Here is a 56,885-nt window from a genome sequence, read left to right as displayed (position 1 = left end):
AGAGCAGCGCCGCGTGCCGTACGGCGTTGGTGACCAGCTCGGAGAGGATCAGCAACAGGCTGTCCAGCACGTCGTCGGAGACCGGTGTCGCCTGGCGCCTGATCAGGTCCCGCACCTCGTGCCGCAGGCGCGGGACCGAGGCGTCGTCGGCCTGCGCCGTGAACCGCCAGGGACCGTCGTAGGGGCGGAGTCCGGGCAGGCCGGGAGGGTCGGACCGGCCGGCGCGTTCCGGGCGTTCGGGGCGTTGCGGCTCTACCCGCACGGCACACTCCTGACGCTCGGTACGCTCCTGCACCGGCGTCGCGACCGGAGCTCGTCCTCCCGCGCCCAGGGAAACCGCTCTCCCCATGCCCGGGGGAGCCTCGCCGACGACGCCAGGCAGATGCCCACCGCGGCTCTCCATCTCCGCACCCCGCTCTCCTCGGTTGTCACGATCCAACTCTCCGTGCATTGGGTGTGCTTGCAGATGCACTTGCACCGAGTGTTGGTACTGCAAGGGCCTGGTCCGGTCCGCTGACTGCAAGTCGGCACTTATCGATGGCAATTGACAGAAGACTTACGCCCCGATCGCCTCTATGACTGATCTTGCGTTGGCGTCCGCCCCTCCCTGACCCCACCTCCGCAGCCTCCGAAGACCGCGCGGATACGATCACGCGCATGGAGCCGACTCTGCTCACCACGCGGGACGACGGCGTCGCGACCGTCACGATCCACCACCCGGCCAAGCGCAACGCCATGACGCCGGACATGTGGCACCGCCTTCCCGCGCTGCTCCAGGACCTCGCGGCGGACGCGGGGGTACGCGCCCTCGTACTGACCGGAGCCGAGGGCACCTTCTGCGCCGGCGCCGACATCAGCGCCCTGCGCGCACCGGCCGACGGCGGGCCCGCCCAGGCGCAGCAGGGCATGGCGGTCGCAGCCGAGGAGGCGCTGGCCGCCTTTCCCAAGCCCACGCTGGCCGCCGTGCGCGGCTACTGTGTCGGGGGCGGCTGTCAGCTCGCGGCAGCCTGTGACCTGCGGTTCGCCTCCGAGGACGCGCTCTTCGGCATCACACCGGCCAAGCTGGGCATCGTCTACGCCGCCTCCTCGACCGAACGGCTCGTCCGGCTCGTGGGTCCCTCGGCCGCGAAGTATCTGCTCTTCTCGGGCGAACTGATCGACGCCGCACGCGCCCTGCGGACGGGGCTGGTGGACGAGGTGCACCCCGGGGACGGACTTCAGGGCCGCGTGGAGGACTTCGCGCGGAGGCTCACCACGCGCTCGGCGCTGACGCAGGCCGCGGCCAAGGAGTTCGCCGACGGGCGTACGGGGCCTGACCGTATCGCGCACTGGCAGCGTGAGTCAGCGGCGTGCGCGGAGGCGGCCGAGGGGGTGACCGCGTTCCTGGAACGGCGCGCTCCGCAGTTCAACTGGCCGCGCGGCACGGGCAGTTCGGCGCGCTGAAGACACTGGGCACGGCGCCGGAACCGCTGCTTCCCCTGCTCTTCAGGTCGTACGTACCCCCCGGTAGCGTACGGGCATGACATCACTCCCCGAACGCGCCGGGCGGCGCTGTCACAACGCCCTGAACTCTCTGCACTCCGCGCTCTACTTCTCGCCGGCACTGGGGAAGGAACTCGCGCCCTACGGGATCGACGACCCCCAGGCGGTCAACCTCGCGGTACGGGCCGCGCCGCTGGGCGCGGCGACGGCCGGCACCGTGACGGCCACGTTCTACAACTACAGCCACACCCTCGTCGCCCGTTTCATCCCCGAGGTCTGGGAGTCGGCCTCCCCCGAGACGGTGCTCGCCGCGCGGCTGCGTGCCGTCGACGCGACCCTGCGGCGGCTGCTCGGCGAGGAGACCGTCGCCTCCGGCGAGATGGCCGAGGCCGCGCGGCTCGCGCTGCGCGCGGCCGAGGGCTGCGTGCGCGCCGGGCGCCCGCTCTACGCCGCCAACGCCGACCTGCCCGTACCGCCCGTGGCCCAGGCACCGCACCTCGCCCTGTGGCACGCCGCCACGCTGCTGCGCGAACACCGGGGCGACGGGCACATCGCCGCACTCCAGAACGCCGAACTCGGCCCCCTGGAAGCCGTGGTGAGCCACACCGCCAGCGGGCGCGGCATCAGGCCCAAGTGGGCCATGGGGACGCGGGGCTACAACGCGCAGGACTGGTCGGCGGCGCAGGCGCGGCTGGTCGAGCGCGGGCTGCTCGGCGGCGACGGGGAACTCACCGAGCGCGGCACGGCCCTGCGTCAGCGGCTGGAGGAGGACACGGACAGGCTGGACCGTGCGCCCTACGAACTCCTGGGCGCCGAGGGGGTCGCACGGCTGACGGAGCTGGCGAGCGGTTTCGTGAAGACGGCTCTTGAGGCCGGCGCCTTCCCCGCCGACCTGATCGGCAAGGACTGAGGCGGGGCAGGTCAGGTCAGAGCAGGTCAGGGGAACGGCAGGACAGTACGTCGGAGCAGGACGGCGGGGCAGTACGGCGGGGCGGAGACCCACCCCGGGTGGACGGTGCGGCGCAGGCCACCGGCCGCCCCGCCTTCCCCGCACTGTCGGAGTCACCTGCCACAATGCAGGCTCACCGGGGGACCACAGCACCGAGAAGGCGGAACGAACCATCGTGACGACGACGATCGAAGGCAGGATCGCCGAGGAGCTCGGCGTACGCGAGCGGCAGGTCAGCGCCGCGGTCGAGCTGCTCGACGGCGGGTCGACCGTGCCGTTCATCGCGCGCTACCGCAAGGAAGCGACCGAGATGCTCGACGACGCGCAGCTGCGCTCCCTTGAGGAGCGGCTGCGCTATCTGCGGGAGCTGGAGGAGCGCCGCGAGACGATCCTGGAGTCCGTGCGGGGCCAGGGGAAGCTCACCGAGGAGTTGGAGGCGCAGATCCGCGCGGCCGACTCCAAGGCGCGCCTTGAGGACATCTACCTGCCGTACAAGCCCAAGCGGCGCACCAAGGCCCAGATCGCCCGCGAAGCCGGTCTCGAACCGCTCGCCGAGGGGCTGCTGGCCGATCCGACGGTGGAGCCGACCGCGGCTGCCGCGGCGTTCGTCGACGCCGAGAAGGGCGTCGCCGACCCGGCCGCCGCGCTGGAGGGCGCACGCGCGATCCTCGCCGAGCGCTTCAGCGAGGACGCCGACCTGATCGGCGCCCTGCGCGACCGCATGTGGAACAAGGGACGGCTGGCCTCCAGGGTCCGGGAGGGCAAGGAGGAGCAGGGCGCGAAGTTCGCCGACTACTTCGACTTCGCCGAGGACTTCACCGCACTGCCCTCGCACCGCGTGCTGGCGATGCTGCGGGGCGAGAAGGAAGAGATCCTCGACCTCGACCTGGACCCCGAGCCGGCCGAGGCTTCAGCGAGCGAGCCAGGACCGAGCTGGTACGAGCGTTCCATCGCAAACCGCTTCGGCGTGCGTGACGAGGGCAGGCCCGCCGACCCGTGGCTGGCCGAGACGGTGCGCTGGGCCTGGCGCACGCGTGTCCTCGTACACCTGGGCATCGACCTGCGTACCCGGCTGCGGACGGCGGCCGAGGACGAGGCGGTGCGGGTCTTCGCCTCGAACCTGCGCGACCTGCTGCTCGCGGCCCCCGCGGGTGCGCGCACGACGCTCGGTCTCGACCCCGGTCTGCGTACGGGCGTCAAGGTCGCCGTGATCGACGCGACAGGCAAGGTCGCGGCCACGGACACGATCTATCCGCACGCTCCGCACAAGCGCTGGGACGAGTCCCTGGCCAAGCTGGCCGCGCTCACCGAGGAGCACGGCGTCGATCTGATCGCGATCGGCAACGGCACGGCCTCAAGGGAGACCGACAAGCTCGCGGGCGAACTCCTCACGGCCAAGCCAGGTTTGAAGCTGACCAAGGTCATGGTCTCGGAGGCCGGCGCCTCGGTCTACTCCGCTTCCGCCTACGCCTCACGGGAGCTGCCCGAGCTGGATGTGTCACTGCGCGGCGCCGTCTCCATCGCGCGGCGGCTCCAGGACCCGCTGGCCGAGCTGGTGAAGATCGACCCGAAGTCGATCGGCGTGGGCCAGTACCAGCACGACCTGTCCGAGATGAAGCTGTCGCGCTCGCTGGACGCGGTCGTCGAGGACTGTGTGAACGGCGTCGGTGTGGACGTCAACACCGCGTCGGCACCGCTGCTTTCGCGGGTTTCGGGCATCGGCTCCGTACTGGCCGAGAACATCGTGGCGCACCGGGACGGCAACGGCCCGTTCAAGAGCAGGAAGGAGCTGAAGGACGTCGCGCGGCTCGGCCCCAAGGCGTTCGAGCAGTGCGCCGGCTTCCTGCGTGTCCTGGGCGGAGACGACCCGCTGGACGCCTCGGCCGTGCACCCGGAGGCGTATCCGGTGGTGCGGGACATGGTGAAGGCGGCCGGCACGGACGTTCCCTCGCTCATCGGCAACTCCACCGTGCTGCGCGCCCTGGACCCCAAGGACTTCGTGAAGGGCCCCGCAGGGGACGGCGGTTCGGGGAACGCGCCCACCATCGGGCTGCCGACCGTCACCGACATCCTGCGCGAGCTGGAGAAGCCGGGCCGTGACCCCCGGCCGGCCTTCCGTACGGCGAGCTTCAGGGAAGGCGTCGAGAAGCTGACCGACCTGGAGCCCGGAATGGTGCTGGAGGGCGTGGTGACGAACGTCGCCGCCTTCGGTGCCTTCGTGGACGTCGGGGTGCACCAGGACGGTCTGGTGCATGTCTCGGCGATGTCGAAGACATTCGTGAAGGACCCGCGCGACGTGGTCAAGCCCGGCGACATCGTCAGGGTCAAGGTCCAGGAGGTGGACGAGGCCCGCAAGCGCATCTCGCTCACGCTGCGGCTGGACGAGGAGGCCGAAGCGGAGGGCGGCTCCTCGACCCGGCGCGGGCGTGAGGGCCGCGAGGGATCCCGCCAGCGTGGCGGCGGCAACGGCGGCACGCGCGGCGGGGCACGCGGCGCGGGCGGCAACGCCACCGGCGGCGGCAAGGGCGGTGGCGCACCCCGTCAGCGGCAGGGCGAGGGCGGTGCGCCCAAGGGCGGCGCAGCCGCCAAGGGTGGCGGCGCAGGGGCCAAGGGCGGCGGCGGTGCCGGTGCCGGGAAGCGGCGCGGCGCGGGGTCCTCGGCTCCGGCACCCGGCAACAGTGAGATGGCCGAGGCGCTGCGGCGGGCCGGCCTGGCGTAACCGCGCCTCGGGGCTGGACCGGTCCGGCGCAGGCCGGCCAGGTCCAGCCCTTTCACATGTCGGATGCCGGTGTCACGAACTCCGGTGTCAGAGGCGGATCATGACCTCGTCGAGGGGCTTGCGGGCGAGGTCGGGAACGCGGGTTCCGGGCAGCGGGTAGCCGACCGGGACCACGTAGGCGCCGCGTTCCTCGGGTGGGCGTTCGCAGATCTCGTTGAGGAACCGCATGGGGCTCGGGGTGTGGGTGAGGGTGGCGAGGCCCGCCTGGTGGAGGGTGGCGAGGAGCAGCCCGACGGCGATGCCGACGGACTCCTTCGTGTAGTACGGGCGTGGGGAGTGCGGCCCCTTGTGGACCTCGAAGACGACGATGACGGCGGGCGCCGACTCCAGGAACGGCTTGTGCTCGTCGGTGCCCAGTGGCGCGAGCGCCTCCAGCCACTCGTCCGTGGCACGGCGGCCGTAGAACTCGCGTTCCTCCTCCTCCGCCGCCTCCCGCAGGCGGCGCTTGCGCGCTGGATCGGTGAGGACGACGAAGCGCCAGGGCTGGACATGGGCCCCGCTGGGCGCCGTGGCGGCCGTGCGGATCGCCCACTCCACGACGCCTTCCGGGATCGGCCGGGAGTCGAAGTCGCGGACGGTGCGGCGGCGGGACATGACCTCGTAGAAGGACCGGGCTCGGCCCTCCGCCTCCTGAGCGGGGACCTCCATCGGCCGGAGCGGAACCGTCGGGTAGGGGCTGCTCGGGCCGGAACTCGGGCTGGGTTCTGTGGTACGGACCATGGCGGCAGCACAGCACATTCGGGTACGTCACAAAAGGCTTGCGGGGCCCGGGCTCCGCGCGTATGGTCCCGTCTTGGCTCTGTTGCCGTCGATTGGAGAGGCCGTTGCGCATCTGAGGTCCTGAGACACCGTGTGCCCCGTTTGTGTGCCACGAGTGTGACCTTGGAAGCGAGCAGGCCGTCACTCCGTGTATTCTGCGGATTTCGCGTATTTCCCGCGCTTCGCGCCCTCTCTCGTTCTCCCGCCTCGGCCGTGTATCTCCGGCAGGGGCTCGGTGTCTCCCGCGTTGTTCACCGCCCACCGCGATGCGACCTGGGGAGACCCCATGCATACCTTCACCACCCATTCCGTCACCTGCTCCCGGCTGTCCTTCTCCTGGCAGGACGGCACGCCCCTGCTCCAGGACTTCGATCTGACCGTCGGCCCCGGCCGTACGGGCCTGATCGGGCTCAACGGCACGGGAAAGTCCACCCTGTTGAAGCTGATCGCGGGCGAGCTGCGCCCGGCTTCCGGCAGCGTCAAGGTCACGGGTGAGGTCGGGTACCTGCCGCAGAACCTCGCCCTGGAGACCGGGAGGCGCGTCGACGAGACGCTCGGCATCGCAGCGACCCGGGCCGCGCTGCACGCCATCGAGGCAGGTGACGCGAGCGAGGAGCACTTCACGGCCGTCGGCGACGACTGGGACGTCGAGGAGCGCGCCCGCGCCACCCTCGACCAGCTCGGGCTCGGGCATGTGGGCCTCGACCGCACCGTCGGTGAGGTCTCGGGCGGCGAGTCGGTACTGCTGCGCCTCGCCGCGTTGCTGCTGGCCAGGCCGGGCGTACTGCTCCTGGACGAGCCCACCAACAACCTCGACAGGCAGGCACGGCGCAGGCTCTACGAGGCCGTCGCCGGCTGGACCGGTGTCCTCGTCGTCGTCAGCCATGACCGCGAACTGCTGGCCCATGTCGACCAGATCGCCGATCTGCGCGGCGGCGAGGTCGTCTGGTACGGCGGCAACCTGGAGGCGTACGAGGAGGCTGTCGCCATCGAACAGGAGGCCGCCGAGCGGAGGGTGCGGGCCGCCGAGACCGACGTGAGGAGGCAGAAGCGGGAGCTGGACGAGGCGCAGACGAAGCTCGCGCGCAGGGCCGGCTACGGCAAGAAGATGCAGGCGCAGAAGCGCGAGCCGAAGATCGTGATGGGCAACCGCAAGCGCTCGGCGCAGGAGTCGGCCGGCAAGCACCGGATCCTGCACGAACAGCGCCTGGAGCACGCCAAGGAGCGCCTGGACGAGGCGGCCGAGCGGGTCAGGAACGACGCGGAGATCCGTGTCGAACTGCCCTTCACCGCCGTGCCGCGCGGGCGGCAGGTTCTCACGCTGCGCGAAGCGGGACTGCGGCACGGGGCCCGCGTCACGCTCGATGTGCACGGGCCCGACCGGATCGCCCTGGTCGGGCGGAACGGCGCGGGCAAGTCGACGCTGCTGCGCACCGTCGCGGGCGAGATCCCGCCCGTGGACGGCGAGGTGCGCACGCATGTGCCGATGCGGTACCTGCCGCAGCGGCTCGATGTGCTGGACGACGCGCTGTCCATCGTGGAGAACGTCGCCCAGCTGGCGCCTGACGCCACCAATCAGCAGATCAGGTCGCGGCTCGCGAAGTTCCTCTTCCGTAGGGAGCGCGCCGATCAGATCGTGGGAACGCTGTCCGGCGGTGAGCGGTTCAGGGCCACGCTGGCCGCGGTGATGCTGGCCTCGCCCGCACCGCAGTTGCTGCTGCTGGACGAGCCCACGAACAACCTGGACCTCGCGAGCGTACGGCAGTTGCGGGCCGCGCTGGAGGGGTACGAGGGCGCGCTCGTGGTGGCCAGCCACGATGTCGCCTTCCTGCGCGAGATCGGGATCACCCGGTGGCTGGGGCTCCAGGACGGCGAACTCGTGGAGGTGGACCCGGACACTCTGTAGCGGCAGCCGGGCCGCCTCGACCGACCGTCGAGGCGGCCCGGCCGACCGTCGAGGCGGCACGGTGGACGGGCGAGGCGCTCAGCCGACCGGGGTCACCAGGACGCAGCTCGTGGTGCGGGCCACGACGTGTGCCGCCCTGGGCGGGAGGTCGATGTGGTGCTCTCCCGCGGTGAGTTGGGTGTCGAGCAGGTCGTAGGTGTGGGTGCGGTTCAGGCGGTCGACGCGGTACGCGGTGAGCTGGACGCGGCAGGGCGTGCCGACCGTGAGGGTGGCCGTGCCGCCTGAGGCGTCGAGGGCGGTGAGCTGCCGCTGTCCGTAGGCGCTCCGGTCGAGCGCGGCCTCGATCTGCGCGACGAGTACGGGGACGATGGGCGCGAGCCCGTCGACGATCGTGGCATCGGATCCCGCGGCGGCGAACGCGGCGCGTACGGCGGCCTGTTCCTCCGCACCGATGCTGGAGCCTATGGCCACGGCACCGTAGCTGTTCAGCTCCTCAGCCGAGGCGAGCGCCGCGTCGCGGGAGATCTCGGCACTGATCCCGATCTGCCGCAGCGCCTTGGCGAGCCGCGCGAGCACGGCGGCACGTGCGCCCACGAGCAGGACGCGCCGCGTGGGCGCCTCGGCGGCGCCGTCGGCGATCACGCGCTCCAACTCGTCGCGGTACTGCTCCACATGGAAGCGGAAGGGGCCTATGCCGGGGTACCCGTTGCGTTCGAGGTCGGCGGTGCCGTCCGTCTGCCAGGCGAAGTCGCGCCAGATGATGGCGTCGTCCTCGCGTTCGATGACGGCGGTGACGGCACCGCAGTCCAGTCCCTCGCACTCCGGACAGCCGTAGAGGACGTAACGGCCTCCGTCCAGGGGCGGTTCGGCCTCCAGGAGCAGCCGCTGGACATGGGCGGTGAAGACCGTTGGCCCCAGGTCGGCGGCGAGCGGGGAGACCGCGTCCACGTCGTCGAGGCGGAGCAGGAGGGGCCGGCCGTCCACGATGAAGTCGAGGAACTCGCGGTGTGCCTGATAGGCGCCCGAGGGCAGGATCCCCCCCGCCCGCATCGCCGGTGCCAGTCCGAAGGTCGCGTACTCGGCATGCATGTCCGCAGTATTCCCATACCCGAGACGTTCCGCTCCCGGGAGCAGGCATTCCGGATACGGTCGTGCGCATGGATGACAGAAATGGGGAGCGGGCGGCGGAGGGCGCGGACAGCAGCCGAGACAAGGCCGGGACCGGGGTCGGGAGCGGAACCGGGGCCGGGAGCGCGGTCGTCGTCGGGGGTGGCGTGATCGGGCTGACCACGGCGGTGATCCTCGCCGAACGCGGGATGGATGTACGGGTGTGGAGCCGCGAGTCGCCCGGGGAGACCACATCCTCCGTCGCGGGCGGACTGTGCTGGCCGTACAGGATCAAGCCTGAGGAGAGGGCGCTGGACTGGGCGGTGCGCTCCTTCCGGCAGTTCTCCTGGCTGGCTGAGCAACCTCCGCTGACCGGCGTGCGGCTGGTGCGCGGCCGGATGCCCGACGGGGCGCCGCCCGAGGTGTGGACCTCGCTGACGGGAACGCCGCCGCGCGCCCCCATTGTCGACATGCGGACCTATCTCCCTTACCTGCTCGGCCGGTTCGAGGCGGCCGGCGGGCGCTACGAGCGGCGCGCGGCAAGCTCGCTGGCCGAGGCCGCGGCCGAGGCGCCCGTCGTCGTCAACGCCAGCGGTCTGGGCGCACGCGAACTGGTGCCCGATCCCGCGGTACGCGCCGTGCGCGGGCAGGTCGTCGTGGTCGAGAACCCGGGCATCGAGGAGTGGTACGTGGTGGCGACGGGCGGCGCGAGCGAGACCACGTACATCCTCCCCCAGCCCTACGGCCTGATCCTGGGCGGAACGGCGCACGAGGACGCGGAGGTGACGGAGCCCGACCCGGCGACGGCCGAGGCCATCGTGCGGCGGTGCGCCCGTATCCATCCGGCGCTCGCCGACACCACGGTGCTCGAACACCGGGTAGGGCTGCGGCCGTTCAGGCCCAGCGTGCGGCTGGAGACCGAGCGGGTCCCTGACGGGCGGGGCGGCACGTCGCTGTGCGTGCACAACTACGGGCACGGAGGCGCCGGGGTGACGGTGTCGTGGGGCTGCGCCGTGGACGCCGCCCGGCTGGTGGCGCCCGCAGCGGTCGACGGCGCCCCTGGGCGCGGCTGACCGGAACGCACGTGCGCCCCGGCACGGGTACGGGCCCGTGCCGGGGCACACTCCGTCCCGGCCGCCTCCGGAGACCCGGCTCTTCCGGGCCCCTGCCGCTTCCGGAGCCCTGCCGCTTCCGGACTCCTTCTCTTCTGCTTCCGGAGCCCAGGCCGCTGCCGGAGCCCAGGCCGCTGCCAACGGCTCCCGGCTGCTAGCGGCTCCCGGCCCTTGGGGCGGGTGATGCCGCGCGTCAGCGGCAGGTCGTGGCCGGCGTGCCGTCGGTGAGCTTGAACTCGGCGCGCTTGTCCAGCAGAAGCGGAACGAGGGCACGCTGTTCCTGCCTCAGCGGCACGAGGACGCCGTCGCCCCTGCCCTGCCGCTCGGCCTTGATGCCGTGCAGGCCGAGGGTGGTCTTGACGCCGTCCCACTGGTCACCGGTCAGGCGGTAGCCGCAGGGCGGGTCGGTGAGTACCTGCTCCTCGGTGGGCGGCTCGTTGTCCGCGCCGCCGAGGTAGACGGGGCCGCGGTCGGCGTGGCCCGCGGCGCGCGCCTTGGCCGTGGCCGCCTCGATACGGTTCCTGCGCTGGTCGGTGAAGTCGAAGGCGCCCTTGAGTCCGGCCAGTTGGGAGTGGACGCGGCGGCGGTTGTTGACCGATTCGTCGGCCTTCTCCTCCCCGGTGAGCGCGGTGGTACGGGTTTCCACGAGGAGCCCGACGGAGTGCTTGACCCCGGCGGTGTTGCGCAGGATGCGTTCCTGGCCGTCACCCGCGACCTGCTTGACGGGCTCACCGGTCTCCGGATCGGTCCAGATGCCGTAGATGCCGCTGCTGTGGCCCGCCTTCTCGGAGTGAGGGCGTACGTAGTCCTCGGACAGCGTGGCCGACTCCCTGTGCAGCCCGTGCGAGGTGTTGAGGTTGCGCGGCCACAGTGCCAGCAGGTCCTTGACGTAGTACGGCACGCTCGCACCGTACTCGTGCAGGTCGTAGATGGTGTCGGGGCGGTAGTCGCGCATGGTGGCCGCCATCGCGCGGGCCTCGGCCGTCTTCAGCGCGAGGTGGTCGCGGTTGATGTCGGTGCCGTCGGAGTTGCCCCGTGTGTTCGCCGCGCGGCCGTCGGGGTTGGCCGTGGGGACGACGAGCACGGTCGTACGGGCCAGATAGCGCTTGGTCGCCTTGTCCTTGGCGAAGGCCAGGTCACGCACCGTGGACAGACATGCCTCACGCCCCGAGGGCTCGTTGCCGTGCTGGGAACAGATGAGCATCACGGAGTTGCCGCGCCGCACCTTCGCGGGGCTCTTGGGCGCGGGGGCTCCGATCCGGACGAGTTGGACCGGGCGGCCCTGCTTGGTCCTGCCGATGGTGTCGAGCACGGCGCGCGGGCTTGCCCCTGCGACGGAGGCCAGGAAGTCGCGCTCCTCGGGCTGGCTGGTCCAGCGCGCGCCGTCGGTGCGCTCGAAGCCCGTGCGCGGCGGCTTCGTCGCGGTCTCCTGCCGGTGGGTCTCCGATCCCTGGGCCGCCTGCGCGAGCGGGGCCGTGGCGAGGAGCGGAACGAGGAGGGCCGCCGATATGAGCGCTGACGTCTTCCACTGGGGGCGGTTGAACCGCACACGTATCACCATGCCGGGGACGGTAACCGGCCGAACGCATGTGCAGAAGGGGGCGTGTGTCCACTCGATGGCAATCGCATGACAGTAGTTGCCGTGGACATGTGGGGCGCCACAGGAGTACATACGCTTCAGACGAAGTAACACCTGTCGCAGAAGAGTTGGAGGACTCGTGCGTCACAGAATGATCATCCCGGGTGCGGTCGCGGCCTCACTGCTGCTCGCGGTTCCCGCGTCGGCGGCCGAACCGTCCCCGGGAACCCCGGGCGTGGGCGACCCCTACTACCCGGAGTACGGGAACGGCGGATACGACGTCTCCCACTACGACCTGCGGCTCACGTACCAACCGAAGACCGACGCGCTGCAGGGCACCGCAACTCTGCTGGCCACCGCCACGCAGGACCTCTCCCGCTTCAACCTGGACTTCGCGCTCGACGTCAGCGAGATCCGTGTGAACGGCAAGAAGGCGAAGTTCGCCACCTCGGGCGCGCACGAGCTGGAGGTGACGCCCGCCAAGCCGCTCGCGAAGGGCGACAAGGCAACCGTCGTCGTGCGCTACAAGGGCGTGCCCTCCAAGGTCGTGGTCAACGGTTTCACCTCCTGGCACCGCACGCCCGACGGCGGTGTCGCGGCCAACGAGCCCGAGGCCGCCTGGTGGTGGTTCCCCAGCAACGACCACCCTTCGGACAAGGCGAGCTACGACGTCAGCGTCTCCGTCCCGGACGGCACCCAGGCCATCAGCAACGGCACGCTCCAGTCCCAGACCTCGCGCGCCGGATGGACCCGCTACAACTGGCGCTCCCGCGCACCGCAGGCGACGTATCTCGCCACTCTCGCCGTCGGCAGGTTCGACATCACCAAGGACAGGACCGACAGCGGGCTCCCCGTCATCAACGCCTACAGCAAGGACCTCGGCGAGCACGACGGCGCAGCGCGGGCGAGCGTCGAGCGGACCGCCGAGATCACCGAGTGGCTTGAGGGGTACTTCGGGAAGTACCCGTTCGACGCGATGGGCGGCTACGTCCCGAACACGGACACCACCTACGCGCTGGAGACCCAGACCCGCCCGTTCTACAGCCCCGACGACTTCGCCGACGGCTCCAACACTTCCGTCGTCGTCCATGAGATGGCCCACCAGTGGTACGGCGACAGCGTCTCGCTCAAGGGCTGGAAGGACATCTGGATCAACGAGGGGTTCGCCCGTTACAGCCAGTGGCTCTGGTCCGAGGACCAGGGCGAGGGCACAGCGCAGGAGCTGGCCGACTACGCGTACGCCTCCCACCCGGCGAACGAGTCCTTCTGGAAGGTCAAGCCGGGCGACCCCGGGCCGGACAACCAGTTCCACAGGGCGGTCTACGACCGGGGGGCGATGGCCGTACAGGCGCTGCGGAACAAGGTCGGTGACAAGGCGTTCTTCAAGATCCTCAAGGGCTGGCCCCAGCAGCACGCGGGGGGCAACGCGAACGTCGGCGACTTCACCGCCTACGCGGAGAAGGTGTCCGGCAAGCCGCTCGCCTCGCTCTTCGACACCTGGCTCTTCCAGCCGACCAAGCCGGAAGCGCCGGCCGGCCCCCGGTTCGCGGGCAAGGCCGTGCCCAAGCAGCCCAAGTCCTGGAAGCAGATCCAGTCGGTGACCCACGCCCACTGATCAGTCGGTGACCCACACCCGCTGATCCCGGACGCTCCGTTCCCTGGGGCCGTTTCCCGAACGGGCCCAGGGAGCGTTTCCGGACGGGGGCCCGTTCCCCGAACGGGGCACGGGAGCGTGCCCGAACGGGGCACGGGGAGCGGAAGGCGCCCTTCGCCGGTGGCCGGACGCGTTGCCGGTGGGCCGCAGCGCGTCACCTGTGGGCCGCGCGCGCCTTGCGGGCCAGGGGGAGGTAGCGGAGGCGTTCGGGGAGGAGCGGCACCGTGTGTGCGAGGACGCGCCCGAGGCGGACCAGCCGGCGCTCCTGGCGCGGTGTCCACGGCAGGCGCAGCGCGGAGCGCGCGTCCGGGGGCATCATGCCGATGGTCATGAAGCGCCGGAAGCGCGCGATCCCCGGCACAAGGAGCGGCCACACCACCCGGAAGGCGACGCGCACCCCGCGTGGCCCGAAGGGCGGCGGCGGGATGTCGCGGTTGAAGGCGGCCAGTTCGACGGCGACGGCGGTGGGCTCGATCTCCTCGGCCAGCATCCTCTTCCAGTAGGGCCAGAACTCCTCCAGGCTCTGCGGCATGTCACGGTCGTCGATGCCCAGGACACGGCCGACCTGAAGCCACTCCGCGTACAGCCGCCGCTCCTCAGCGCCGGTGTACGGGCGGCGGCCGAGGTAGCGCTGCGCGTGCTGGTAGACGGGGAAGCCCGTCGCGTGGACCCACGCGTAATAGGCCGGGGTGAGCGCGTGGTACCGGCGGCCGTGTGCGTCGGTGCCCTGGATGCTCTTGTGCAGCTCGCGGAGTCTGCGGCCTTCGGCGATGCCCTCGTCGCCCCCGTACACCCACAGCAGCACGCTGCGCAGCGAGCGCTCTCCGCGCCCCCAGGGGTCGGTGCGGAAAACGGAGTGCTCATCGACGCCGGCGCCGACGGCGGGGTGTGCGACCTGCATGGTGAGCGCGGCGGGCAGCATCAGGAGCATACGGATCTCCCCACCGATGTCCCACAGCACACCGCCCGGCGGCGGTGGCTCCGGTGCCTGCTGCGACGTGCGCGTTTCGCGTGCTTTCACACCTCTCATGATGCCTTTGGCACTGTTCGTGCGCGCGAGCGCCCGGGCGGTACGGCGGGGCGCTCGCGCGGTGCGGGTACGCGCCTGTGATGCGGGCCCGTCCACGTGGTGCGGGGCCCGTGTGGTCGGCGTGCTCCGGCGCCCTCCGGGGCCCAGCCCCCTGCCCGCCGGCACCAGCGTGCGGCGCCGACCGGCGCGGCACCTCTCCCGCCCCCGCACCGCGTATCCCGTCTCCGCTTCCGGGCTGGTTTCCGCGGTGGCGGGCCGTCAGCAATCTTCACGACTTCGCCACACATGGAGGCCCCGTGGGGAGTTCGCGGGGCGTCTGCTTCAATTCGCGGCAGGCGTACGTGGAATGGGCGACGGGTTCCGGGGGAGGCGCCGCCGGGCGGTAGGGGCGGATCTTTGGTTCGGAGTACCCCACTGTCACCACGTGATCACTAACTGACCTATATTGGGTCGACGTTGATCGGAGTGTTCGGCTCAGCTCTCCCCCATGCCCGGATCCGTCCACAAGGACCCTGATTGATGACCTCCCCCGAGATACCCTCGCCGCCACCGCACCACGGTTCGGGCCATACGGAAGGCCGGCCGGCCGCGGAACGCCGGCCGGCCGCAGGCCAAGGGACAGCGGCGGGTACCGCGCTCGCGGTGCTGGTGGCCGTCGTGGTCACCGCTGTCGCCTGTCTGACCACGGTGTACCTCTCGTCCCAGTCGGCCCGCGCCGCCGTCGCGTGGGGCAGCGGCGCCGCGGGTGCCGTGCTGTGCGTGGCGGTCGCCGTCGCGGCACACGGCGTGCTGACCGGCAGGCAGTTGCGCGCCCAGCTCGCGGCCCAACAGGCGGAAGCCGCCCAACGCGAGGCGGCGGCAGCGCACTTCGCCGACTCCGTCGTACCCTCCGTCGTCGAACGCCTGCGTGCCGGCGGCTCCGCCGAGACGGCGCTGGCCGAGGCGCCCCCCGTGCACTCCCCCGCTGAACGCCGCGTCCTGATCACCCTCGCGACCGAGGTGCACAAGGGCGAGAGCATGCGTGCCTCGGCCCTCTCCGCCTGTGCCAACGCGGCGGGCCGGGTGCAGGCCCTGGCCACGAGCATGGCCGCCGACCTGCGCGAGATGGAGCACAAGCACGCGGACGAGAACGTGCTCGGCGACCTGCTGCACCTGGACCACAGGACGGCCCAGGCCGGACGGCTCGCCGACTCCATCGCCGTGCTCACCGGCGCGCGTTCGGGCAGGCGCTGGGCCAAGCCCATCGTCATGGAGAGCATCCTGCGTGGCGCGATGGGCCGTATCGGCGGATACCAGCGCGTGCGGCTGCACTCCACGAGCGGTGTCGCCGTCGCGGGCCACGCGGCCGAGGGCGTGATGCACACGCTGGCCGAACTCATGGACAACGCGGCCAACTTCTCGCCGCCCACCTCCGAGGTCCACGTGTACGTCGAGGAGGTGGCGGCCGGGATCGTCATCACCATCGAGGACGGCGGTCTGGTCATGGGCGAGGTGGCGCTGCGCCGTGCCGAGCGCCTGGTGTCCCCCGACGCCGCCGACCCGGGGCTTGCCACGCTCTCGGGTACGCGCCTCGGGCTCGCGGTCGTCGGGCGGCTGGCCCGTAAGCACGGCCTGTCCGTCTCCTTCCGGCCCTCGGCCCACGGCGGCACCGGCGTACTCGTGCGCGTCCCGCGCGAACTGGTCACCGAGACACAGCGCGAGGAGCCCCTCGGCGAGCCCTCGGCTGCGGCACCCCGCACCGAGGAGCGCGTGACGGTGCCGGGCACGGCGCACGAGCGGGGCGAGGCCGAACACCCGGCCGGGTCCGAGCACGCGCCCACCCCGGCGCACGGCGTCCAGTACGGGGAGAGCGGACTGCCCAAGCGGCGGCGCGGCCAGACCCTCGCGGCCGTCGCCCGCACCGAAGCGGGGCCGGGCCGTACCGCGTCCGCCACCGCTGCGTCCACTGCGTCCGGCGCCTCGGCCGCGGGCCCCGGGACCGAGGGCGGTACCCGCCAGGCCCGGCCCTCCGGGGCGAGATTCGGCGACTTCCGCCGTGCCGTACAGGGCGGCAGTCCGCCCGAGGACGGCGGCGGCACGGCCGAGAACGACAGCGGTACGCCTGAGAACGTCACCACACCGTCAGCCGCCTCCCCGGCCTCCTCCCCCGCCCGCGCCTCTTCCCTCCCGGAGGACGACACCGAATGATCACTGACAGCAAGCTCGACTGGCTGCTGGAGAGTCTGCTGGAACGTACGCCCGGCACCCGCCACGCCCTCGTGCTGTCCCGCGACGGACTCCGGCTGTGCCGGACGCCCGAACTCTCCGTCGACCAGGCCGACCAACTGGCCGCCATCTCCGCCGGTATCCAGAGTCTGTCCCACGGCGCCTCCGTCGAGTTCGGCAACGGGAGCGGCGGAGTACGGCAGGCGATGGCGGAGTTCTACGGCGGAATCCTGTTCGTCGTCGAGGCGGGGGACGGTGCGCACCTGGCCGTGGTCGCCGACGAGGACTCCGATGTCGGGCTCGTGGGCCACAACATGAACGAACTCATCGAACAGCTCAGCGAGTACCTCAGCTCACCGCCCCGCGAGCCCGCCGAGGGCGACGGCGGCGGAGGCGGACCGGCGTGAAGCGGCCGGGCCGGGACGAGGACCCGGACCGGCTGTACACCGTCACCGGTGGGCGCAGCCGTTCCGCAGTGGGCGCCGACGCCTTCGACCTGGTGACGCTCGTGGTCAGCGAGAGCGAGCCCGTGCGCGGCATGCAGTCCGAGCACGCGGCCATCCTCCGCATCTGCCGCTCCCCCACGGCGGTTGTGGAACTGGCCGCCGACCTCGGACTGCCGGTCAGCGTCATCCGTATCCTGCTGGGCGACCTGCTCGCCGCCGGCCGGATCACCGCCCGGCACCCGCGTACGGTCCGCGCCGCCGACGCACTCCCCGATCCCGACATCCTGAAGCAGGTGCTCGTTGGACTCCGCAACATCTGAAGCGAACCCCGGTACGACGCAGTCCGCGTCCGACCGTCCGCCGCTGCTCAGCACCGCGGCGAACGGGCTGAAGATCGTGATCGTGGGCGGTTTCGGGGTCGGCAAGACGACCATGGTCAGAGCCGTCAGCGACATCCGTCCCCTGAACACCGAGGAGACGATGACGCGCGCGGGCGAGGGCGTCGACGATCTCAGCGCCGTACGGGGCAAGTCGACCACGACCATCGCCTTCGACTTCGGCCGTATCAGCCTCAACGAGTCCACGGTGCTGTACCTGTTCGGGGCGCCGGGGCAGGAGCGGTTCTGGTTCCTGTGGGACCGGCTCTTCTCCGGCACGCTCGGCGCCGTCGTGCTCGTCGACACCCGGCGGCTGGACGAATGCTGGTACGCCATCGACAGGCTGGAGGCGCACGGCACCCCGTTCATCGTCGCCCGCAACGACTTCGGCGGTCCCCGTCACACGGCCGAACAGGTACGCGAGGCGCTCGACCTTTCCGAGGACATACCGCTCGTCGACTGCGACGCGCGGTCGCGCGAGTCCAGCCGGGACGTGCTGCTCGCACTGGTCCACCACCTGTACGCCCTGTCCACCGCGCGAACCGCCCGGGAGATCACCCCGTGACCACCCCCACCCCCGCCTCCCCGCAGCACAGCGCCGCCTCCGCACCGCCTCCCGGCTGCCCCGCGCACGCGGGAACCGCCCCGCACCCGGACGCCGTTCCGCTGATGGGCCCCCGCTTCCAGAACGACGACCGTACGCAGCTCTACCGCGACATGCGCGAGAAGCACGGGCCCGTCGCACCCGTGACGCTGCCGGGCGATGTGCCGGCATGGCTCGTGCTCGGCTACCGCGAGGTGCACCAGATCACCTCCAACCCGGCTCTCTTCAGCCGGGATTCGGGCCTGTGGAACCTGTGGGACCAGATACCGGCCGACTGGCCGCTGATCCCGATGGTCGGCAAGCAGCCCTCGATCCTCTACACCGTCGGTGAACGCCATGAGCGCCGCTCGGCCCTGGTGAGCGACGCACTGGCCGCCGTCGACCCGTTCGAACTCCGCGACCACGCCGAGCGGTTCGCCGACGGGCTGATCGACCGGCTGTGCGGACGGGGCGAGGCCGACCTCATCGGGGAGTACGCCAAGGTGCTGCCCGCGCTCGTACTCGCACGGCTCTACGGCTTCTCCGACGAGGAGGGCGCCGGGCTGGTGCCCAGCATCAACGCGCTGGTCAACGGCACGGAAGGCGCGCTCGCAGGCCACGACCACGTGCGCGCTTCCATGGGCGAGCTGCTCGCCTCGCGCCACAGCGCTCCGGCGGCCGGTGTCGCCTCGCGGATGCTGCACCACGACTACGCCGACGGGTTCTCGCGCGAGGAGATCCTGCAGGACATGATGGTCAACATCGTCGCCGGCCATCAGCCCACCGCCGACTGGATCGGCAACACGCTGCGGCTCATGCTCACCGACGACCGCTTCGCGGCCTCGCTCTCCGGCGGCCGGCACAGCGTCGGCGAGGCCATGAACGAGGTGCTGTGGGAGGAGACGCCCTCCCAGAACATCGCCGGCCGCTGGGCCACCCGCGACACCCAGCTCGGCGGGCGGCGGATCACCGAGGGCGACCTGCTCATCCTCAGCTTCGCCGCCGCCAACGGCGACCCCCAGGTACGCCCCGACCAAGCAGCCCTCACCGGCGGCAACAACGCGTTCCTCTCCTTCGGGCACGGCGACCACCGCTGCCCGTACCCCGCACAGGACATCGCCGAGGGCATCGCCCGTACCGGTATCGAAGTCCTGCTCGACCGGCTCCCCGACGTGGACCTGGCGGTGAGCGCACGGGCGCTCGTATGGCGCCCCTCGCCCTGGCTGCGCGGCCTGGAGTCACTGCCCGTCCGCTTCACACCGACACCGACCACCGCCGCAGGAGGTACGAGATGACGACGTGTCCCGTCACAGGAGCCGGTTCGGACGAGTCGCGTGAGGTGATCACGCTTGACCCGCTGGTGCGCGACCTCGCCGAGGAGGGAGCACGGCTGCGTGCCGCGGGGCCCGTCGCCGCCGTCGAACTGCCGGGCGGCGTACCCGTGTGGGCGGTGACCCACCACGCGGAAGGCCGCAAGCTGCTCACCGACAGCCGCCTGGTCAAGGACATCTCCCACTGGGCCGCCTGGCAGCGCGGCGAGATCCCCAAGACCTGGCCCCTCATCGGGCTGGCCGATCCGGGGCCCAGCATGCTCACCTTCGACGGGCCCGAGCACCGCAGGCTCCGTACGCTCACCGCGCAGGCCCTCACCCCGCGCCGCGTCGACGAGATGCGCCCCCGTATCGAGGCCATCACCGCCGAACTGCTGGACGCGCTGGAGGAAAGCGCCGGTGACATGGGCCGCGTCGACCTCAAGTCGGCGTACGCGTACCCGCTGCCCATGGCCGTCATCGGCGGGCTCCTGGGCATCGACACGGCCCAGATCCCGCGGCTGCGCACCCTCTACGACGGCTTCTTCAGCAGCCTCACACCGGGCGAGGACGTCCAGGCCATCATCGGCGAACTCGCCGCGATCTTCGGTTCGGTCATCGAGCAGAAGAAGGCCGCGCCCGGCGACGACCTGACCAGCGCGCTGCTCGGCGCGGCCGAGGAAGGTGACTCCCTCAGCGACCAGGAAGTCCTCAGCACCGTGCAGGTCCTCATCACCGCGGGCCACGAGACGACGATCAGCCTCATCGTGAGCGCCGTCGTCGCACTGCTGACCCACCCCGAGCAGCTCGCGCTCCTCATGTCGGGGGAGGTCAGCTGGGAGGCGGCCATCGAGGAGACGCTGCGGTGGGACGCGCCCACGACACACGTCCTCATCCGGTTCGCCACGGAGGACGTCACCGTCGGGGACACCGTCATCGGCAAGGGCGACGGCGTGATCATCTCCTACGGCGCCATGGGCCGGGACGAGGCACAGCACGGGCCCCGCGCCTCGGAGTTCGACATCACCCGTACCCCGACCCGGCACCTCGCCTTCGGCCACGGCCCGCACGTGTGCCCGGGCGCTCCGCTCTCCCGCCTGGAGGCGCTCGTCGCACTGCCCGCGCTCTTCGAGCGCTTCCCCGGCCTCGGACTGGCCGTCGACCCGTCCGAACTGCGCAACAAGCCGGCCGTCACCCAGAACGAGCTGTACGAACTCCCCGTACGGCTGCGCTGAACTGTACGGACGGCGCTGAACCGGACGGGCTCCGTTGTGCTCCGGCCGGGAGCGCCGGCCGGAGCAACTCCCCACTCCGCCGCGGCGTGGGGACGGGCCGGGCTACTTCTCCATGGCCACGGCCCGCACCCGCCTGCGCACCCCGAACCAGCCCGCGACCAGTGCGGCGGCGAGGACGGGGACGAGCATCACGGTCTTGCGCCCCACGTCGGGGTCGTTCCACATGAGCACGACGACCCCGACGAGGAAGGCGATCGTCACGTACTCCGTGTACGGCGACCACGGCAGCCGGAAAGAGGGCCGGGTCACCGCTCCCGTCCTCGCCCTCCGGACGAACACGAGGTGGCAGAGCATGATCGTGCACCAGGTGCTCACGATGCCGAGCGCCGCGATGTTGAGCACGATCTCGAACGCCTTGCCGGGCACGACGTAGTTGAGCCCGACGCCGACGACGCACACGGCGGCGGTCAGCAGGATGCCTCCATAGGGGACCTGGCTGCGGTTCATGAGGCCGGTGAAGCGCGGTGCCGACCCGGACATCGCCATCGACCTGAGTATGCGGCCGGTGGAGTACAGCCCGGAGTTGAGGCTGGACATGGCGGCCGTGAGGACGACGAGGTTCATGGCGTCACCTGCCCAGGGCACCCCCAGCTTGGAGAGCACGGTGACGAACGGGCTCTGCCCGTCCGTGTACTGGCCCCACGGCAGGAGCAGCGCGAGCAGCAGCACCGAGCCGACGTAGAAGAAGCCCACGCGCCACATGATCGCGTTGACGGCCTTGGGCACGACCTTGTGCGGCTCGGCTGTCTCGCCCGCTGTGACACCGACGAGTTCGACGCAGGAGTAGGCGAAGACGACGCCCTGCATGACGATGACGACCGGCATCAGACCGTTGGGGAAGACGCCCCCGTGGTCGGTGATCTGGGCGAGTCCCGGCGTGGTTCCGCCGACGGGGTGCTGCGTGGCGAGCAGGACGATGCCGATGATCATGAAGACGACGAGCGCGGTCACCTTGATGATGGCGAACCAGAACTCCAGCTCACCGAAGATCTTCACGGAGATCATGTTGATGGCGAGCACGACGGCCAGCGCGATCAGCGCCAGGACCCACTGCGGCACGCTGGTGAAGAAGCTCCAGTAATGCGTGTAGAGCGCGATGGCGGTGATGTCGGCGATGCCGGTCGTCGACCAGTTGAGGAAGTACATCCACCCGGCGACATAGGCGCCCTTCTCGCCGAGGAACTCCCGGGAGTACGAGACGAAGGAGCCCGAGGAGGGCCGGTGGAGGACCATCTCGCCGAGCGCCTTGACGACGAAGAAGGCGAAGAGGCCGCAGACGGCGTAGGCGAGGGCGAGCGCGGGGCCCGCCGAGGCGAGGCGCCCGCCGGCGCCGAGGAAGAGTCCGGTGCCGATCGCCCCGCCGATGGCGATCATGTTGATGTGGCGCGGCTTGAGGTCCTTGCTGTAGCCGGTGTCACCGGCGTCCCGCGCAGGGCCGGTGGCGAGTCCTCCCGACCCGTCACCTCCGCCCGGTCGGGGCGGAATCGCGTCCTGGACGACGTCGTTGTGCACAGTTGGCCCCACTCACTCTGGTTCGGGCTTTGCCGGATCGGCCGCCGCGGAGCGTTCGTCGCTCCTCGTCCCGCGACCGCAGACCGGACATCGCCTTTCCATGTAGGGGCCAACTATTCGGTGGCACATCTCACATCGGTGAATCTCTCACCGGTGATCTGCGTACATCCCGTCGATTACCTGGGCGAACTTCTTCTGGATCACCCGGCGGCGCAGCTTCAGGGACGGGGTGAGTTCGCCGGTCCCGGGGCCCCACTCGTCGGGGAGCAGGTGGTAGCGCTTGATCTGCTCGGTGCGGTTGAGCCTCGCGTTCGCCGCCTCGACCGCGCGGTCGACTCCGGCCCTGACCTCCGGATGTGCGAACAGCTCGCCCGGCGCCGCTTCGATCCCGTGCCGGGCCGCCCAGACGGGTGCCATCTCGGCGTCCAGGACGAGCAGTGCGACGAGGTAGGAACGGCCGTCCCCGTGCACCAGCGCCTGACCGATCAGGGGATGTTCCTTGAGGGTGTTCTCCACGAGCGCGGGCGAGACGTTCTTGCCCGTCGAGGTCACGATCATCTCCTTCTTACGGTCCGTGAGCCACACGAAGCCGTCCTCGTCGATCCGGCCGATGTCGCCGGTCGCGAACCATCCGTCCTCGTCCGTTCCCGGCTCGATCGAGCCGTCAGCGCGCAGATAGCCGGCGAAGACGGTGGTGCCGCGCACCTCCAACTCACCGTCGGGCGCCGCCCGCACCTCCGTACCCTCGATCGCACGTCCCACGGAACCCAGCCGGAAGGCGTCGGGCCCGTTGAGGGTCAGCGCGCCCGTCGTCTCGGTCAGGCCCCACGCGTCCATCACGACGAGGCCGAAGCCGGCCCAGAAGTCCACCACGTCCTGCGGCATCGGAGCCGAGGCGCTCGCGGTCCACACCAGCCGGTCGAAGCCGGCGAGGCCCAGCAGCGGCCCGATGACCTCGCGCCGGGCCTTCCCGTACGCGGCCTCAAGCTCCTCGGAGGGGCGCTCGCCGCGCTCGCGGCAGCGCACGTACGCGCGGGCCACATCCCCCACGGCTGCGACGGCGGCGGCGCGCTCCTCGGGCAGCGCGGCGAGCCCGGCGCGCAGCGAGGCGGCCAGCTTCTCCCACACCCGTGGCACCCCGAAGAACTGCGCGGGACGCAGTTCCCTGGCGAGCGCGGCGATCCCCGCCGGGTCGGCGCACAGGTGGACGTGGGCGGCGCGGAGCACGGCCAGGTAGATACCGAGCATCCGCTCGGCGATGTGCGCGAACGGGAGATAGCTGATGTGGTCGACGTGGTCGGGCAGTTCGGCCACCTTGTCGAGGGCCAGACCGTTGAGGACGACGTTGCGGTGGCTGATCACCACACCTTTGGGGTCGCCCGTCGTACCGGAGGTGTAGACGACGGTGACCGGGTCGGAGGCGCGGACCGTACGCCAGGTCTTCTCGAAGACGGCGGAGTCGTACGCGCGGGGCAGCGCGCTCCACGCTGTGTGCGCGCCCACGGCGTCGGGTTCGACGACGACGAGGCGTTCCAGCCGCCCCTCCCCCTGTTCGGCGCCCGCCAACAGCGGTTCCCAGCGGGCGACCTCGTCCGCGCCCTCGATCACCGCGAGCCGGGCACGTGAGTGCCGCACGATATGGCCGATCTGCTCCCGCGCCGCCGTACCGTACACGGAGACGGGCACGGCACCGAGGTGGGCCAGGGCGAGGTCGGTGAGCCAGTGCTCGGGCCTGTTGCCCATCATCAGCAGCACATGTTCGCCCCGTTCCACCCCCGAGGAGGCCAGCCCCGCGGCCACTTCGGCGATCCTGTGGCGTGCCTCGCCCCAGGTGAGGGTGGTACGCGAACCGCTTCCTTCCTGCCAGGAGAGTGCCGGGAGGGCGCCGTGGTCCTCGGCGTTTCTGAGCAGCAGCTCAGGAACGGTGAGTTCCGGTGCGTCACCCGGGAGTCGCAGAATCGTGGTCATGGCGCCTCCGTCAGGAGTCTGGTGAGGGCGTGTGCCGTATGCCATCGACAGGGGTCCGCGCGGGACCCGAAGGTTTCACACGAGTGGTGAGACAGCAATACTGTTGAACGTGATCGGTACGTAGGCCGGCGGCGAGCCGGTGGTGAGCACCGGAGCGGCCGGTGGCGAGAGGGGCGCTGCACATGGAGCACGAGAACGGGACCGTGGCGCAGGAGAACGGTCCTGCGGAGGAGGGCAACGGGCCGTCGGAGGACGGGAACGGCCCGACCGGGAACGCGAACGGGCCGGCCGGGGGCCGGAACCGGCCGGAGCAGCGCAAGAACGCGACAGCCGAGCGCGCGGCCGGCACGGCTGGGCACGGGAACGGAAGCCTGGAGCGCGAGAACGAACCGGCCGACCAGCTCACCGTCGATCAACTCGCCGCCCGCGCGGGCGTGACCGTACGCACGATCCGTTTCTACAGCACCCGTGGCCTGCTGCCGCCGCCCACGATCGGCCCGCGCCGGGTGGGGCGGTACGGCGCCGAACACCTCTCACGGCTCGCGCTCATAGAGGAACTCCAGAACCAGGGCATGACGCTGGCCGCGATCGAGCGCTACCTCCAGCGCCTGCCGGACGACATCAGCGCGCACGACCTCGCCATTCACCGTGCCGTCGTGGCGTCCTGGATGCCGGACACGGTGGACGAGACGACGCGCGGGCAGCTGGAGGGGCGCGTCGGGCGGGAGTTGACCGACGACGAGCTGAAGCGCCTGGAGGCGATGAGCGTTCTCGTCCGTACGGAGGACCCCGACGTCTTCCGCGTCGACCCCGGCCTGGTTCAGCTGGGGGTCAGGCTGCTGGACGTGCCCATATCGCAGGAGGCGATCCTGGCCGCGCGCGAGGTGATGCTGGAACACAGCCGCTCGGCGGCGCGTGAGCTGAGCCGCCTGTTCAAGCAGGAGGTGTGGGAGCCCTACCGGGAGCTGGAGTCGGACCCCGAACGGGTCGAGCGGATGAAGTCGCTCTCGGCACATATGCAGCCCATGGTGGTGCAGGCGCTGGTCACCGCGTTCCAGCGGTCGATGAAGGAGGAGCTGCGGGGCGCCTTCCCTGCGGAGCGGGCCCCGCGGCCCACCTCGGACTGACCCCGGCGGGACCGGCGCCATCGGCCGCTCCTGGCGCCGCCCCCGCTTCCGGTGCGCGCCGGGCAGCCGGGCCACGTCGGGCAGCCGGGCCGTATCGACTGGGGTGCCGCCGGGCCGCGCCGGCTACCGGGCCCTTGTCGGCGTCAGTCGGTGTCAGTCGGCGTCAGTCGGTCGCCGTGTCCGTGAAGGACTCCCCCTTCCCCGCCTTCTCCGCGAGGAGCGCGGGCACGGCGAAGCGGTCGCCATAGCGCTCGCCCAACTCCCGTGCGCGGGCCACGAATCCGGGCAGCCCGCCCTCGTAGCCGTTGATGTACTGCAGCACGCCGCCCGTCCAGGCCGGGAAGCCGATGCCCATGATGGAGCCGATGTTGGCGTCGGCGACCGAGGTGAGCACGCCCTCCTCGAAGAGCCGGACGGTGTCCAGCGCCTCGGAGAAGAGCATCCGCTCCTTCATGTCCTCGAAGGGAATGCCGGGTGTGTCATCGCCCGACCTGGTGAAGTGCTCGCGCAGTCCCGGCCACAGGCGGGCGCGCTTGCCGTTCTCGTCGTAGTCGTAGAAGCCGGCGCCACCGCTGCGCCCTGTGCGCCCGAACTCGTCCACCATGCGGTCGAGGACCGCGTCCGCGGGGTGCGGGGGCAGCTCCTTGCCCTCGGCGCGCAGTGCCTGACGCGTCTCGTCGCGGATCTTGCGGGGCAGGGTCAAGGTCAGCTCGTCCATCAGCGAGAGCACCTTGGCCGGGTACCCGGCCTGTGCCGCCGCCTGTTCGACGGTGGCGGGCTCGACGCCCTCGGCCAGGAGCGCGACACCCTCGTTGATGAAGTGGCCGATGACGCGTGAGGTGAAGAAGCCACGCGAGTCGTTGACCACGATCGGGGTCTTCTTGATCTGCCGTACGAGGTCGAAGGCGCGCGCCAGTGCCTCGTCGCCCGTGGCACGGCCCTTGATGATCTCGACAAGCGGCATCTTGTCGACGGGCGAGAAGAAGTGCAGCCCGATGAAGTCCCGCTGCCGCGCGACCCCTTCGGCGAGCGCGGTGATCGGCAGGGTGGAGGTGTTCGAGCAGAGCAGCGCCTCGGGCGCGACGATGTCCTGGATCTCCTGGAAGACCTTGTGCTTGAGCGCCGGGTCCTCGAACACTGCCTCGATGACCGCGTCACAGCCTGCGACGTCCTGCGGGTCCGCGGTCGGGGTGATGCGTGCGAGGAGCGCGTCGCGCTTGGCTTCCGTGGTCTTCCCGCGCGCGAGCGCCTTCTCCAGCACCCCCACCGCATATGCCTTGCCCTTCTCGGCCGCCTCCTGGGAAACGTCCTTGAGGACGACGTCGATGCCCGCCTTGGCGCAGGAGTAGGCGATTCCGGCGCCCATCATCCCCGCACCGAGGACGGCGACCTTGCGGACCTCGCGCCGGTCGAACTCCTGAGGGCGGCTGCGGCCCGCGTTGACCGCCTGGAGGTCGAAGAAGAACGCCTGGATCATGTTCTTGGAGATCTGCCCGGTGACCAGGTCCACGAAGTACCGCGCCTCGATGACCTGCGCGGTCTCGAAGTCGACCTGGGAGCCCTCGACGGCGGCGGCGAGGATGTTGCGCTGCGCGGGGTAAGGGGCGCCGTTCGTCTGCTTCTTGAGGTTCGCGGGGAAGGCCGGGAGGTTCGCGGCGAACTTGGGATGTGCGGGCGTACCCCCGGGGATCTTGTACCCCTTGGCGTCCCAGGGCTGCTGGGCCTCGGGGTTGGCCTCGATGAAGGCGCGCGCGGCGGCGAGCATCTCCGTCTCGGTCGCCACGACCTCGTCGACGAGCCCGATCTCCTTGGCCTGGGCCGGGAAGTACTGCTGCCCCTGGAGAAGCACCTTCAGCAGCGCGTCCGCGATACCGAGCATCCGTACGGTGCGCGTGACGCCTCCGCCGGCGGGGAGCAGGCCGAGCGTCGCCTCCGGGCAGCCGATCTTGCTGCCCTTGGCGTCGAGCGCGACACGGTGGTGACAGGCGAGCGCGATCTCCAGGCCACCGCCGAGCGTGGCGCCGTTGAGCGCGGCGACCACGGGTTTGCCCAGGGTCTCGATCCTGCGCAGATCGCGCTTGATGCGCATGCCGTTCTCGAAGACCTCCTCGGCGTTCTCCGGCCTCGCCTGGATGAGCAGCCGGAGGTCGCCGCCGGCGAAGAAGGTCTTCTTGGCCGAGGTGAGAATGATGCCGCGCACGCTGTCCCGTTCGGCTTCGAGCCGGTCGGCGACGGCGGTCAGGGAGGACTGGAAGGCCGCGTTCATGGTGTTCGCCGACTGGTCCGGGTCGTCGAAGGTGAGCGTGACGACGCCATCGCCGTCCTGGTCCCAGCGAATGGTGGTGGACTCGGGCATGTCTGGTTCGTCTCCAAAGTCAGTTCTGTGTGGGGAGGGTGGCCCGGCCCCCATGGGGCTGGACCCCTGCGGACCGGGCCCGTGCGGATGGGCCCGTGCGGATGGGCCGGGCCCGAGAGCCGTTGGGCCGTGGGCCCGAGAGCCCGTTGGGCCGTTGGGCCGTTGGGCCGTTGGGCCGTCTACAGCCGTTCGACCACGGTCGCGATCCCCATTCCTCCGCCCACGCACAGCGTGATCAGCCCGTACCGCTGGTCCCTGCGCTCCAGCTCGTCCACGACGGTTCCCAGGAGCATCGCCCCGGTCGCGCCCAGCGGGTGGCCCATCGCGATGGCGCCCCCGTTCACATTCACCTTCTCCAGCGGCAGTCCCATGTCGCGCGCGAAGCGCAGCACGACGGCGGCGAACGCCTCGTTGATCTCGACCAGATCCATGTCCTCCACGGTCAGCCCGGCCTTGGCGAGGGCCTTGCGGGAGGCGGGCGCGGGGCCCGTGAGCATGATCGTCGGGTCGGCGCCCGAGACGGCGGCCGAGAGGATACGGGCGCGCGGCTCCAGCCCGTAACGCTTGCCCACCTCCGCGTTGCCGAGCGCGACGAGCGCCGAACCGTCCACGATGCCCGAGGAGTTGCCCGCGTGGTGCACGTGCTCGATCCGCTCGACCCAGTGGTACTTCTGGAGCGCCACCGCGTCGAAGCCGCCCACGTCGCCGACGACCTCGAAGGACGGGTTGAGCTTCGCGAGGGAGTCGGCCGTCGTGCCGGGCCGGATGTGCTCGTCCTGGTCGAGTACGGTCAGCCCGTTGCGGTCGAGGACGGGGACGACGGACCGCGCGAAGCGGCCGTCCTTCCACGCGGCTGCCGCCAGTTCCTGCGAGCGCGCGGCGTACTCGTCCACGTCCCTGCGGCTGAAGCCCTCGATGGTGGCGATGAGGTCGGCACCGATGCCCTGGGGCACGAAACCCGTCTCGAAGTTGGTCATCGGGTCCGCGAACCAGGCGCCCCCGTCGCTGGCCATCGGCACCCGGGACATGGACTCGACGCCACCCGCCAGTACCAGGTCCTCCCAGCCCGAACGCACCTTCGCAGCCGCGAGGTTGACAGCCTCCAGGCCCGAGGCACAGAAGCGGTTCTCCTGTACCCCCGCGACGGTGTCGGGCAGTCCGGCGGCGATGGCCGAGATCTTGGCGATGTCGGAGCCCTGGTCCCCCACGGGGCCGACGACCCCGAGCACCAGGTCGTCGATGGCGGCCGGGTCGAGACCGGGCAGCCGGCGGCGCATCTCGTGGATGAGCCCGACGACGAGGTCGACGGGCTTGGTGCCGTGCAGGGCACCACTGGCCTTACCCCGCCCGCGCGGGGTGCGGATGGCGTCGTAGACGAACGCTTCGGTGGTCACGGGGTGGGTGCCTTTCGTGTGTGCGGGAGGGGCTTGAGTCCCGAAGGGCCGCCTGTACGGAGGGCCTTGTCCGGGAGGGCGCCTGTACGGGGCCCGTGCGAGGGGCCGTACGGGAGGGGCTCTGTACGGGTGGGTCGGTTCTCGGGAAGGCTCCGTACGGGAGAACTGGGCTCTGTACGGGAGCGAGCCTGCCCCCGGCAGGGCTGTGCTCAGGCGAGGAGGGAGCGGCCGATGATCTCCTTCATGATCTCGGTCGTGCCGCCGTAGATGGTCTGGATGCGGCCGTCGGTGAAAGCCTTCGCCACGCGGTATTCGTTCATGTACCCGTACCCGCCGTGGAGTTGGAGGCAGCGGTCGGCGGCCCGCTTCTGGAGTTCGGTTGCCCACCACTTGGCCATGGAGGCGTGCACCGCGTCCAGCTCGCCCTTCGCGTGGTCCTCGATGCAGCGGTCGAGGAACGCGCGCGTCACCGCGCACTCGGTGGCCATCTCCGCGATCTCGAACCGGATGTGCTGGAGCTTGGCGAGCGGCCTGCCGAACGCCTCACGTTCCTTCACATACTCCGTGGTGATCTCCAGAAGGTGCTCGGCAGCGGCGATCCCGGCGACGGCTATGCCCATGCGCTCCTGCGCGAGGTTGGTCATCAGGTGCACGAAAGCGCCGTTCAGTTCGCCCAGCAGGTTCTCCTTGGGAACCACGACGTCGTCGAAGAACAGCTCCGCCGTGTCCTGTGCCTTCTGCCCGATCTTGTCGAGGTTCCGGCCGCGCTCGAACCCCTCCATGCCGCGCTCGACCACCAGCAGGCTGAGGCCGTGCGCGCCTCCCTCGGGTGTCGTCCTGGCGACGACGATCACCAGGTCGGCGAGGATGCCGTTGGAGATGAACGTCTTCGAACCGTTGAGCAGCCAGTGGTCGCCCTTGTCCTCGGCCGTGGTGCGGATGCCCTGGAGGTCGGAGCCCGCGCCCGGCTCGGTCATGGCGATGGCGGTGACCGTCTCGCCCGTACAGAAACCCGGCAGCCAGCGGCGCTTCTGCTCGTCCGTGCCGAGAGAGGTCAGATAGGGGCCGATGATGTCGTTGTGCAGTCCGACAGCGAGCCCGGCAGCGCCCGCGCGCGTGAACTCCTCGGCGAGGACGGCGGCGTACCGGAAGTCGTCCTCTCCCCCACCGCCGTACTGCTCGGGCACAGCGAGGCCGAGCAGCCCCTGCCGCCCCGCGGCGAGCCACGCCTCGCGGGAGACGATGCCGTCCCGCTCCCACTGGTCGTAGTACGGCTCGACCTCCTTGGCCAGGAACGTGCGGACGGTGCGGCGGAACGCCTCGTGGTCCTCGGTGAAGATCTGGCGCTTCATGGCGTGGGCTGCTCTCTGTCGGGCGTTGCGGCGGGCTGGGGTGCGGCCTGTGGTGCCGCGCCGCGTCCCGCCGATTCCATGAGGTACGGCATCTCCCAGTCGCGGGCGATCTCCTCCGCGTGCGCTCCTGGCAGCGCGGGACCGCTGGCCACGGCCGTGGGCGTGGCGGAGAAGCGGGGCGCAGGAGCCGGCTGTGTGATGCCGCCGTGCTCGACGTAGGTGCCGCGCGCCGCGAGATGCGGGTGGGCCGGCGCTTCCCGCAGGGAGAGAACGGGCGCGACGCACGCGTCCGAGTCCTGGAAGACCCCGGTCCACTGCTCACGCGTACGGGTGGCGAAGCGCGCCGCGATGGCCTCGCGCAACTTCCCCCAGGCGGCCGGGTCTTCCCGTAGCTTCGCCTCGTCCCCGAGGCCGAGCAGCCGCGTGAACTCCGCGTAGAACTTGGGTTCCAGCGCGCCCACGGCCATGAAGCCGCCGTCCGAGGTCGCATAGGTGCCGTAGAAGGGGCAGCCTCCGTCGAGCAGGTTGGCCGCGCGTCTGTCCTGCCAGCCACCGGCCGCCAGCATGCCCTGGATCATGGCCGTCAGATGGCTGGTCCCGTCGACGATCGCGGCGTCCACGACCTGCCCGGCACCGCCCTCGCTCCGGGCGTGCTGGAGCGCGGCAAGGATCCCGATGACGAGGTACAGGGAGCCGCCCGCGTAGTCGCCCAGCAGATTGGCGGGGGCGTACGGCGGGCCGTCGGCGGGTCCCGCCATGCCGAGGGCTCCGGTGACGGCGATGTACCCGATGTCGTGTCCCGCGCGCTGGGCGAGCGGTCCTTCCTGGCCCCAGCCCGTCATACGCCCGTACACGAGCCGCTGATTGCGGGACAGGCAGGCGTCGGGTCCGACACCGAGCCGCTCGGCGACTCCGGGTCTGAACCCCTCGATGAGCACGTCGGCACGCTCGACGAGGGAGAGCACGGCCTCAACTCCCCGCTCGCTCTTGAGGTCGAGGAGGACCGAGCGCTTGTTGCGGTTCGTGACGTCGTGCTCTGCCGAAGCGGCGAGGGCGCCGCCCCCCGGACGGTCGACACGGACCACGTCGGCGCCCAGGTCCGCGAGGGTCATCGCGGCGAAGGGACCGGGCCCGATACCGGCCAACTCCACGACGCGGACGCCCGCGAGAGGTCCTGCGGGGCGTGCCGAAGCGTGCCGCACTGTCGCTCCGACGGCCCTGGCGTGCTCTCCGGCTGCTGTCATCAAGCCCCCAGCTCTGTGACACAACTGATGTAACACCAGGAATGCTAAGAACGGCTCCCCCATTCCACAAGCCCCCCAGACGACCCCGCACGGGTCCGCACCGCGTCCCGGGCGGCGCAAGGCGCCACCCTCTTCCGGGAGTTCGCGTGCCCGCCGTTTCCCGGAGTCGCCGTGCCCCGCCAGGGACCCGGCCCGCGGCGACGGCGCCCCGGTCCTGGCGGTCGGCACGGCGCCGGCAGGCCCCGTCACCGGCCGCGGGGACAGCGGCCCCCGGGCCCCGGCCCGACACCGGCACGCGGGGGCCGCTCCTGACACCGGCACAACGGGGCTTTGTCCCTCGAAAGAGGGCTGGACAGCATGATGGATCTTTGCGTAATGTTGCGTGAAAGAGAGCAGTTTCACGCACTTTCACGCAGTCGGGTTCCGAGGTCCAGGCCGCCGGGATCCCAAGGAGGGGGTGTCCTCGCATGGGCGGAACGGCATACATGGAGCAGGAGTTGCGCAGCCAGCCGGAGACCTGGCGCGCTGCTGCCAAGATCGGTGCGGAAGCGGGCGCGCTTCCGTCAGCGGGCGCGCGGGTGGCGGTGGTCGGCTGCGGAACCTCCTGGTTCATGGCGCAGGCGTACGCCGCTCTGCGCGAGGGCTCCGGCCAGGGAGTCACGGACGCGTTCGCTGCCTCCGAGGCGTTCCTCGGGGAGAAGCGGAAGTACGACGCGGTGGTCGCGATCACCCGCTCCGGCACCACGACGGAGATCCTGCGGCTTCTGGAGGCCGTGAAGGGCCGGATCCCGACCGTCACGGTGCTCGGCGACCAGGACACCCCGGCGACGGCGCTGTCGGACGACACGGTCGCGCTCTCCTTCGCCGACGAGAAGTCGGTGGTCCAGACCCGCTTCGCGACGACGGCGCTCGCGCTCTTCCGCGCACACCTGGGCGAGGACCTCACAACGGCCGTGCGTGAGGCGGAGGAAGCGCTGACCGTTCCGGTGGAGCAGGAATGGGTGGACGCCGAGCAGTTCTCCTTCCTCGGCACCGGCTGGACCTACGGGCTGGCCAACGAGGCGGCGCTCAAGATGCGCGAGGCGTCCCAGAGCTGGACGGAGTCCTATCCCGCGATGGAGTACCGCCACGGTCCGATCGCCATCGCCGCACCCGGCCGCGTCACCTGGCTCTTCGGCGAGGCCCCCGAGGGCCTGGAGCGCGAAGTGACCGGCACGGGGGCCCGCTTCGTCTGCCACGCACGTGACCCTCTCGCGGACCTCGTGCTCGTGCAGCGGGTGGCGCTGGAGCGGGCACGCGCCCGGGGCCTCGACCCCGACAACCCCCGCAGTCTCTCGCGCTCGGTCATGCTGGACGCCTGAGGCACCGGGCACCCGGCACCGCCGGGTGCCCGGTCTCTCTCCCCCACCGCCACTCGCGCCTTCCGCTCCTCCGCCCTCCCCTCCTGTTCACCACCGCCGCTCGCTGCGCCGCGGTCAGCGCCGACAAGGGAATTCCAGGACCATGCCTCTCGTCTCCACCTCCTCGATCCTTCACCGTGCCCGCGAGAGCGGCGCCGGCGCCGCGGCCTTCAACGTCATCCATCTGGAGACCGCCGAGGCCCTGGTCACCGCCGCCGACCGTACGGGCGTCCCGCTGATCCTCCAGATCAGCGAGAACTGCGTCCGGTACCACGGCAGCCTCCTCCCCCTCACTCGCGCCACGCTCGCTCTCGCCGAGGCGGCGAAGACCGGGGTCTCGGTCCATCTGGACCACGTCACGGACGCCGAGCTGGTGCGCCAGGGCGTCGAGGCGGGCGTCGGCTCGGTGATGATCGACGCCTCCACGCTGCCCTACGAGCAGAACGTCGCGACCACGGCGAGGCTGACGTCCTGGTGCCACGACCGGGATGTGTTCGTGGAGGCCGAGTTGGGCGAGGTCGGCGGCAAGGACGGGGTGCACGCACCGGGCGCGCGGACGGACCCGGACGAGGCAGTAAAGTTCGTCGGCGCGACGGGAGTGGACGCTCTCGCCGTCGCGGTCGGCTCCTCGCACGCCATGCGGGAGCGGACGGCGGTGCTCGACAAGGAGCTGATCGCACGGCTCCGGGAGAAGCTGCCCGTTCCTCTGGTCCTGCACGGTTCGTCGGGCGTTCCCGATGAGGAGCTGCGGCAGGCCATCACGGCGGGCATGACCAAAATCAACATATCGACGCACCTGGTCTCGGTCTTCACCCAGGAAGTGCGCGAGGCACTGGACGCCGACCAGGCGCTCGCCGACTCGCGCAAGTACATCGCCCCGGCACGCGAGGCGGTGGCACGGGAGGCCGCACGGCTGCTGGGCGTACTCGGCAACGACGGACGGTCCGCTTAGCTTCCGGGGACCCCGGAGTCCCGGAGCCCTTCGGGGTTCCGGGTCCCGCACCTGGGGTCCGGGTCCCGGGTGCGCCGAGCGCCGGAAGACGCCCGAGGGACAGGGGAAGAGGAGACAACAGGTGAAGCGCCACGAGCGGATGAACGCGCTGCTGGAGCTGCTCGGGGAGCGTGGCAACCTCGATGTGGACGAGGCCGCCACCGCGTTGGAGGTCTCGGCAGCGACCATGCGCCGCGACATGGACGCACTCGCCGAGCAGCAGTTGCTCACCCGCACCCGGGGCGGAGCCGTACTCAGCTCGGTGACGTACGACCTGCCGATCCGGTACAAGCGCGGGTACCACACGGCGGCGAAGGAAGCGCTCGCACGCACAGCGGCCGGCATGGTCGAGCGCGGTGGCGTGGTGGGACTCAGCGGCGGGACGACGACCACGGAGATCGCCCGCGCCCTGGCGACCCGCGCCGACCTGGCCGAGCCGGGACCCCAGCCGCATCTGACCATCGTGACCAACGCGCTGAACATCGCGAACGAGCTGGCAGTGCGCCCGCAGATCAAAACGGTGCTGACGGGAGGCGTCGCGCATTCGCGGACGTTCGAACTGACGGGCCCCTACAGCGAATTGATGCTGCGACAGATCACCGTGGACATCGCCTTCATCGGGGCCAACGGCATGGACCCTGAGATAGGCGCCACCGTCCACGACGAGGCCGAGGCACGGATCAACGGGCTGATGGCGGAGCGGGCCGAGAAGGCCGTCGTCGTCACGGACTCCACGAAGGTCGGCACCCGCTGTTTCGCGCGCGTCGGCGGCTCGGAGGTCTTCTCCGCCTTCCTGACGGACGACGGCGTGCCGGAGGAGGCACGGCGGGAGTTCGAGGAGCGAGGGCTGCACGTCATCCTCGCCGACGAGGGCGAGCCCTGGGACGACCGGCGCAGCTGACCCGCGCCGCAGCGGAGAACCGGGAGCGGAGCCGGCCGACTGCTCAGCGGTGGCCGACGACGTTGACCACGCGGCCGTTGGGGTCGACGGCGAAGAAGCGGCGGACTCCCCACGGCTCGTCGCGGAGTTCGTGCACGATACGCGCGCCGCTCGCGACCATGGTCGCGTAGGCCGCGTCCACGTCCTCCACCTCGATGCTGATGTCGGGCCGCACCTCAGCGGTCTCGTCCTTCGTCATAAAGATGAGCTGCGCGGTGGGGTTGGCCGGTGAGGCGAGGGTCATGACCCATCCCAGGTTCATGACCTCCTCGAAACCGAGCAGCGAGTAGAAGTCACGGCTCTCGTCCATGGCTTCGGTGTGGATGTCGGGCACGACTCTGCGGATGGTCATCTGCGGCTCCCGTTCCTGCGTTCCGGCACGTGGCGAGGCACTGACGGGCCGCGCACCTGACGCGAGCCCGGGTGTTCGATATATGTTCGATCTTAGAGCAGTCCGGCTCCCTCAAGAAGACGGCGCACCGTTTCCACGGAGGCGGGGCACAGCGGAATACGGGAAGGCGCCGCGGCGGGGCCCGGGCTCCGCCCCGCGCCATCCGGAGCGACGCGGGCACGCACGCCTGGTGACGTGCGCCGGGGGCGGGGTCAGACTGTGGGGCCAGACCGTGCGGAGCCTTGCCCTGACGTGCCGTCAGGGCCCTGGGGAGGTCCAGCGCCATGTATCCCGGAGTCCACGCGTCCACTCATCCCGGCAAACCCGCTGTCATCGCGGCCCGTACGGGCGAGTCCCTGAGCTACGCCGAGCTGGAGGAGCGTTCCGTCCGGCTGGCGAACCTGCTGCGGGACGCCGGGCTGCGTCCCGGCGACCATCTCGCGCTGCTGTCCGACAACGATCCGCGCTGCCTGGAGGTCTACTGGGCGGCGATGCGCTCCGGCCTCTACCTCACCGCAGTCAACAGCCACCTCACGACGGACGAGACGGCCTATGTCGTCCAGGACTGCGGCGCCACCGTTCTGATCGTCTCGGAGACACTCGCCGACCTCGCCGCCGCGCTCGTGCCCCGGACGCCGGGCGTCAAGCTCCGCCTGGCATACGGGCATTCGGACGCGAGGGGGCACGCGGACCGTCCCACTCCCCCCGACGGGTACGCGTCCTACGAGAAGGCGCTGGCCGGAGCCTCTCCCGTGGCACCGGCGCGGCAGCCCCGCGGCGCCGACATGCTGTACTCCTCCGGCACCACAGGACGACCCAAGGGGATCCAACCCGCGCTCTCCGGTGAGGACATCACCGAAGGCCCCGCCATCTTCACCGCGATCTTCGCGCCCCTCTACGGCTTCGACACCTCGACCGTCTACCTCTCGCCCGCACCGCTCTACCACGCGGCGCCGCTCCGCTTCTGCGGCGTGATCACCGCAACGGGCGGCACGGCCGTCCTGATGGACTCCTTCGACGCCGAGGAGTGTCTCGCCCTGATCGAACGGTACGGCGTGACGCACGGGCAGTGGGTGCCGACCATGTTCGTCCGCATGCTGAAGCTGCCCGAGAAGACCAGACAGCGGTACGACCTGACCTCGCTGCGGGTCGCGATCCACGCCGCAGCTCCCTGCCCCACGGAGGTCAAGCACCGGATGCTGGAGTGGTGGGGCCCCGTGCTCCACGAGTACTACTCCTCCACCGAGGGCAACGGGCTCACCGTCATCACACCGCAGGAGTGGCTGCGCAAACCGGGCTCCGTCGGCCGCTCGGGGCTCCTGGGCGACCTGCGCGTCTGCGACGAAGAGGGCGCCGTACTGCCGCCCGGCACCACGGGCACCGTCTACTTTGCACGCGACGAGCCGCCGTTCGCCTACCACAACGACCCCGAGCACACCGCCGAGGCCCGGCACCCCGAGCACCCCAACTGGACGACCACGGGCGACATCGGACATGTCGACGAGGACGGCTATCTCTTCCTCACGGACCGTAAGGCGTTCACCATCATCTCCGGCGGGGTGAACATCTACCCGCAGGAGATCGAGAACTGTCTCGCCCTCCACCCCCGCGTCGCCGATGTCGCGGTGGTCGGTGTGCACGACGCGGAGATGGGGGAATCCGTACGCGCCGTGGTGCGGCCCGAGCCGGACTCCGTACCCGGACCCGAGCTGGAGCGCGAGCTGCTGGCGTATGTACGGGAACGGATGGCGCACCACAAGGTGCCGCGCGCCGTGGAGTTCACCGACACACTGCCACGCACCCCAACAGGCAAGCTCGCCAAGGGCGCCCTGCGCGAGCGGCTGAACCGCGCGGCGCTGGAAGCGGAGCGGGAGGCCGCGCGGAAGGCCGCGCCGGAGGCGGAGGAGGCAGTGTGAGCCGGGCCTGCCGAGGGGTGGGTGGGGTCGGCGCGGACGGTCGCGCGGGCGAGGTCAGCGCGGACGGTCGCCCTTCAGCGTGACCCGCTCCATCACACGAGGAGCCGGGAAGTAGTCGGAGACGGCGTAGTGCTGGGTGATCCGGTTGTCCCAGAAGGCGACGGAACCCCGTTCCCAGTGGAACCGGCACTGGTACTCGGGGTGCCGCGCCTGCTCGTAGAGAAGTTCGAGCAGTTCGGCGCTCTCGGCCCCGGGGAGCCCGTCGATCCTGTCGGTGAAGACCCTGTTGACGTAGAGGATCTTCCGGCCGGTCTCCGGGTGCGTGCGGACCACGGGGTGCTGTACGGGAGGGTTCTTGGCGCGGGCCGCCTCCAACTGCTCCGTGCTGAGCAGCTGTCCGAAGCTGCGTACGAAATCGTGGGTGGCCGTACGGCCGTCGATCAACTCCCTTACACGCGCGGGCAGTCCGTCGTACGCGGCTGCCATGTCGGCCCAGAGCGTGTCCCCGCCCACGAGCGGCACCTCGACCGCGCGGAGCATCGAGCCGAGCGGCGGCGTGGCCGAGAAGGAGACATCGCTGTGCCAGATGTTCTCCACACCCGGAGTCTTCTCGTCATGCGCGAGCCTGACGACCTCGGGGATCTCCGCCTTCGGCAGGAACGGGTGGACCTCGGGCTCGCCCCAGTGGCGGGCGACCTCGGCGTGCCGGGGCGCGGTCAGCTTCTGGCCACGGAAGAAGAGCACCTTCCACTCCAGCAGCGCGCGCTTCAGCTCCGCGAGCACCGGCCCGTCCAGCGGTTCGGCGAGGTCGACGCCGCGCACCTCGGCCCCGATGACCGGGGTGCACGGCACGAGGTCCACATGCGTGTACGGCTCGTCGGTGCCGCCGGAGGAGAGGGCCCGGGCCCTGAGTGCCGGGCGCACACCGCCCTTGACCGCACGTACGGCGTTCAGCGAACTGACTGTCGGCATGGTGGAACCGCCTCCCTTCGGGGCCGTCTCACGCGGCCTCCCGCCCCGCCCCGCTGGGCCTGGTGCCACGCGGGGAGCAGGGCCGGCCCGCAAAGTAGTGCGGCCCGGGTGAACAGTCCATGGCCGCGCATCGCGTCCGCACCCTGGTTCACCCCCACACCACCAGCCCTGCCGCGAGCGCGGCGATGACCACGCTGGACACCAGACCGGTCACCGCACGCCCCCGTACGCCCGTGAGCGCACGCCCGAGCGCCACTCCGCCCGAGGCGAGCAACAGTTGCCAGCTGAGCGAGGCGAAGACGATCGCGCCGACGAAAACGACCCCGCCCAACCACCCGCCGCCGCCCGGATTCCGCCGGCCGAGGGCGAGCGCGGAGAAGTAGATGACGGCCCACGGGTTGAGCAGGGTCAGCCCGAGCAGACCGAGGTAGGCGCGGGGCGCGGTACCGAGCGCGGCCCCGTCACGGAGGGAACCCGAGGACCGGCGGACCCGGAGAAAACGGCGAGGGCCAGGGAGACGGCGCGGACCAGGAGGGCGTCGAGGCCCGGGTAGACGGCGGATCCTGGGCAGCGGGCCTCGGAACCCGAGCGAGCGGAGAGCGGTTCTGCCGGAGCGCACCGCCATCAGCGCCAGTACCCCGGCGGCCGTCCAGCGCAGGGGGTCGGCGACCGGTTCGACGGCCCGCGCCGCAGCGGCCCCGCCCAGCACGGCGACCGCCGCGTACGCGCCGTCGGCTGTAGCGACGCCCAGGGCACCCGCCGCGCCCACCCGGAACGACGTGCGCGCGGTCAGGCTCACCAGCAGTACCGCCAGGGCGCCAACGGGAACGGCTACCGCGTACCCGGCAACCAGACCTCCCAGCGCGGTTTCTGCGAGCGGACCCGCCATCGAGTTGGTCATGTACGCAGCGTGTCCCGGCCCGTTCGTTCGGGTCCATCGAAAGTTTCCGCAACGCATCGTGTGGAATGGCCGGATGATTGATTCCCGGCTCCAGACGCTGCGCGTGCTCCACCAGTACGGCACCGTCACAGCGACCGCCGAGGCGCTGCACCTGACGCCGTCCACCGTCTCGCAGCAACTGCGCCAACTCGCCGCGCACGTGGACCTGGAACTGCTGGAACCGGTCGGGCGCAGGGTCAGGCTGACCCCGGCCGCGCTGGCACTGCTGCGGCACGCCGACGCGTTGCACGCCCGCTGGGAGGAGGCGACCGCCGATCTGGCAGCGCACCGCGAGGGCGCCGCCGGCCGCCTGCGGATCACGGCGATCGCGACCGCGCTGGCCGCGCTCGCCGTACCGGCAGCCGCCCGCTTGCGCGATCAATGGCCCGGTCTTGACGTGGAGTTGTCGGAAAACCCCGTAGAGGACCGGTACGGGCTGGTGCTGACCGGAGAGGCCGACATCGCGGTCGTCCTGCCCACCCCGGACAGTCCCCCGGCCGACGACCCCCGCTTCACACGGCGTTCACTCCTCGAAGAACCGCAGGATCTGCTCGTTCCCCGTACACACCCCTTCGCCGCCCGCACAGGCGTGCCGCTGGCCGAGGCCGCCCATGAGACCTGGATACGCTCCGGCGACCCCAGGGACCAGTACCAACTGCTGCTCTCCGCCTGCGCAGCCGCCGGGTTCACACCCCGGGTGTGCCACGCCGCGGTCGACTGGACGGCGGTGGCCGCGCTGGTCGCCCATGGCTTCGGGCTGTCCCTCGTCCCGCGCCTCGCACCGGTACCGTCCAGCCTGCCGCTGGTCCGGGTGCCGCTACAGGGCAGGCCCTCGCCGGTACGCCGTGTCGTCGCCTGCGTGCGCCGCGGTGCCGAGGAGCAGCCGGCCGTAGCCCATGGCCTCACCGCCCTCCAGGAGACGGCCGCCGCCTATGCCGGTACGCCGGGAACGGGCACTCCCTGAGTGCGCCAGTGCGCCATGAGCGTACGTACGGGCGACTGTCCGCCCCACCGGTCCGGCCTCCTCCCGGGCCGGCCTCCTCCCGGTCCGGTGGAACTCCGGTCGGTGGAACCCCGGTCGGCTGAAGTCCGGCCCGTTGGACTCCGGTCGGCGCCGAGCGGGCTTCATCCGGTCGGTGGGGCTCCGTTCAGTGCCGCGTGTGCTCCAGCCGTGCGATGCGGCCCTTCTCGCCGGATGCCCAGCAGCCGAGGTCACGCGCGCAGTCCACGGTGTCGTAGGAACCCCGGTCGAAGGTGCGCCAGTTCCGTCCCCCGTCCAGGGTGAGGTCCGAACCGGTGGGGCCGACGGAGAGCGCGACCGTACGGGTGTGCGGAAGCCAGCTGACTCCCGAGCGGTACTCGGGAACGGGCCGGGCGCTGGCCTTCCAGCGTGCGCCCCCGTCGCCCGTCACCGCCGAGGCGCGGGGCGAGGGCTTGCCCGCCTCGTAGTTGCCGCCCACGACCAGCCCGTTCCGGGCATCGCGGAAGGCGAGCCCGAAGGCGCCGCGCGCGGATTCTGCGGCGGGGAGCGGTGTCTCGGCCACGCTCCAGTGGCGGCCACGGTCAGCGGTGTGGAAGACCCGCGAGGAGTCGGCGCCGCCCGTGGCGAACCACGCGTTCCGGCTGCCCGAACTGGTGAGGCACTGGCCACTGGCCGCGAAGTTGGCCTCTCCCTGCCGCGCCGCCGGCATGCCGTCCCCGGGCAGCACCCGCCAGTTCCTGCCGCCGTCACGGGTGGACAGAACGCGGAATTTGCCGTCCACAGGGTCGCCGACGACGATCCCGTGGCGCTGGTCGAAGAAGGTGACGCAGTTGTAGAAGGCGGCGGGGTCGTCGTTGCGGAACGTCTCGGTCCAGTGGGCTCCCGCGTCCTCCGTGCGGAAGACGCGCGACGCGTCGCCCTCCCCGATCGCGAGCACCACGGCACCGCGCCGTCCGAAGGTCTCGACGTCGCGGAACTCCAGCCCCGAGGCGCCTGGCGGTGACACGTTCCGCCAGCTCGCGCCGCCGTCCCCGGTACGCAGCACCGTGCCGCCGCTGCCCGCGACCCAGGCCGTCGACCGGCTGACGGCCGACAGGCCGCGGAACCGCGCGGTGCTCCCGCTCTCCTTGAGCGACCACCCCGGCGCCCCAGCCGCCGCCTCGCCCTCCTGGCGCGCACGCACGAACGGCGCCCGCATCTGCGTGCCCGTCCGCGCCAGTGCGGGGGCCCGCGTTCCCGTCCGCGCCTGTGCCTGTGCCGCCGAGCCTGTCTGCGCCGGTGGTTGGGCCTGCGCGGGTGGTTCCACCTGCGGTCGCGCCTGCACGGGTGCACTGCCGAGTGCCGCGCACACCGCAGCGCCGCACAGCGCGAGAGCCCACATCCGTCTCATCGTCCCCGCCCGTCCCTCGCCCCTACTGGCCGCCGTAACGTAGCCCACTCCCGCCCCGCCGTCACCCGCTCTCGCGCCTTCCGGTGCCAAAATGCGCGACATGGATCAGTTTTCACCGGCTGGAGAGTCCGGAACGGCCGAGGGCCTCGCCGCCGGCGAGGGCGGAAAGACCGATGAATCCGTACGCCCGCCCGATGCGCCGGACGGCGACCGGAGCGGCCCGGCGGCTGTGGGAGGCGGACAGCACAGCGGCACCGGCCAGGCGTGGGCGGCGCTCGGCGGCGATCCGGCACTCCTCGCCCGCGTCTCACGGAAAGCCGGCGCCGTCCCGCTGCCCTCGGCGCTGCCCGTAGGGGAACTGGCGACCTCAACGGTGACGGCGTGCTCGCTGGCCGCCGCCGAGTTCTCCTGCGTACGGGCACGCAGCGCGCTGCTGCCGCCCGTACACGTGGACGACGGCGCGGTCGGAGCCGCCTTCCTCGGCGACCGCCTGGTGCGGATCGACGGCCGCCCCCCGGTCACCTTCGCGCCGCTGTCCCGCTACTGGCGTACGGCGGACGGCTGGGTCCGCACCCACGCCAACTACCCGCACCACCGCTCCCGGCTGCTGGCGACGCTGGGCATCACCGACACCGGCCCTTCCGGCGACGAGGCGGCAGCCGCGCGGCTGGCGGCCGAGCTGGCCGAGCGCCGTTCCGGTGAGGTCGAGGCCACGGTCTTCGCGGAGGGCGGCCTGGCCGTCGCCGTCCGTACGCCCGACCAGTGGGCGGCACATCCGCAGCGTGCCGCCGTGGCGGTGGCACCGCTGATCGCCACGGACCGGCTCGACGCCGCGCCGCCGCTGCCACTGGACGGGCCTCCCGGGCCTGGCGGACTCCAGGGTCTGCGCGTACTGGACCTGACCCGGGTGATCGCGGGCCCGGTCGCCACGCGCACACTGGCGCTGCTGGGCGCCGACGTGCTGCGCATCGACGCACCCGAGCGGCCCGAGTTCGTGGACACACACGCGGACTCGGACCTGGGGAAACGCTCCACACTGCTGGACCTGTCCACCCGCACAGGACAGGCGGCCTTCGAGGAACTGCTGTCCTCCGCGCATGTGGTGGTCACCGGTTACCGTCCGGGGGCGCTCGACAGATTCGGTCTCGCACCGGAATCGCTGGCCGACCGGAGGCCGGGACTGGTGGTGGGCCAGCTCTCCGCCTGGGGAACGACGGGGCCGTGGCAGCGCAGGCGCGGCTTCGACAGCCTGGTGCAGGCAGCGACCGGGATCAGCGTCATCGAGGCGGAGGCGATGGCACAGGCGGGTGCGGAAACCGCGGCGGTGGGACCGGAAGCCGCAGTGGGAACGCCGGGGAAGAGCACGGGCACTCCCCCTGAGGCTCCTCGCTCGCCGCTCGCGGAGCAGTACGGTGCGCACGCTGCCGATCGCACGCCCAGGGCTCTGCCCGCGCAGGCACTGGACCACGGCACGGGTTATCTGCTCGCGGCGGCACTGCTGCGCGCCCTCACCGAACAGCGCGCGGGTACGGCCGGGTCACGCCTGGTACGGCTCTCCCTCGCCCGCACGGCGCACTGGCTGCTGCACGAGGTGCCCGCTGCGGCGGGGCCGGGCAGCGTGGCCGACCACGAGCCGGGCCCGGCAGGCGAGTTCGACCCGTCACCGTGGCTGACCGAGACCGACAGCCCGCTCGGCCGCCTCCGTTACGTGCTCCCCGCCGTCGGATTCGGACCCGTGGGTTCCGGGGACCAGGACGGTGCGCGGAGCCCCGCGGACTGGTCACGTGTGACCGGGGCCGTCGGCGGAGACAAAGCCGTCTGGCAGTGAGAACGCCGTCCGGTAGTGACACGGCGCGGACGGACCGCGGGATACGGCGGGGACGGTGAGATACGGCGGGTACGGACCGTGGGATTCCGGTCCGTCCCCGGCGTTTTGCGGTCCTACTCCAGTGACTTGCGGTCCGCTTCCCGCTCCACTCCCCGGTCCCGTTCCCATCCCAGGTCCCGCCCCCGGTCCCGGTCCTGTTCCCGGTCCCGTCCCCGTTCGCCGGGTGCCGGTTTCTGCTCGGTGGCCACGCCGCCCATGACGGCGAGCCCCGTGACGATCACGCGGGGCGCCCCGGGTTCTCCGTGGGAGTTGGCCGACGAGTCGAAGCCGCCCATGATGCCGACGCCGCGCACCTCGACCTCGATACCTTCAGGAACCACTACTTGCACGCCGCCCCAGAGTGCGAAGCAGCGGATCACTACTACGCGGTCCTCGAAGCGGGCGTTACGCAGGTCGATCTGGCCGCCGCCCATCACGGTCACCGATGTGAAGTTCCTGGGCACCGTCCAGCCGCCCTTGCGGCTGAAGCCGCCCAGGAGGCCGATACCCCACCGGGAGGTGCCGGTCCCTCCGATGCGCTCCGTCCAGCGCCGCTTCCCCGCGGGTGCCGCGGGGGCGCTGCCAGGAAGGACGAGCGAGGTGTCCCGGCCCTCCTCGCCCTGCGGTGAGGGAAGATCGCGTACGAGCTTCACCAACTGGCCGTGCGTGCGCGCCTCATAGGCGCCGTCCAGGCGTTCCTGGAACTCGTCCATCCCCAGCCGCCCCTCGGCCAGTGCGTCGCGCAGTACCTCCGCCGTCTGCTCGCGCTCGGCGTCCGACGCCCTGATCTCGGGCAACTCCTCTGTCATGGACCGCAGCTTACGCGGACACGGCGACTCAGGCCCCGCCAGGGAATCCGAGCAGCCACTCCCCCAGAAGCACCAGCACGAACCCGAGCCCCAGCACCGCCGTCGCCACGCGCGTACGCCCCCTGCGGCTGAGCACGATGGCCGTACCTGACAGGGTGAGCGCGATGCCGTAGAAGCCCACGGTCAGCACCGAGGGCGCCGTGCCCAGGCGTACGACCAGGGCGACGGCCACGGCGAGCATGACGGCGGCGGACAGCACGATCCGGACACGGCGTGCCTGGCGTGGCGTCAGAGACGGACGTATCTCTTCCCGTTCATCGGTCTCGTCCGTCTCGTCCGCTGCGAGGTGCGGGGCTGTGGGTGAGGGTGAGTTGGCTTCCGGCATGCACGGGAGCGTATCTGCCTCCGGTGACAGGCGGGAGCCTCGGCGTCACCCAGAGCTGGCCTTTCCACCAGGATCCGCGGGCCCTCCGAAGGCTGCACGAGCTCTACAAGCCCGCACCGCACCGCGGCCCCTCCGAGCCCGCGATCCCTCAGAGCCCGAGACTCCTCCGGCCGCTACGAACCCTTTGATCCCTTCGAGTCCTTCGAACCTTCGGAGCCCTTGGAGTCGCCCTTGGACCCGCTCTTGTCGCCGCCCGCCCATGCGCGGAGGGCCGCGCGGCTGTCGAATTCACCGAGGTTGGTGTCGATCGGACTGCTCGTGTACTGATGGAAGCGCCAACGGTGCTTGATGCCCGGCTCACCGGGCTTGCCGTTGTAGTGCGCGATCCACAGGCCGTCGCCCGCGAACGAGGTCTTGTCGCGGTTCAGCCAGAAGTTGACGTTGCAGTAGAGCAGCACCTTGTGGTCGGGCCGCTTCTCCTGCACGTACTTGATCCACTCGTCCTTCTCGCCGTTCCCGACCTTCGCGTCCTCCCAGTCCAGCACCAGCATGTCGCCCGGGACGAGGTTGATCTTGGAGAGGAAGTAGTCGGCCTGGGCCTTCATGCTGCCCGACCGCACGAAGTGGTAGAAGCCCGTCACCAGTCCGGCGTCACGCGCTGTCTTGCGCTGCGCGACCCACTTGGGATTGGTGTAGGACTTCCCCTCTGTGAGCTTGATGAAGACGAACTCGATGCCCCTCGTGCTGTAGTCCTCCGGCTGGTACGAGGAGACATCGATCCCCTTGATCATAATTGTGCGCCACCTACCCTTCGTTCACTCTCTGGGTTCCTTCGATTACTCTTTGATACCCGCTGAACGCCACACCGTACCGCCGCACGTCCCGCCGGACACAGGGAAGTTGTTGCACGGGGTGACCGGTGTACGGATCGGGCGATGGGCGCGGTTCCTCCACACCTCTCCCCCGCCCGGCCCCTCCCCCGGAGCGCCGGGCGTTGGCAGAATCTGCCCGTTCCCGCACCACCCCCGCGCCGCCGAGGCCCCGCGTGCCCCACCCCGCCAGGCCACGGCTCGCCAAGAGAAAAGGTGGCCCATGAAGTTCAGTTACGCGATGCTCCCCGACTACCCCCTCAAGGAGTCGCTGGCCTCGATCCGGCTCGCCGACGAACTGGGCTTCCACGCCTGTTACGCGGCGGACGAGACCTGGCACAAGGACATGTGGCTGCTTTTCGCCGCCGCTGCGGGCCAGACGGAGAACATCCGCTTCGGCCCCAGCGTCACCCCCGTCACGCTGCGGGAGCCCTCGTTGATCGCGCAGGCGGTCGCCACCCTGGACGAGCTGTCGAACGGGCGTGCCGAAGCGGTGCTCTCCAGCGGCAACTTCGGCCTGCTCGCGCAGTACGGCATCGACTGGACGCACACCAAGCCGCTGTCGCGCACCAAAGAGGCGCTCGCGGTCGTGCGCACGCTGCTGGACGAGGGAGCGATCACACGGGAGGGCGAGTTCTACTCGTACAACGGCCTGTTCACCTTCGCACGGCCCGTCCAGCAGAGGGTCCCGCTGAAGCTGGGCGCGATGCGCGGCCCCAAGTCCTTCGAGGCGGCAGGTGAGCTCTCGGACGGCTGCCACCACGCGCTCAGCTACACGCGCCCCGCCTACGACTACGCCGTCCAGCACATCAGGGCGGGTGCCGAGCGGGCCGGCAAGGACTGGCGGTCGCTGGACATCGGCGCCTGGGTCGTCTTCGCGACCGGTACCGACTCGGCCGCCGCCAAGGACGCGGCACGCAGCATGGTCGGCATCTACGCCTCCTCCATGCCGGAGGAGCAGCTCGTCAGGAACGGCGTCGACCCGGCCGAGATCAAGCCGATCGTGGACGCCATCGGGGCGGGCGATCTCGCCCGCGGCATCGAACTGACCACGCCCTCACTGGCGGACAGGCTCTCGATCTCGGGTACGCCCGAGGAGTGCGCGGAAAAGATCCGCAGCGAGATCGCCCCCTCCGGCGTGAACCACATGATCTGCGCGATCACCGATCGCTCCCTGGTGAAGACGTTCACAGGTCGCGATCTGGAGGGCGCGGCCGACGTGAACACACAACTCAGGCTGATCCACGACCGGATCATGCCCGCTTGCGACTGACCCCACGGGGGCTGCCTGTGCGCGGTCCGAATGCGGGCTGCTCGTGCGTGGCCACGTCCGGGCCACGCACGGGATCCACGCGGGCTGGGCACGGGTTCCGTGCGAGCGTGCAGGAATCCACGTAGGCCACGTACTGGATCCACGTGGACTGCGCGACCCAGTTGGGTCGCCGCCAGGAGATGCGGCGATCCGGCGCGGTCGCGCCCCGCGCGGGAGGCGGCCGACCCGCACGGTCGCGGCCGGCGTATGAGCCGCACGGAGCACGAGGTCGTCGCTAGACCTGATCTCGCATCCTCTTCCGGCGGGTTGAACCCGCCAGTTCTCCGTCAGGCGGGCCGCTGGACACGATCTAGCGGCCCGCCTGACGCGGTCTCGCGCCTGAGGGGTGAGGAGCGAGCGGCGGAGGAAGGGAGGCGTCCCATGGCCACGGCAGAGGTGCGGGCGGCAGCGGCGCGGGCGTCGGCGGCGCAGTCCGCAGAGGTGCGATCGACAGAGCGGGGCTGTGTTCAGAGCGGGGCGGAGGACGAACTGCCTCTGCGGGTCGCGGTCATCATCGGCAGTACCCGTGAGGGCCGGGAGGGCGCCGGTGTCGCGGCCTGGTTCACGGCCCTGGCGCGGAAGCGCCACGGCCTCGCGCTCGACGTCGTCGACCTGGCGGACTTCCATTTCCCTGAGCGCCTTCTTGCCCAACCACCGCCTGGAATAGCCGAGTTCACCGAACGGCTGGGGGCAGCGGAGGCTTTCATAGTGATCACGCCGGAGTACAACCGCAGCTTCCCGGCCTCGCTCAAGCAGGCGATCGACTACGGCTACGACGAATGGCACGCCAAGCCGGTGGGCTTCGTCTCCTACGGCTCCAACTCGGTGGGCATGCACGCGGTCGAACAGCTCCGCTGGGTCTTCACCGAGCTGCACACCGTCACGGTGCGGGACAGCGTGAGCTTCGACCTCCTGCGTGCGCACGACCCCGACGGCACGGGCCGGTCGGCCACCGCCATGCTCGGCCAGCTCGCCTGGTGGGGTCACGCGCTCCGGGACGCCCGGGCCGCCCGCCCGTACTGCGCCTGAGCGCCCGTCACTTCCGCATACATCAGGCCCTCCGCACCGGGCTGTGTGCCCAGCGGCATCCCCCCGCGATGAGCCCTCACGGCCCCTGACCCCTACCCCCTCCCCGGAGGGCCACGAAAGGAACGCACCATGAGTACGGCAGAGTCACCACTGGCGATCGAGACCTCGGGTCTGGTCAAAGTGTTCGGCGACAAACGCGCCGTGGACGGCATCGACCTCGCCGTTTCCACCGGCTCGGTCTACGGCGTGCTGGGGCCGAACGGCGCGGGCAAGACCACAGCGGTCAAGATGCTCGCGACCCTGCTGCGGCCCGACGCCGGCGAGGCCAGGGTCTTCGGCCACGACGTGCTCCGGGATGCGGACGCCGTCCGCTCGCGGGTGAGCCTCACCGGGCAGTACGCCTCGGTGGACGAGGACCTCACCGGTACGGAGAACCTCGTGCTGCTGGCCCGGCTGCTCGGGCACGCCAAGTCGGCGGCGAGGGAGCGCACGGGCCAACTGCTCGACGCCTTCGGCCTGTCCGATGCCGCCGACCGTCAGGTAAAGAACTACTCGGGCGGCATGCGACGGCGTATCGACATCGCGGCCAGCATCCTCAACACCCCTGATCTGCTGTTCCTGGACGAGCCGACGACCGGCCTCGACCCGCGCAGCCGCAACCAGGTCTGGGACATCGTGCGCGCCGTGGTCGCGCAAGGGACAACGGTGCTGCTGACCACGCAGTATCTGGAAGAGGCCGATCAACTGGCGGGCAGGATCGCGGTCATCGACCACGGTCGCGTCATAGCGGAGGGCACTCCGGGGCAGCTCAAGTCGTCGGTGGGGGCAGGTTCGGTGCATGTGCGGCTGCGCGATCCGGAGCAGCGGCAGGAAGCGAGTTCGCTGCTGGCCCAGCACCTTGGCACGCGGGTGCAGTTGGACAGCGACCCGTTCGCGCTCACCGCGAGGATCACGGACTCGGGCGACGAGTGCGGAGCCGCCGTCCGCGCCTCGCGTGCGCTCGGTGAGCTCGCCGAACACGGCATCACCGTGGACGACTTCGCGCTGGGCCAGCCCAGCCTGGACGAGGTCTTCCTGGCACTCACCGACTCGAACAACCAGCTCAGCAAGCAGGACACATCCGGGACGAGCCGACAGGGAGCAGCGGTATGAGTACGGTGACAAACACCTCGACGTCCATGAACGCGGACCAGGACGGAACAGACGGTGGGGTCGAGCTGCGCGAGGGAGAACTGCCTCCCGTCGCGCCGGAACAGCTCGCGGCCGTGCTGGTGGCCAAGGACAGGCCGCCGCGCCCGAGCGCGTTCTCGGTCTCCGCCACATTCGGCTGGCGGGCGATGCTGAAGATCAAGCACGTCCCGGAGCAGCTCTTCGATGTGACGCTCTTCCCGATCATGATGACGCTGATGTTCACCTATCTGTTCGGGGGCGCGCTCGCGGGGTCGACGACGGAGTATCTCCAGTTCCTGCTGCCCGGCATCATGGTGATGAGCGTGGTGATGACGACCATGTACACGGGCGTGGCGGTGAACACCGATATCGAGAAGGGTGTCTTCGACCGTTTCCGTACGCTGCCGATATGGCGTCCGGCGCCGATGGTGGGCTATCTGCTCGGTGACGCGGTGCGCTATGTGCTGGCGTCAGCGGTCATCCTCGTCGTCGGCCTGATCATGGGCTTCCGTCCGGCGGGCGGGGTGCTTGGAGTGCTGGCGGGGGTCGCGCTGCTGGTGGCGTTCTCGTTCGCCTTCTCCTGGATATGGACGATGTTCGGGCTGATGCTGCGCTCCGAGAAGTCGGTCATGGGCGTGAGCATGATGGTGCTGTTCCCGATGACCTTCCTCAGCAACATCCTGGTCGAGCCGGAGACCATGCCGGGCTGGCTCCAGGTGTTCGTCGACATCAACCCCGTCGCGCATCTGGTCGCCGCCGTCCGCGATCTGATGGCGGGGACATGGAACGGTCCCGAGATCACCTGGACGTTGATCGCCGGCGCGATCCTCATAGCCGTCTTCGGGACGCTCACGATGAGGCTGTACAACCGGAAGTGACGGCGCCGGCCTGACCGTTGTCGCACTCCGGCAGCCCGTCCGTCCTCCGCCTTCTCCCCATCCGCCCCCTCCAACCCACCCCGGTTCGACTGTCCACCGTCCGCCCCCAGCCCCTCGCCACCGGCCCGTTCACTCCGTCTCGTCAGAGGCGCCAGGTGATCGGGTCGGCGGGCTGGTAGCGGCAGGCGGCGCCGGTGGAGACCGAGTTCCGCAGGTGGACGGCGAGTTCGGGGTGGCGGCCGTCGAGCTTGCGGAGGGTGTCACGGATGCGGGCGGTGACGGTCTTGCGGGCGCGCTCGGCCTCGTCGCCGAGGCGGCGGCTGCGGCCGGCGAGACCGGCGGCGGCACGCAACTCGGCCAGCAGGGCGTCCCGTTCGCGGTCGTACGCCGCGACCTTCTCGGTCTCGCCGCGTACCGAGGCACGGTCTATTTCCACGTCGAGGGCCTCCAGGCGGCGCTTGTAGCTGGCCTTGGCCTCCTCGTCCAGGACGGGGTCCCCGCCCATGGCGTGTGCGGTGGCGATCTCTGCCCCACCTTCGGGGTTGAGGAGCCGGGGCGCAGGAATGTCGGTGCCGGGCTGGCCGAGGAGGAAGTGGAGGTCGCGGAGTCCCTTGGCGTCGGGCATATGGACGGTGCGGCCCTCGTAGCGCAGACGCCAAACGGCGCCCTCGCGGCCGAACTCGTTGGGGGCGGCGGGTGCTGAGGCTCCGGGCGAGCCGGCCTCGGGAGCGAACCCGCCCTCGGGGTCCGCCCTGTGAGCCCGATCGGGCGGCGGCTGCTCGTCCAGGGTCCTCAACGCGGGGCCGCCGCCCGCCCTCGGCACCTCGGGAGGGCCCGTGCGTGCGGACTCGGGCCCGCCGCGCAGCCCGTTGGAGCCGTACGGCCCGGTGAAGGCGAACGAGAGCACGCCTGTACCCGCGCCCGCGCGCGTGCCCGTGGTTGAGCCTGCGTCGGTGCTGGTGCCTGCGCCCACTCCTGTACCGGCACCGGCACCAGTATCGGCACCGGCACCCGTGTCCGTGCCCGGGCCCGGGTTCATGTCCTGGTCCGCGTCGGGGGCGTTCCCGGTGCGCGTGAGGTGGGGGGCGAGGGCTGCGGTGCGGGCGCGTAGGCGGCCCGAGGCGGTGACGAGGTGGCGCATGTCGAGGGAGAGGGACTCGCGTTCGACCTGTTCGGCGAGGGCGCGGGCACGGTTGATGTCGTCGGGGGTGCCGCGGGCCAGCAGGGCGGAGGCCAGACCGTTCCGGGCCTCCAGGGACCAGACGCGCAGTCTCAGCAGGTCCGCTGAGCAGCGGGCCTCCGTGAAGGCGTCCACGGCGTCGTCCCAGCGGCCCTGCGCCGCGTCGAGGTGGGCGATCCACAGGGACATGGGGCCGCCGATGTCGCAGCCGTAGAGGGAGACGGCCCACTCGTCGCGGATCGGCTCCAGGGCCTCGCGGGCGCGTTGGAGCAGTTCGGGGTCGCCGGTGGCGGCTGCGGTCTGTGCCAGCAGGCGCAGCCACATGGCGCGGACCCCGCGGGGGAACTCGTCGCCCTCGGCGAGGATCTGGTCGACGTAGGCAGTCGCCGTTCTGATGCCTTCGGCGTCGCCGCGTCGTACGGCGGTCAGGGACTCCATCAGGCGCGTCGGCGAGTGGGCTCCGACCTCCGGTCCGCCCGCGGGCCCCTCGCCTCCCCCGGTGTGCCCCGAGGAGTCCACGTGACCCGTGGGGACCATGCGTTCGGTGCGCTCGACGTCTTCGCCGTGCAGTTCGGCCAGTTCTTCGAAGCGGCCCTGGGAGAGCAGGGTCTGCCAGCGCAGCAGGCGCAGGATGAAGCGGTAGTGGGCAGGGCTGGGGGCAGGGCTTTCCTCAAGGCGGGCCACCAGCTTGCCCGCCTCCTCGAACCTGCCCCTGTGGACGGAGAGGATGCAGCGGTCGGTGTCGACCAGCAGCTCACAGCGGCGCTGACCGCTGTGCCTGGCGGTGGAGGCCATCTCGCGGAACTGGTCGAGGTAGCGGGGGTCACCCTGTTCCAGCAGCGCCACCCAGCGCAGGGAAGCGGCGACCACCTCGGCGAGCGGGTCGCCTGTGCGGTGCGCGACGATGGTCATCTCGCGGGTGAGCCCTTCGCGTTCGGCCGCCGTGCCGGGCCCCCAGATGGTGTCGTGGCGTGCCCACAGGCCGAAGCTGAGGAACTCGTCGTCGGAGTCGCCGCGTGCGAGGGCTGCGAGCCGTGCCGACAGGTCCTGCGCCAACTGGTCCAGCAGCCCTTGCGGTTCGGGCCCCGGCGTCGGCTCCTGGGGGTCGAGGCGTGCGTGTGCCTCGTGCAGCAGTCCGTCCGTCAGCGCGTCGCCGCGAGCGTGACCGCCCGCCCGGTACAGGGTGAGGGCAGCGCGTGCGAGCAGAACCGGGTTGTCGAGGGCGCGGACCCGGTCCACGGTCTCCTCGAAGACCCGCCACGCCTCGCGCCGGCGCCCGGCGCCGTACAGGTCGTCACCGAGCTTCAGGCCCAGCAGGACACGCTTGTGCGGATCGCCGCTCTCACCGCGTTCCAGGGCGCGGCGAAGGTGTCCGATCGACTCCTCGTAGGCGAAGCGTGCCCCGGCGTCGTCGGCGGCGGCCTCCAGCAGTTCGACGGCGCGCGCCGGTTCCAGGGTGCCGTCGGCGAGGTAGGCGTGGCGGGCCAGTTCGGCGGGGAGCACATGCGCGGTGAGGGTCGCTGATCTGTCGGCCGCGCACACGGCGGAGGCGTGCAGCCTGGCCGCCTCCTCGGGACCGAGCGCTTCGTAGAGCGTCTCGCGCACCAGGTCGTGTGCGAACGAGAAACGGCCGGCGCCCTCGGCCGTCACCAGCCGCGCCGCGACCGCCTGGTCGAGCAGCCTGTCGACCTGCGGAACGGGCCGGCCCTCGACCGCGGCCAGCCACTGACGGTGGAAGGAGCGGCCCAGCACGGAGGCACTGGACAGCAGTTGGGCAACGGGCCCTGGCAGGAGCGACAGGCGGCGCCGCAGCGCGTCGCGTACTCCCGGTGGGACCGCGGTGAGGGAGCCGCCGCTGTGCCACAGACGTGCGGTCTGCTCGACGAAGAAGGGGTTGCCGCCCGTGCGTTCGTGCACCTCGCGCACGAGCGCGGCGTCCGGCTCCACGCCCGTGGTGCGTTCCATGAGTGCGGCCGTCTCCTCGGGGCCCAGACCGGTGAGGGTGAGGGTGGTGGCGCGGGAGAGGAGCGGCAGCAGCAGGGGACGCAGCGGGTGGTCCGGCGTCTCCACCTCGACGTCGCGGTAGGTGCCGACGAGCAGGAGCCGCTCGAACCACGTGTGTTGGGCCGCGAATTCGAGCAGGCGCAGCGAGGCGCTGTCGGCCCAGTGCAGGTCGTCGACGACCACGACGAGCGGGCGGCTCTGCGAGACGGCGACGAGTGCGCCGGTCACCGCGTCATGCAGCCGAAAGCTGTCGGCCTCACCGTCGGCCGCCATGCCCGCCGTGTCCCCCGGGTCCGCTGTGCCGGCCGGGTCCGCCGCCCCGCCATCACTTGCCACTCCGCCGTCGTCGTACGTTCCGCCGCCGTACGTTCCGCCGCCGAGGGTGCCGCGTCCGCCGGGGCCGGCTCCCGCGTGCTCGCCGAGCAGCGCGGGCAGGCAGCCACCGCACTCCCGCTCGGCGGCAGCCCACTCCTCAGGGGTGGCGGCGCGGCGCAGGGCGCGCAGGATCTGCGTCCACGGCCAGTACCCGGGCGCGCTGTGCGAGTCCCAGCAGGAGCCGCCGATCACCAGCGCGCCCCGCCCCCTCGCCTCTTCGGCGGCGCGCATCACCAGCGAGGTCTTGCCGATCCCCGCCTCCCCCGTGACCAGCACGAGGCCGCCGTGGCTCGCCGCGGCACGGATCGCCTCGTCGCGCAGCACGGCGGCGGGGTGCTGCCGCCCGATCAGCTCAGGTCCCATACCAAGAGAGGGTAAAGGCGTCCTCTGACAGAGGGACCCGCGCCAGGATTCGCGACGGCCGCGACAGAGGCGCAGGATCGGGTACTGCGACACTTTCCCCACGCGGGCCACCTGCGCCGCGTGGGCCACCTGCTCCCTGGGGACGCATCCGCTTCCCCGCGGGCCGACCGTGACCGTACGGGAAACCCGCGACCGCGCCGAGCACAGGCGGCCGGCGGGGAACCCGTCCCGCACGGGACACAGCGCCACACCGGACGGGGCACCCCCCGCACCGGACGCGCTCGTCCCGGCCGGGGAGACCTGCCGGTGAGGAACACGGCCGGGAGGAACACGGGCGGTGAGGAACACGGGCGGACGAACCCACGTTCCTCACAGGTGACATGCGTGCACAGCAGGTGACATGCATATACACCCGCGTACTTCCGGTTCGGACGTACGCGGTGGACACAGCCGACGTTACGGAGAGGTTCACACCATGGCGACCACACGCACCGCTCACACCGTCTGGAACGGCAACCTGATGGAGGGGTCGGGCGTCGTCACCTTCGACTCCTCTGGCATCGCTGACCAGCCGGTCTCCTGGCCGGCGCGCGCCGAGCAGCCGGGTGGCAAGACCAGCCCGGAGGAGCTGATCGCGGCGGCGCACTCCAGCTGCTTCTCGATGGCGCTGTCCAACGGGCTCAACAGCGCGGGCACTCCGCCCACCAAGCTGACCACGCAGGCGGACGTGACCCTCCAGCCGGGCACCGGGATCACCGGCATCCACCTGACCGTGCGGGGCGAGGTGCCGGGCATCGACGAGGCCGGCTTCGCCTCGGCCGCCGAGGAGGCTGCCAAGAACTGCCCGGTCAGCCAGGCACTGAAGGGCACGACGATCACTCACGAGGCGAAGCTCGCCTGACCGCGCCGGAGGGACTGCCGAACGATGCCGGAACTGCCCGAGGTCGAGGCCCTGCGCGGCTTTCTTGAGGAACGGTTGACGGGCCGCACGGTCGCTCATGTGTGGCCTGTGGCTGTGAACGTCCTCAAGACCTACGATCCGCCGCCCAGTGCGCTGGAAGGGCGCGCCTTCACCGAGGTGGCCAGGCACGGCAAGTTCCTCGCCATGCGGCTGGACGACCTGTCTCTGGTCGTCCACCTCGCCAGGGCGGGCTGGCTGCGGTGGCAGGAGACACTGCCCACCACGCCGCCCCGCCCCGGCAAGGGCCCGCTCGCCTTCCGGGTCGGTCTTGAGGGTGCGGGAGGGTTCGATCTCACCGAGGCGGGCACCCAGAAGCGCCTGGCCGTCTCCGTCGTACGGGACCCCTCCGAGGTCCCCGGCATCGCCAGGCTCGGGCCCGACCCGCTCTCCCCCGCCTTCGACCGCGCCGCGTTCGCTGCGCTCCTGAAGGGGCAACGCCACCGGATCAAGGGCCTGTTGCGGGACCAGTCCGTCATCTCCGGTATCGGGAACGCCTATTCGGACGAGATCCTGCACGCCGCGAAGACGTCCCCCTTCAAGATCGCGGACGAACTGACGGAGGACGAGGTCACCGGGCTGTACGAGGCACTGACCGACACGCTCGGCTCCGCCGTCGGGAGAGCACGCGGGCTGTCGGCCGCCGAGTTGAAGGCCGGCAAGCGGCTCGGGCTGCGGGTGCACGGCCGCGCCGGAGAGACCTGCCCGGTGTGCGGGGACACGATCAGGTCGGTCTCCTTCCGCGACTCGTCCCTGGAGTACTGCCCCACCTGCCAGACGGGCGGCAAGCCCCTCGCCGACCGCCGGTTGTCCCGTCTGCTGAAATGAGGGCTCGCGCCAGTCGTCGAGCCGAGGGGTTTCCGTGACACACGACCCGGGACGGGACGGGGCCGCACACGAGCTGGGACAGGACGAGGCGGCACAAGGGCACGCGCAGAGCGAGGCGGCACACGGGGCGGGCAAGGGCAGGGCCCGCGATTTCGACGTGGTGCTGTTCGGAGCGACCGGGTTCGTGGGCGAGCTGACGGCGCTCTATCTTGCCGCGCACGCGCCGCGCGGCTGCCGGTGGGCGCTGGCGGGGCGCAGTCTGCCCAAGCTGGAGGACCTGCGTGCACGGCTGGCCGCCGCGCATCCCGGCGCGGGCGACGTACCGCTGGTCACGGCCGACGCGGGCGACATGGCCTCCGTCGCCCGGCTCGCGCCGCGCACCCGCGTGCTGGCCACCACGGTCGGCCCCTACATCCGCTACGGGACCCGGCTGGTCGCCGCGTGTGCCGATGCCGGGACGGACTACGTGGACCTCGCGGGTGAGCCCGAGTTCGTCGACCTGATGTACCTGCGCCACCACTCACGCGCCAAGGAGACAGGCGCGCGCCTCGTGCACGCGTGCGGCTACGAGTCGGTACCGCACGACCTGGGTGCACGGTTCACGGTCGAACAGCTGCCGGAGGGCGTGCCGCTGCGGGTGGCGGGCTATGTGCGTACCGATGCGATGCCCTCGGGCGGCACGCTGGCCAGCACGCTGCTCGCCTTCTCCCGCGCCGACCGTATGCGGCACGCGGCCAAGGCCCGTCGTGCGGCCGATCCCCGCCCCGCAGACCGCTCCGTACGCACTCCGCTCGACCGTGTGCACCACAACGACGAGCTGGATCTGTGGGGCGTACCGCTGCCCACCATCGACGCGCAAGTAGTGGGCCGTTCGGCCGCCGCTCTGGAGCGCTACGGGCCGCGCTTCAGCTACAGCCACTTCGCGGCCGTACACCGCCTGCCGGTCGCGCTGAGCAGGATCGCGGGCATGGGCGCGCTGTTCATCGCGGCGCAACTGCCCACGGCACGCCGCCTCCTGTCCGCGCGGCTCGCACCGCGCGAGGGCCCGGACGAGGCGCGGCGTGCACGGAGCTGGTTCTCGGTGCGGTTCGTCGGCAGGGGCGGCGGGCGCCGTGTGGTCACCGAGGTGTCGGGCGGCGACCCGGGGTACGGCGAGACGGCGAAGATGCTCGCCGAGTCCGCGCTCAGCCTCGCCTTCGACGCACTTGCCGCGACCTCGGGCCAGGTCACCCCCGCCGTGGCGATGGGTGAGGCGTTGACGGGCCGCCTCCGGAACGCGGGGGTGCGCTTCCGTGTCCTGGAGGACTCGGAGGACTCGGAGGACTCGGAGGACTCGGAGGGCTGAGGCGGCGCCTCGGCGGCGGCCTGCGGGCGCACGGCCGCCGGGCTCACAGCTTGCGCAGCACCGCC

Annotated in this window: 46 protein-coding genes and 1 pseudogene (2 of these 47 only partly in view); 26 read left to right on the top strand and 21 right to left on the bottom strand. The window is 71.2% G+C overall.

Translation table 11 applies throughout. The annotated features are described in order from the left end of the window. On the bottom strand, window positions 1-262 hold the 5' portion of the coding sequence (locus NMN56_RS03740) for an ATP-binding protein (protein WP_430542457.1). It extends 239 nt beyond the left edge of the window; the window shows 262 of its 501 coding nt (coding positions 1-262); its start codon is at window positions 260-262; its stop codon lies beyond the left edge, outside the window. 395 nt (window positions 263-657) lie between these two features. On the opposite strand from NMN56_RS03740, the gene NMN56_RS03735 reads away from it, so the two are divergent. The 3 genes from NMN56_RS03735 (at window position 658) to NMN56_RS03725 (ending at window position 5,150) form a co-directional block, all read left to right on the top strand. After that, on the top strand, window positions 658-1,443 hold the full coding sequence (locus tag NMN56_RS03735) for an enoyl-CoA hydratase/isomerase family protein (protein ID WP_274045259.1): 786 nt from the start codon (window positions 658-660) through the stop codon (window positions 1,441-1,443). Between the two features lie 76 nt (window positions 1,444-1,519). Beyond that, entirely contained in the window at window positions 1,520-2,392 is an 873-nt protein-coding gene (locus tag NMN56_RS03730) for an SCO6745 family protein (RefSeq protein ID WP_274045260.1), read from the top strand. A gap of 214 nt (window positions 2,393-2,606) precedes the next feature. After that, window positions 2,607-5,150: a Tex family protein gene (locus NMN56_RS03725; RefSeq protein WP_274045261.1), complete on the top strand. Its 2,544-nt coding sequence runs from the start codon at window positions 2,607-2,609 to the stop codon at window positions 5,148-5,150. An 87-nt stretch (window positions 5,151-5,237) separates the two neighbouring features. Here the strand turns inward: NMN56_RS03725 and NMN56_RS03720 are convergent, their stop codons facing one another. After that, window positions 5,238-5,930: a nitroreductase family protein gene (locus NMN56_RS03720; protein WP_274045262.1), complete on the bottom strand. Its 693-nt coding sequence runs from the start codon at window positions 5,928-5,930 to the stop codon at window positions 5,238-5,240. A 325-nt stretch (window positions 5,931-6,255) separates the two neighbouring features. Between NMN56_RS03720 and NMN56_RS03715 the strand changes: the two genes are divergently transcribed. Continuing rightward, window positions 6,256-7,875 carry an ABC-F family ATP-binding cassette domain-containing protein gene (locus tag NMN56_RS03715; RefSeq protein ID WP_274045264.1) on the top strand — a complete coding sequence of 540 codons (1,620 nt, stop codon included), beginning with the start codon at window positions 6,256-6,258 and terminating at the stop codon, window positions 7,873-7,875. 78 nt (window positions 7,876-7,953) lie between these two features. Here the strand turns inward: NMN56_RS03715 and NMN56_RS03710 are convergent, their stop codons facing one another. Next, window positions 7,954-8,964 (bottom strand): oxidoreductase, encoded by a 1,011-nt coding sequence (locus NMN56_RS03710; protein WP_274042280.1) that lies wholly within the window; start codon window positions 8,962-8,964, stop codon window positions 7,954-7,956. 68 nt (window positions 8,965-9,032) lie between these two features. Between NMN56_RS03710 and NMN56_RS03705 the strand changes: the two genes are divergently transcribed. After that, complete coding sequence (locus tag NMN56_RS03705) at window positions 9,033-10,055, top strand: FAD-dependent oxidoreductase (protein ID WP_274042279.1); 1,023 nt, start codon at window positions 9,033-9,035, stop codon at window positions 10,053-10,055. A 232-nt stretch (window positions 10,056-10,287) separates the two neighbouring features. Here the strand turns inward: NMN56_RS03705 and NMN56_RS03700 are convergent, their stop codons facing one another. Beyond that, window positions 10,288-11,655, bottom strand: coding sequence for a M14 family metallopeptidase (locus NMN56_RS03700; RefSeq protein ID WP_274042278.1), 1,368 nt, complete (start codon window positions 11,653-11,655; stop codon window positions 10,288-10,290). Between the two features lie 169 nt (window positions 11,656-11,824). On the opposite strand from NMN56_RS03700, the gene NMN56_RS03695 reads away from it, so the two are divergent. Next, window positions 11,825-13,288, top strand: coding sequence for a M1 family metallopeptidase (locus NMN56_RS03695; protein ID WP_430542461.1), 1,464 nt, complete (start codon window positions 11,825-11,827; stop codon window positions 13,286-13,288). A 193-nt stretch (window positions 13,289-13,481) separates the two neighbouring features. On the opposite strand, the gene NMN56_RS03690 is transcribed toward NMN56_RS03695, so the two are convergent. Continuing rightward, a complete protein-coding gene (locus NMN56_RS03690) occupies window positions 13,482-14,357 on the bottom strand; it encodes an oxygenase MpaB family protein (RefSeq protein WP_430542456.1) in 876 nt (291 codons plus the stop codon). Window positions 14,358-14,876: 519 nt separating this feature from the next. Between NMN56_RS03690 and NMN56_RS03685 the strand changes: the two genes are divergently transcribed. From NMN56_RS03685 to NMN56_RS03660, 6 genes are all read left to right on the top strand, one after another. Then, window positions 14,877-16,544 (top strand): sensor histidine kinase, encoded by a 1,668-nt coding sequence (locus NMN56_RS03685; protein ID WP_274042275.1) that lies wholly within the window; start codon window positions 14,877-14,879, stop codon window positions 16,542-16,544. Next, window positions 16,541-16,969 carry a roadblock/LC7 domain-containing protein gene (locus tag NMN56_RS03680; RefSeq protein WP_274042274.1) on the top strand — a complete coding sequence of 143 codons (429 nt, stop codon included), beginning with the start codon at window positions 16,541-16,543 and terminating at the stop codon, window positions 16,967-16,969. Before NMN56_RS03685 ends, NMN56_RS03680 begins: the two co-directional genes overlap by 4 nt. After that, entirely contained in the window at window positions 16,966-17,328 is a 363-nt protein-coding gene (locus NMN56_RS03675) for a DUF742 domain-containing protein (protein WP_274042273.1), read from the top strand. The genes NMN56_RS03680 and NMN56_RS03675 overlap by 4 nt, the downstream gene beginning before the upstream one ends. Then, complete coding sequence (locus tag NMN56_RS03670) at window positions 17,309-17,950, top strand: GTP-binding protein (protein WP_274042272.1); 642 nt, start codon at window positions 17,309-17,311, stop codon at window positions 17,948-17,950. Before NMN56_RS03675 ends, NMN56_RS03670 begins: the two co-directional genes overlap by 20 nt. A gap of 104 nt (window positions 17,951-18,054) precedes the next feature. After that, complete coding sequence (locus NMN56_RS03665) at window positions 18,055-19,263, top strand: cytochrome P450 (protein WP_274042304.1); 1,209 nt, start codon at window positions 18,055-18,057, stop codon at window positions 19,261-19,263. Then, window positions 19,260-20,513: a cytochrome P450 family protein gene (locus NMN56_RS03660; RefSeq protein WP_274042271.1), complete on the top strand. Its 1,254-nt coding sequence runs from the start codon at window positions 19,260-19,262 to the stop codon at window positions 20,511-20,513. The genes NMN56_RS03665 and NMN56_RS03660 overlap by 4 nt, the downstream gene beginning before the upstream one ends. Window positions 20,514-20,615: 102 nt before the next feature. Here NMN56_RS03660 and NMN56_RS03655 read toward each other — a convergent pair whose 3' ends face one another. Next, window positions 20,616-22,058: an amino acid permease gene (locus NMN56_RS03655; protein WP_274042303.1), complete on the bottom strand. Its 1,443-nt coding sequence runs from the start codon at window positions 22,056-22,058 to the stop codon at window positions 20,616-20,618. A 174-nt stretch (window positions 22,059-22,232) separates the two neighbouring features. Further along, window positions 22,233-24,053, bottom strand: a complete 1,821-nt coding sequence (locus NMN56_RS03650) for an AMP-dependent synthetase/ligase (RefSeq protein WP_274042270.1) — start codon at window positions 24,051-24,053, stop codon at window positions 22,233-22,235. A gap of 371 nt (window positions 24,054-24,424) precedes the next feature. Here NMN56_RS03650 and NMN56_RS03645 point away from each other — a divergent pair, with 371 nt between their 5' ends. Then, window positions 24,425-25,180 (top strand): MerR family transcriptional regulator, encoded by a 756-nt coding sequence (locus tag NMN56_RS03645; protein WP_274042302.1) that lies wholly within the window; start codon window positions 24,425-24,427, stop codon window positions 25,178-25,180. A 163-nt stretch (window positions 25,181-25,343) separates the two neighbouring features. Here NMN56_RS03645 and NMN56_RS03640 read toward each other — a convergent pair whose 3' ends face one another. From NMN56_RS03640 to NMN56_RS03625, 4 genes are all read right to left on the bottom strand, one after another. Beyond that, window positions 25,344-27,536 carry a 3-hydroxyacyl-CoA dehydrogenase NAD-binding domain-containing protein gene (locus NMN56_RS03640; RefSeq protein WP_274042269.1) on the bottom strand — a complete coding sequence of 731 codons (2,193 nt, stop codon included), beginning with the start codon at window positions 27,534-27,536 and terminating at the stop codon, window positions 25,344-25,346. A gap of 179 nt (window positions 27,537-27,715) precedes the next feature. Continuing rightward, window positions 27,716-28,930, bottom strand: coding sequence for an acetyl-CoA C-acetyltransferase (locus NMN56_RS03635; protein WP_274042268.1), 1,215 nt, complete (start codon window positions 28,928-28,930; stop codon window positions 27,716-27,718). A gap of 209 nt (window positions 28,931-29,139) precedes the next feature. After that, window positions 29,140-30,282, bottom strand: coding sequence for an acyl-CoA dehydrogenase family protein (locus NMN56_RS03630; protein ID WP_274042267.1), 1,143 nt, complete (start codon window positions 30,280-30,282; stop codon window positions 29,140-29,142). Next, window positions 30,279-31,526 carry a CaiB/BaiF CoA transferase family protein gene (locus tag NMN56_RS03625; RefSeq protein ID WP_274042266.1) on the bottom strand — a complete coding sequence of 416 codons (1,248 nt, stop codon included), beginning with the start codon at window positions 31,524-31,526 and terminating at the stop codon, window positions 30,279-30,281. The genes NMN56_RS03630 and NMN56_RS03625 overlap by 4 nt, the downstream gene beginning before the upstream one ends. Window positions 31,527-31,993: 467 nt before the next feature. Here NMN56_RS03625 and NMN56_RS03620 point away from each other — a divergent pair, with 467 nt between their 5' ends. The 3 genes from NMN56_RS03620 to NMN56_RS03610 all read left to right on the top strand — a co-directional run bounded on the left by NMN56_RS03620 (window position 31,994) and on the right by NMN56_RS03610 (window position 34,818). After that, entirely contained in the window at window positions 31,994-32,887 is an 894-nt protein-coding gene (locus tag NMN56_RS03620; RefSeq protein WP_274042265.1) for an SIS domain-containing protein, read from the top strand. 142 nt (window positions 32,888-33,029) lie between these two features. Further along, complete coding sequence (locus NMN56_RS03615) at window positions 33,030-33,878, top strand: class II fructose-bisphosphate aldolase (RefSeq protein ID WP_274042264.1); 849 nt, start codon at window positions 33,030-33,032, stop codon at window positions 33,876-33,878. Window positions 33,879-33,999: 121 nt separating this feature from the next. Further along, the gene (locus tag NMN56_RS03610) at window positions 34,000-34,818 is read left to right on the top strand and encodes a DeoR/GlpR family DNA-binding transcription regulator (RefSeq protein ID WP_274042263.1); all 819 of its coding nucleotides are present in this window, start codon (window positions 34,000-34,002) and stop codon (window positions 34,816-34,818) included. A gap of 43 nt (window positions 34,819-34,861) precedes the next feature. Here the strand turns inward: NMN56_RS03610 and NMN56_RS03605 are convergent, their stop codons facing one another. Beyond that, window positions 34,862-35,209 carry a VOC family protein gene (locus tag NMN56_RS03605; RefSeq protein WP_274042262.1) on the bottom strand — a complete coding sequence of 116 codons (348 nt, stop codon included), beginning with the start codon at window positions 35,207-35,209 and terminating at the stop codon, window positions 34,862-34,864. Window positions 35,210-35,532: 323 nt separating this feature from the next. Between NMN56_RS03605 and NMN56_RS03600 the strand changes: the two genes are divergently transcribed. Further along, window positions 35,533-37,164 carry an acyl-CoA synthetase gene (locus tag NMN56_RS03600; protein WP_274042261.1) on the top strand — a complete coding sequence of 544 codons (1,632 nt, stop codon included), beginning with the start codon at window positions 35,533-35,535 and terminating at the stop codon, window positions 37,162-37,164. Between the two features lie 54 nt (window positions 37,165-37,218). On the opposite strand, the gene NMN56_RS03595 is transcribed toward NMN56_RS03600, so the two are convergent. Together NMN56_RS03595 and NMN56_RS03590 are read right to left on the bottom strand one after the other, a co-directional pair. Further along, window positions 37,219-38,136 carry a TauD/TfdA dioxygenase family protein gene (locus NMN56_RS03595; protein ID WP_274042260.1) on the bottom strand — a complete coding sequence of 306 codons (918 nt, stop codon included), beginning with the start codon at window positions 38,134-38,136 and terminating at the stop codon, window positions 37,219-37,221. A gap of 148 nt (window positions 38,137-38,284) precedes the next feature. Further along, entirely contained in the window at window positions 38,285-39,037 is a 753-nt protein-coding gene (locus NMN56_RS03590; RefSeq protein WP_274042259.1) for a LysE family transporter, read from the bottom strand. 73 nt (window positions 39,038-39,110) lie between these two features. Here NMN56_RS03590 and NMN56_RS03585 point away from each other — a divergent pair, with 73 nt between their 5' ends. Then, the gene (locus NMN56_RS03585) at window positions 39,111-40,040 is read left to right on the top strand and encodes a LysR family transcriptional regulator (RefSeq protein ID WP_274042258.1); all 930 of its coding nucleotides are present in this window, start codon (window positions 39,111-39,113) and stop codon (window positions 40,038-40,040) included. 184 nt (window positions 40,041-40,224) lie between these two features. On the opposite strand, the gene NMN56_RS03580 is transcribed toward NMN56_RS03585, so the two are convergent. Continuing rightward, entirely contained in the window at window positions 40,225-41,256 is a 1,032-nt protein-coding gene (locus NMN56_RS03580) for a WD40/YVTN/BNR-like repeat-containing protein (RefSeq protein WP_274042301.1), read from the bottom strand. A 283-nt stretch (window positions 41,257-41,539) separates the two neighbouring features. Between NMN56_RS03580 and NMN56_RS03575 the strand changes: the two genes are divergently transcribed. Further along, window positions 41,540-43,276, top strand: a complete 1,737-nt coding sequence (locus NMN56_RS03575; RefSeq protein WP_274042257.1) for a CoA transferase — start codon at window positions 41,540-41,542, stop codon at window positions 43,274-43,276. Window positions 43,277-43,389: 113 nt separating this feature from the next. Here the strand turns inward: NMN56_RS03575 and NMN56_RS03570 are convergent, their stop codons facing one another. The 3 genes from NMN56_RS03570 to NMN56_RS03560 form a co-directional block, all read right to left on the bottom strand. Then, window positions 43,390-44,124 (bottom strand): DUF1707 SHOCT-like domain-containing protein, encoded by a 735-nt coding sequence (locus tag NMN56_RS03570; protein ID WP_274042256.1) that lies wholly within the window; start codon window positions 44,122-44,124, stop codon window positions 43,390-43,392. Between the two features lie 28 nt (window positions 44,125-44,152). Beyond that, on the bottom strand, window positions 44,153-44,509 hold the full coding sequence (locus NMN56_RS03565; protein WP_274042255.1) for a hypothetical protein: 357 nt from the start codon (window positions 44,507-44,509) through the stop codon (window positions 44,153-44,155). Between the two features lie 173 nt (window positions 44,510-44,682). After that, complete coding sequence (locus NMN56_RS03560) at window positions 44,683-45,300, bottom strand: glycoside hydrolase family 25 protein (protein WP_274042254.1); 618 nt, start codon at window positions 45,298-45,300, stop codon at window positions 44,683-44,685. Window positions 45,301-45,601: 301 nt separating this feature from the next. Between NMN56_RS03560 and NMN56_RS03555 the strand changes: the two genes are divergently transcribed. From NMN56_RS03555 to NMN56_RS03540, 4 genes are all read left to right on the top strand, one after another. Next, the gene (locus NMN56_RS03555) at window positions 45,602-46,651 is read left to right on the top strand and encodes an LLM class flavin-dependent oxidoreductase (protein ID WP_274042253.1); all 1,050 of its coding nucleotides are present in this window, start codon (window positions 45,602-45,604) and stop codon (window positions 46,649-46,651) included. Window positions 46,652-47,071: 420 nt separating this feature from the next. After that, entirely contained in the window at window positions 47,072-47,719 is a 648-nt protein-coding gene (locus tag NMN56_RS03550; RefSeq protein ID WP_274042252.1) for an NADPH-dependent FMN reductase, read from the top strand. 129 nt (window positions 47,720-47,848) lie between these two features. Then, the gene (locus NMN56_RS03545; protein WP_274042251.1) at window positions 47,849-48,871 is read left to right on the top strand and encodes an ATP-binding cassette domain-containing protein; all 1,023 of its coding nucleotides are present in this window, start codon (window positions 47,849-47,851) and stop codon (window positions 48,869-48,871) included. Between the two features lie 26 nt (window positions 48,872-48,897). Continuing rightward, complete coding sequence (locus tag NMN56_RS03540; RefSeq protein WP_274042300.1) at window positions 48,898-49,767, top strand: ABC transporter permease; 870 nt, start codon at window positions 48,898-48,900, stop codon at window positions 49,765-49,767. A gap of 142 nt (window positions 49,768-49,909) precedes the next feature. Here NMN56_RS03540 and NMN56_RS43200 read toward each other — a convergent pair whose 3' ends face one another. Then, window positions 49,910-51,385 (bottom strand): hypothetical protein, encoded by a 1,476-nt coding sequence (locus NMN56_RS43200; RefSeq protein ID WP_430542455.1) that lies wholly within the window; start codon window positions 51,383-51,385, stop codon window positions 49,910-49,912. Between the two features lie 1,665 nt (window positions 51,386-53,050). Beyond that, window positions 53,051-53,689: pseudogene (locus NMN56_RS43195) on the bottom strand (ATP-binding protein); the annotation flags it as partial. A gap of 475 nt (window positions 53,690-54,164) precedes the next feature. Between NMN56_RS43195 and NMN56_RS03530 the strand changes: the two are divergent. The 3 genes from NMN56_RS03530 (at window position 54,165) to NMN56_RS03520 (ending at window position 56,820) form a co-directional block, all read left to right on the top strand. After that, window positions 54,165-54,590, top strand: coding sequence for an OsmC family protein (locus NMN56_RS03530; RefSeq protein WP_274042249.1), 426 nt, complete (start codon window positions 54,165-54,167; stop codon window positions 54,588-54,590). Between the two features lie 24 nt (window positions 54,591-54,614). Continuing rightward, the gene (locus NMN56_RS03525; protein ID WP_274042248.1) at window positions 54,615-55,475 is read left to right on the top strand and encodes an Fpg/Nei family DNA glycosylase; all 861 of its coding nucleotides are present in this window, start codon (window positions 54,615-54,617) and stop codon (window positions 55,473-55,475) included. Window positions 55,476-55,632: 157 nt separating this feature from the next. Further along, complete coding sequence (locus NMN56_RS03520) at window positions 55,633-56,820, top strand: saccharopine dehydrogenase family protein (protein ID WP_274042299.1); 1,188 nt, start codon at window positions 55,633-55,635, stop codon at window positions 56,818-56,820. 43 nt (window positions 56,821-56,863) lie between these two features. Here NMN56_RS03520 and fabF read toward each other — a convergent pair whose 3' ends face one another. Beyond that, window positions 56,864-56,885: the 3' end of a beta-ketoacyl-ACP synthase II gene (fabF, locus tag NMN56_RS03515; protein ID WP_274042247.1), read on the bottom strand. 1,223 nt of this gene lie beyond the right edge of the window; the window shows 22 of its 1,245 coding nt (coding positions 1,224-1,245); its start codon lies off the right edge, out of view — the gene reads right to left on this strand; its stop codon occupies window positions 56,864-56,866.

The sequence above is a fragment of the Streptomyces iconiensis genome, assembly GCF_028657195.3.
GTDB lineage: Bacteria > Actinomycetota > Actinomycetes > Streptomycetales > Streptomycetaceae > Streptomyces > Streptomyces iconiensis.
The sequence above is the reverse complement of the archived record's forward strand: the minus strand, read 5'-3'. Positions and strand labels throughout refer to the sequence as shown.

What these genes read in the sequence shown, in the direction of transcription:
- NMN56_RS03735 (WP_274045259.1), top strand. Translation starts at nt 658, where the DNA reads ATGGAGCCGACTCTGCTCACCACGCGGGACGACGGCGTCGCGACCGTC.
- NMN56_RS03730 (WP_274045260.1), top strand. Translation starts at nt 1,520, where the DNA reads ATGACATCACTCCCCGAACGCGCCGGGCGGCGCTGTCACAACGCCCTG.
- NMN56_RS03720 (WP_274045262.1), bottom strand. Translation starts at nt 5,930, where the DNA reads ATGGTCCGTACCACAGAACCCAGCCCGAGTTCCGGCCCGAGCAGCCCC.
- NMN56_RS03715 (WP_274045264.1), top strand. Translation starts at nt 6,256, where the DNA reads ATGCATACCTTCACCACCCATTCCGTCACCTGCTCCCGGCTGTCCTTC.
- NMN56_RS03710 (WP_274042280.1), bottom strand. Translation starts at nt 8,964, where the DNA reads ATGCATGCCGAGTACGCGACCTTCGGACTGGCACCGGCGATGCGGGCG.
- NMN56_RS03705 (WP_274042279.1), top strand. Translation starts at nt 9,033, where the DNA reads ATGGATGACAGAAATGGGGAGCGGGCGGCGGAGGGCGCGGACAGCAGC.
- NMN56_RS03700 (WP_274042278.1), bottom strand. Translation starts at nt 11,655, where the DNA reads ATGGTGATACGTGTGCGGTTCAACCGCCCCCAGTGGAAGACGTCAGCG.
- NMN56_RS03695 (WP_430542461.1), top strand. Translation starts at nt 11,825, where the DNA reads ATGATCATCCCGGGTGCGGTCGCGGCCTCACTGCTGCTCGCGGTTCCC.
- NMN56_RS03690 (WP_430542456.1), bottom strand. Translation starts at nt 14,357, where the DNA reads ATGAGAGGTGTGAAAGCACGCGAAACGCGCACGTCGCAGCAGGCACCG.
- NMN56_RS03685 (WP_274042275.1), top strand. Translation starts at nt 14,877, where the DNA reads ATGACCTCCCCCGAGATACCCTCGCCGCCACCGCACCACGGTTCGGGC.
- NMN56_RS03680 (WP_274042274.1), top strand. Translation starts at nt 16,541, where the DNA reads ATGATCACTGACAGCAAGCTCGACTGGCTGCTGGAGAGTCTGCTGGAA.
- NMN56_RS03665 (WP_274042304.1), top strand. Translation starts at nt 18,055, where the DNA reads ATGGGCCCCCGCTTCCAGAACGACGACCGTACGCAGCTCTACCGCGAC.
- NMN56_RS03660 (WP_274042271.1), top strand. Translation starts at nt 19,260, where the DNA reads ATGACGACGTGTCCCGTCACAGGAGCCGGTTCGGACGAGTCGCGTGAG.
- NMN56_RS03650 (WP_274042270.1), bottom strand. Translation starts at nt 24,053, where the DNA reads ATGACCACGATTCTGCGACTCCCGGGTGACGCACCGGAACTCACCGTT.
- NMN56_RS03640 (WP_274042269.1), bottom strand. Translation starts at nt 27,536, where the DNA reads ATGCCCGAGTCCACCACCATTCGCTGGGACCAGGACGGCGATGGCGTC.
- NMN56_RS03630 (WP_274042267.1), bottom strand. Translation starts at nt 30,282, where the DNA reads ATGAAGCGCCAGATCTTCACCGAGGACCACGAGGCGTTCCGCCGCACC.
- NMN56_RS03625 (WP_274042266.1), bottom strand. Translation starts at nt 31,526, where the DNA reads ATGACAGCAGCCGGAGAGCACGCCAGGGCCGTCGGAGCGACAGTGCGG.
- NMN56_RS03620 (WP_274042265.1), top strand. Translation starts at nt 31,994, where the DNA reads ATGGGCGGAACGGCATACATGGAGCAGGAGTTGCGCAGCCAGCCGGAG.
- NMN56_RS03615 (WP_274042264.1), top strand. Translation starts at nt 33,030, where the DNA reads ATGCCTCTCGTCTCCACCTCCTCGATCCTTCACCGTGCCCGCGAGAGC.
- NMN56_RS03605 (WP_274042262.1), bottom strand. Translation starts at nt 35,209, where the DNA reads ATGACCATCCGCAGAGTCGTGCCCGACATCCACACCGAAGCCATGGAC.
- NMN56_RS03600 (WP_274042261.1), top strand. Translation starts at nt 35,533, where the DNA reads ATGTATCCCGGAGTCCACGCGTCCACTCATCCCGGCAAACCCGCTGTC.
- NMN56_RS03595 (WP_274042260.1), bottom strand. Translation starts at nt 38,136, where the DNA reads ATGCCGACAGTCAGTTCGCTGAACGCCGTACGTGCGGTCAAGGGCGGT.
- NMN56_RS03590 (WP_274042259.1), bottom strand. Translation starts at nt 39,037, where the DNA reads ATGACCAACTCGATGGCGGGTCCGCTCGCAGAAACCGCGCTGGGAGGT.
- NMN56_RS03585 (WP_274042258.1), top strand. Translation starts at nt 39,111, where the DNA reads ATGATTGATTCCCGGCTCCAGACGCTGCGCGTGCTCCACCAGTACGGC.
- NMN56_RS03580 (WP_274042301.1), bottom strand. Translation starts at nt 41,256, where the DNA reads ATGCGGGCGCCGTTCGTGCGTGCGCGCCAGGAGGGCGAGGCGGCGGCT.
- NMN56_RS03575 (WP_274042257.1), top strand. Translation starts at nt 41,540, where the DNA reads ATGCGCGACATGGATCAGTTTTCACCGGCTGGAGAGTCCGGAACGGCC.
- NMN56_RS03570 (WP_274042256.1), bottom strand. Translation starts at nt 44,124, where the DNA reads ATGACAGAGGAGTTGCCCGAGATCAGGGCGTCGGACGCCGAGCGCGAG.
- NMN56_RS03565 (WP_274042255.1), bottom strand. Translation starts at nt 44,509, where the DNA reads ATGCCGGAAGCCAACTCACCCTCACCCACAGCCCCGCACCTCGCAGCG.
- NMN56_RS03560 (WP_274042254.1), bottom strand. Translation starts at nt 45,300, where the DNA reads ATGATCAAGGGGATCGATGTCTCCTCGTACCAGCCGGAGGACTACAGC.
- NMN56_RS03555 (WP_274042253.1), top strand. Translation starts at nt 45,602, where the DNA reads ATGAAGTTCAGTTACGCGATGCTCCCCGACTACCCCCTCAAGGAGTCG.
- NMN56_RS03550 (WP_274042252.1), top strand. Translation starts at nt 47,072, where the DNA reads ATGGCCACGGCAGAGGTGCGGGCGGCAGCGGCGCGGGCGTCGGCGGCG.
- NMN56_RS03545 (WP_274042251.1), top strand. Translation starts at nt 47,849, where the DNA reads ATGAGTACGGCAGAGTCACCACTGGCGATCGAGACCTCGGGTCTGGTC.
- NMN56_RS03540 (WP_274042300.1), top strand. Translation starts at nt 48,898, where the DNA reads ATGAACGCGGACCAGGACGGAACAGACGGTGGGGTCGAGCTGCGCGAG.
- NMN56_RS43200 (WP_430542455.1), bottom strand. Translation starts at nt 51,385, where the DNA reads ATGGAGTCCCTGACCGCCGTACGACGCGGCGACGCCGAAGGCATCAGA.
- NMN56_RS03530 (WP_274042249.1), top strand. Translation starts at nt 54,165, where the DNA reads ATGGCGACCACACGCACCGCTCACACCGTCTGGAACGGCAACCTGATG.
- NMN56_RS03525 (WP_274042248.1), top strand. Translation starts at nt 54,615, where the DNA reads ATGCCGGAACTGCCCGAGGTCGAGGCCCTGCGCGGCTTTCTTGAGGAA.